This is a genomic window from Paenibacillus sp. JT22N12 (assembly GCF_056269365.1).
Window position 1 is genome coordinate 403,700 of sequence record NZ_JBWDNU010000006.1, and the last position, 57,671, is coordinate 461,370.

Here is a 57,671-nt window from a genome sequence, read left to right on the forward strand (position 1 = left end):
GCCCTGTCCCCTCTGATCGGGCTGGAAGCCATTCCGCTCCGGTGGCGGCTTCCGTCTGATTCGTACCCGGGATGCGATCCATCGGTCGGGTCAACGGAAGCGTGTAGATCCAGCCTTCCTCTCCTTCCCGCTCAACGGAGGGAGCCAGGAAGTGCAAAGGTTTATTCTTGCGGCTGCCTGTTCCGAAGGCGGCTCCGCAGTTCCCCTCCCGGCCCCTGGCCAGCTCCAGAACGAAGTGATTCCATCCCTGCGCCAGATTCAACTTCAGCTTTAGGGGCAGCGCCTCCGAGGCTGGCTCCACTCCGGAGATCTCCTCCTCCGGGGAAGATCCGAAACGCTGAACCCCATTGTGATACAGCTTGACCTGCCCGAAGCAGCGAAGATGGAAGATGAATTCCTGCGGTTGATCGATCCACAGCCTTGCCCAGGCGTATACCCGCCTGCCTTCTCCCATGTCCGGAAACATGCGACGCGGAAATTCATACAGATGATCCGCTCCCTTGCGGATATCGCTGGTCCGCGTTACCCGGTATACCGGTTCATGTGGCGGATTGTCACCGACATAGCGCTGCGCGATGACCTTAAGCACATGCGGTATGCTCCCGCCCTCCGTCTGTGCGGCCATACTTTCGATCGCATCGAAATACCCGCTTAGATTAGCTGTCACAATACTCCTCCTCTCTGGCCGCTTAGACTTTCGCTTCGCTCCTGCGCTCCGCCTTTATCGGTACCGCTGCCCAGCACCTCCTCGATCGTGACCAGACGATGCTCCTTCACCGAGCGCCATACCGCTTCGCCCGTCGCCACCGAATAAGCGCCATCCACCGCGCCCGACAAGATGCGGTACGGCCGTCGGCGATCCTCGCCCATGAACAAGTCTTCAAGCAGCAGCGGATCTCCCCCGCCATGCCCGCCTTCCCGATGTACGACATGAATCGTTTCCTTCGAGCCGAACAATGGAAAGTAGTCGATCGTCTGCACAGGCGTAGGGAAGGGGGTTCTGCCTGGCATATGATATTCCACCGTCTCGATTCTCCCTTTCGTCCCGTTGATGGCAAGACGGTAGCCCTCATAAGGCAGCGAGAAATTAACCGAGTAACTGAGGAGCGCGCCGCCGCTGTATTTCACGGTCGCGGTATACGTATCTTCAATCTGGATATCCGAATCGAAGATGCATCGGTCAGGCCGGTAATCGGAATAGGGAAATGCCGGGGATTTCCCTGCATCGAGAGATCCCAGATGATCATCCGGCACTTCAAGATTCCGGCTGCGGGCATTCCAGCGCGAGTAATACGAGCAATCCTCGGTATGCGCGCAGGTACTGCAGAACCGGCCGTCTTCCTTCTTCGGATTCGCCTCTCCATCAGCGCCGTAATAATTCAAAGCGCCAAAGGCGAACACCTCAACCGGCTTCTGATTAATCCACCAGTTGACCAGATCAAAATGATGCGTGCTCTTGTGGACGGATAATCCGCCGGACAGCCGGCGGTCCCTGTTCCATCTTTTGAAGTAGCTGGAGCCGTGGTACGTATCCAGGTACCAGTTCAAGTCAACCGACGTTATTCTGCCAAGCTTCCCCTCCTGCACAATCTCCTTGATCTTCGTATGAATCGGGGCATAACGATAATTGAATGTCACCATAACAGAGCCCTTGCTCGCTTGTTCCGCCTCCATGACGCGCCTGCTGTCCGCTCCTGTTGTCACCATCGGTTTCTCTGTAATAACATCCAGATCACGCTCAAGGGCGGCTATCAGGTACTGTGCATGCGTGTCGTCACGACCGGCGACAATGATCACATCCGGCTTCGTCTCATCTACCATCCGGTCGAACTCACCTTCGCCGTACGTGCTGATGCCGGCATGCTCCGGGAATCTCGAACGGTAAAGCTCAAAACGCATCGGATCGCGGTCGAGCAGACCGATAAGCTCACAGCTTCCAGCGAAGGAGGTGAGGATAGGCTTGGCGAACATGCCCAGCGCACGTCCGCTCACTCCGCAGATTGCGTATCGTTTTTTCAACTGAACCCATCCTTTCAGGCATTGATGCTGTCATGCAGACAACTGCAGGTCTGGCCAGATTGCGGCATTGCCGCAGACCGCTTATTTCTTCACCTTGGCATACCATTCCTGGGCGCGCTTGGTAACCGTATCTCCTCCAGCTTTATTCCAGCGGTCCACGAACTCGTCAAATTTCTCAAGCGGCCATTCTCCAATAACGATCTTCGTCAGATACTCCTGGAACAGCTTGTGTGATTGAATATCCGGGAAGCCTTCGTACACCGTATTCGGCAATCCGTCGCCTGCGATCCGGTGCGCGTCTGCCGTGCTGACAGTGAAGATATCCTGAACCATCTTCTGCATGTCTTCCGGAATCGTCTCCTTAATCCGGATGTCCATATCCTCTTTCGTCGTCAGATTGCGCATCCCAAGCGCGATCGGGCGGCTGTCCTCTGGCGGAAGCACAACCTTCTTGCCATTTACGACTTCATGCTGCTGCCCCTCGATGCCAAAGCGAATGAATTCATCATTGCTTTGATCATAGAAGAAATCGAGCAGCTTAAGTGAATATTCCGCTTTATCCTTAGCGACAGTCGGGATCATCCACTCCGGCTCACCCATGCTCTTCTGCGTAACGAATCCTTCAAAACCCTCTGCCTTCGGCATCGGCATGCCGACGACATAAGCATCCGGCGCACCCTTGAGCATCGCAGTATAACGATCCCGGAGGTTGGCGGGAAGATGATACCAGCTTCCAACCAGATTATTGTTGATTTTGGCCTGCCAAACATCGCCTTTGTTCAGGAATGTCTCATTGTCCAACAGCTTCTCTTCGTAAAGCTCACGAATAAAAGCGATAGCAGCCTTCATATTTTTCGTAACGCCCGCGTATTGGATTTCCCCTTCATAGACATCCCATTCCGGAACGCCTTCCCACATCGCGACACCATAAATGCCGAACAGGTGGTCCATCCACTTGCCGAACTCGCGGCCCGTGGTAGGCAGCTCATCCGCTTTGCCATTGCCGTTCGGGTCCTTATCCCGGAATGCCCGCAGTACTTCCTTATACTCCTCTGTTGTTTTCGGCATTGACAATCCTACCTTATCAAGCCAATCCTGACGGATCATCGGCGCCCGCTCGGGAACAAGGAACACCTTGGGCACGTAATAGATGTGGCCGTCCGGGGAAGCTGACCGTACGATATCCCATGCTTCTTCCGGAATGTTCTTCCAAACATTAGGCGCATACTTAGGCAGCAGATCATCGAGCGGCAAAGCACCGCCTTGCTTGATCAGCGTCTGCTCTACGCCTCCAATCGGGCGCAGTATGTCAGGCAGATCATCGGACGCAATCATCAGATTCAGAAATTCTGTCGGCTCCGAGCCCGGGGCCGTCGTGATCAGCTCATATACGACGCCCGTCTTCTCTTCCACATATTTCACATGCTCATTATTACTGTCGGGAATGGTCCCTACGCCCATATGGCTTTTGAATACCTTCACCGTAACAGGCTGGTCCTTCTCCTCATTCCCTCCCGAAGCTGCCGGCTTTTCTCCGCTGTTAGAGCAGCCGGTAACGAGTGAAATTACAAGCAGCGACGCCAAAACGGATCCTTTGACCGACCTTCCAAATACATGCTTCATCATGATTTCAGCCTCCCTTTTCCATTAATAAAAGCTATATATCAAGCCGGCGAACCGGCTTCATAACTCTCCCAAGATAAGACGAACTACTCTTTCAAGGACCCGAGCATAGAACCTTTTACGAAATATTTCTGCAAATAAGGGTATACGAGAACAATCGGTATGGTGGCGAACAAGATTGTAGCCGCTTTCAAGGTTGTCGTATTGAAATCGTAATCACCCAGAACCAGATTGACTGCCGCCAGCTCCTCCGGCGAAGTCAGATAAGCGCGAAGCTTCGTTTGCAGCGGCCATTTCTCCGGATCGCGAATGAACAGCACCGCCCGTTGAAAGGTATTCCAATAGCCAACCGCATAAAACAGGCTTACGGTCGCCATCACCGGCTTCGAGAGCGGCAAATAAATCCGGATTAACAGACCGGCCTCATTGCAGCCATCGATTCGTGCAGAATCATCAAGCTCTTTTGGGATGCCCATAAAGAAGGTACGGATAATGATCATATTGAACGTGCCGATCACCCCGGGCAAAATGAGCGACCACAACGAGTTCATCAGGCCCAGCTCGCGAACCGTCAGAAAGAACGGGATCATCGGCGCATTGAAGATCATCGTAATGATAATGCCGAGCATGATCGGCTTGCGCAAGAGAAATTGCCGATGCGACAGCGGATACGCCGTCAGCACCGAGAACAGCATGCTCAGTAAAGTACCCGCCACCGTAATATACACGGTGATGCCAAACGACGTCCACAGCCCCCTGTTCTGCAAAATGTGCGACCAGGATGCCGTCGTGAATTCAACGGGAAACAGGAACACCAGCTTGGAATCCGCCGCGATTGGCGAACTGAAGGATACGGCCAGCAGCTGAATAAGCGGCAGCAGCATCGTCGCCGCGGCTGCGATCAGAAATGCATAGTTGATTAATTGGAATAGTTGATCTCCTTTAGTCCGTTTCATCACCACAACCCCTGTTCTGTTTTTCGGGCCATCCGGTTAAAGATCCACAAGAGGATGAAGCCAATCCCCGACTGGAATAATCCGATTGCTGTCGTTACGCTATACTGCCCCTGCAGCACCCCTGCCCGGTATACATACGTCTCGATAATATCTCCGACCGAATATGTCATCGGCGTCAATAAATTATAGATCTGATCAAATCCAAGCTCCAGGAAATTGCCGATATTCAGCAGGAACAGCACCAGTATGGTTGGGAACATCGTAGGCAGCGTAATATGGAACGTCTGCTTCCACCGGTTTGCTCCGTCCATGACAGCCGCTTCATACAGGCTCGGATTAATGCCGGCAATGGCAGCCAGGTAGATGATCGTCCCCCAGCCCACATCCTTCCAAATGCCGGATATGACGACGATGGTGCGGAAATATCGCTGCTCCTGCATGAACAGGATCGTATCCAATCCGAACCAGCCGCGCATCATATTGAGGACGCCCTGACTTGACAGCAATTCGAATACGATGCCCCCAACGACGACCCAGGATAAAAAGTGCGGGAGATAGAATAAACTTTGCATCACCCGCTTGGCCAGCATCACCCTGACTTCATTAAATAGAAGAGCGAGGATGATCGGAGCCGGAAAACCGAATACAAGCTGATAAAAGGCGATTGTCGCCGTATTCCTCATAACTAGATAAAAGTCTCTATACGTGAAAATAAATTTGAAGTTGTCCAATCCGACCCATGAGCTTGAGAGCATGCCTTTGAAAATCTGGTAGTCCTGAAACGCGATGACGCTTCCGGCCAGCGGTAAATACTTAAATACAAGATAGTAGATGACGCCGGGCAGTATCATTACATAGAGCATCCAATATTTTCGCATATTTACGATGTAACGATTCCCGGTCAGGTTGAACCTTCCTGCCGGCGTACGGGTGGAGCCGGGCTCCAATGGATTGTGCACTTTGGCCATCATGAACCTCCTTCGCTTCTTGTACCGCCATCTTACCTGTTCAAGAGCCCCCATAACAATTGATCATTTCTCCATGTGATGAACAAATCCATGATTTCGCCCAATTTGGAAGATTCGCGCATTCAAACTGCAATAAGGGGATGAGCAAATGCTGATAGCCACTGGCGGATGCTCTTCTTAAATAAACGTAAAAAAGCCGCAGCAGCAAGGCTTCAGCGGATTGGTTGATGCTGTGGCGGATTGGTTGGTAATGAGAGCCGCCTTGGGGAATTGCGACATAAGGCTAATGATGAATGGAATGGCAAGCATCCAGAAAAAAGTGGCCGTACAGAACTTTTCTAGTTCTGACTGCCACTTTTTATCGGCTATGCCTGTAGAGACTCGCTGCTAAGTTACTCTTAGCTTATCGGACCATTAGCTGCAGTGTCATGCCATTAATTTTTATAATTCAGGCCAGGGTAATAATGATCATCGAATGTTTTGCCTTGCCATGCAAAGAAGTTATCGAATAATTTCTTTGCAGCAGGCTCCAGCTTCTCGTCCAGCCTCATTTCATCATACCATCCTTTGAATTGATTCAGACGTTTCGTTCCCACCTCATAATCCGAGCTTGCTATGATGTAATGCAGGGTACGCCTTCTGGTGCTGGAGGACGCTTTTCCCCGGTGCAGCACCGCGGCATGCATAAACATGGCGTCCCCAGGCTCAAGCGTGCATACCAGTTCATTCGTAATATCCTCTACGCTGCGGTATTTCGTATCTTCCTCTTCTGTCAAAGGCCGAAGATGCGACCCCGGCACAAGACGAAAACTTTCATCATGGTACAATGCGGTGTTGAATTGAATATAGGCCTGTGTCCCGTCCTCCGAGTAGATGTCCTTCGGACCGTCCCGATGCCAGCCCAAATCGTAGTTTGCCCGGACCGGAGACCAGATGGCCTTCAGCCCGCTGATGCGAAGATCGTCGCCAAGGATACTTCCTAAAGAGGTTAATAGCTTCGTGTTGTTTAAATAATCCGTAAACGCGGGCTCATACAAGTCGGGGTGCAGCAGGAAATCGCAGCCCCAGCTTTCTTTATCGTTGCCTTGAATGAGGCGGGTATTATACTTCTCACGGCCAGGGTGCGCACGGACCTTCTCTACCATACGTTCGTAGGCTTCCCTGTATTCGGGAAGCTTCGTTTGGGGAATCACATCCCTCACAATGGTATATCCGTCCGAATAGAATTGCTTGATTTGCGAATCTGCCAGCATGTTTGAAAACTCCCTTCGATTCCCGAATGTTTATTCCTTATAGGGCAAGTTGGGATACCATTCGTCGTTTATCGTCCTGCCTTCCCAGTTCAAGAAATTGCGGAAGAGCTTCCTGGCCGTGGGAGCCAATTGTTCGTCCAGGCGCAGTTCCTCGTACCAGCCTTTGAACTGCTTTAACAGCGCTGTCCCGATGGGCAGATCCGTCCGTGCCAGAATATAGTGGAAGGTTCTGCGCATATCGGTGCGCGGCGATTTCCCCCTGTGCAGCACCATCGAATGCATGAACAGCACGTCGCCGGGTTCCAGGACACAAACCAGCTGCCCCGGCAAATCGTCAACGCCTACTCGCACCTGCGCAAGCTCCGTCTCCGTCAGCGGTCTGCGATGCGAACCCGGAACAAGCCGGAAGCTGTCGTCGCGGTATAAGGCCGTATTGAATTGAAGATGCTTCTGGGAGCCATCCTCGGAGTAAATCTCCTTGAGTCCGTCCCGATGCCAGAAGAGATCGTAATCCACTCTCTCAGGGGACCAAAGCGCCTTCAGCCCTTCCACGCGGAGATCGCTCTCCAAAATGCTGGACAAAGAGGAGAGCAGCTTCTCATTGTTAAGATAATCGGTAAATGCGGGCTCGTATAGATCGGGGTGCAGCAGGAAATCGCAGCCCCAGCTTTCCAATTCACTGATCGCGTTCGGGTTCTTCCTGTCGATATTCTTGACAAGACGCGTATTATAACGCTCCCGGCTGGGATTGGCGCGAACCTTTGTTACCATGCGTTCAAAGGCTTCACGATATTTCGGGAGCTCCTCCTGCGGTATGACATCTTTGACGATGCAGTACCCTTCTTCGTACCATTGATCCAATTGTTCTTTGGTCAGCATATTTTGCGTTCTCCCCCTACTGTTTGGATTTCACGAAAGCATCCAGCTGCGCTTTCAATTCCTGGTCGATTTTCTCGAACCCCGCCTTCATGGCCTGATCTTTGAATTCGGCCAAGGTTTCATCAACGTTGTTGACCAAACCGAGATCCAGAAGAGGACCGTACTTCGCTTCAAGCGACATGAAGGTGGCCAGCTCGGATTTGACTTTGGCTGGATCGAATTTAAAGCCCTCCGTAACCGGATGGACGGTTTTCGGTACCCAGGCTTCCTGCATTTGCGCGACTGCGGGATTTTCTCCCACAAGCGTACGCAGGTTTTCCGAATTGTTTACGCCCCAGGTCCCGTTCTGTCCGCCTTTAAACTTGTCAAAATCAGGACCCGGTTTATACTTGTCATCGCCCTCTGCGATCCAGTGCTTGCCCTCTACCCCGTAGATAAAGAGTTCATTGTAGGCTTTATCGAACTTCAGCTTATCGAGCAGTATAAAGCTGCGCTCGACGTTCTGGGAGGTATAGGCAACCGCCATGCCATCATTCGTATACAAGCCCAATTGTTTAATAGAGCCGGGTGTAACATCGTAAATTTCAGGCTTCCATTCCGGATGCTCCTGAAGGACCTTATCCGCCGAGACAGCCAGGGTGCCAATATTCCATACCATGGATGCGGAAGTGCCGCTCTCAAACGCATCCCTTGCTTCCGTTTTATTGACGAGCGCGTTCTTGGACCAGTAGCCGGAATCTGCCCAGGATTTCATCTTCTTCGCCCAATCCGGATAATCCGGCTGAAAGAAATTGTAACTCACTTTATCGACCGAGAACGTCTCGCCTTCTTTGTATAAATAGGAAAACTCTCCAACCCCGACCATCGTCGTATATACGGTCACATTGTTGCGCGCCTGGCCGAAGGTTATGCTTTTGGAATCGTTGTCGAGCGAATTGGCAAGCGGGAATATGCCTTTTTCATTTGCCGCAACCGCCTTATAGTAGTTCTCCAAATCATTGACCGACTGAAGCTCCGGAAGGCCATATTTTTCCCTCAAATCACCCCTGATCAGAACGGCGGATTCTCCGGTGTATGTCGCGTTGCTGCGCGGAACAAAGTACAGTTTGCCGTTAAGCCTGCCCTGATCCAAAGATACTTTGTCTTGTTTCTCCGCCGTGAGCGGCAAGTACTTCTCCAGGATATCGTCCGTTACTTCTACGAATGCCCCTTTGGCGGCTTCCTGCTGGTAAAGCGCCCAATCCGACGTATAGATCAGATCCACATTCTCACCGGACGCCAGAATCAGCGGATACTTCTGCTGCCAGTCGCTCCATGGCAAATATTCGATTGTCATCTCAGCATTTAAATCCCGGAGGATCAATTTGTTCAATTCCGCCAGAACGACATCGCCATCCGCAGGCTTGTCGCCCAGCAGATACATCTTTAAATTGACTTTCTTCGAAAGGTCAACCCCGCTTGCTGATTGTCCTCCGTCCGCCGGTTGATTGCCGTTGCCCGACTTCTCGTTCGCGGGCGGCGATTTTCCGGAATTATCGCCGCTGCCAGTGCAAGCGGTCATTAAAGAAATCAAAAACAACATAATTACCAATACGGTCTTGCGCGTCCTTGAAATCCTTTTCATCTTTACGGCCTCCTATTGGATTCATGATAGATGTATGGTAATGCCGGTATTACCCTTTGACCGCCCCGATGGTCAAACCCTTCACAAAATATTTCTGAACAAAGGGATAGAGCAGAAAGATCGGTCCCGTCACAATAATCGTCAGAGCCATCTTGATGGATTCTGTCGGGAAGGAATCAACCACCATGCCGGATGCCGCCATGACCATGCGCAGCGATTCGATGCTGGCAAGCAAATTATAGAGCAGGTATTGAAGCGTGTAGAGCTTCGGGTCGGATATGAAGATCAAGCTCGCGAACCAGTCATTCCAATAGAACAGTGATGTAAATAACCCGATTGTGACGATAACCGGTGTGGATAACGGAATGATAAGCTGCATGAATATGCGGAAATCTCCGGCTCCGTCCATTTTGGCTGATTCCGTGATTTCATGGGGCACGCTCATCATAAAGCCTTTCACGAGCAGAATGTTCCATACGGAAATCAATGTCGGCACGAACAGGGCAAGCAACTGATTTTTCATGCCCAAATATTTAATGCAGAGAATGTACCACGGCACAAGTCCGCCATTAAACAGCATCGTGAAGAAGAAGTAGAAGGAAAAGTAGTTACGCCACTTGAAGTCCTTGCGGTGAAGGACATAACCGGTCATGGTGTTGAGAAAAACCGCGAGTCCCGTACCTGCAATCGTGACGAACAAAGTAACCCCGTAAGCCCGGATAATGATCCATGGATTCTGGAACACGAAACGGTAGGCCTCCATGGAGAAATCCCTGGGAAATAGAGTAAACCCGTTCGTTTGAATGTATCGCTCGCTTGTTAACGATGAAGAGATCACCATAATAAACGGAATGATGCAAAGCACCGCGAAGATGGTAACTAAGGTATAGCCAACCGCATTGAAGATAAGCTGATCTTTCGTCTTCACTCTCACATGAGCAGCCTCCTAGAACAGCGCATAATCCTTGTTCGCCTTTTTCACAATAGAGTTCGTGATCAGAATCGTGATGAAGCACATAACGGATTGGTAGAAGCCCGCCGCCGATGCCATGCCGATATCCCCCGTGTTCACCAGCGCCCGGAATACGAACGTATCGATGATATCCGTTGCATCGAATAACGCGCCGTTATTGCCGACCAGGTTATAGAACAGCCCGAAATCTCCCCTGAAAATTTGACCGATGGCAAGCAAGGTAAGAATCATTATGGTTGGAAAGATGGATGGGATTGTAATATGGAAGGTCTTCTTAAAGATATTCGCTCCATCGATTTCGGCGCTTTCGTAGATTTGCTGATCGATTCCGACGATTGCCGCGAGATATATGACCGTACCGTAGCCGACAATTTTCCAGGCGTTGAAGAAGACCAGGAGATACTTCCATAATTCCGGCGTGTTGTAGACGTTGACAGGTTCCATGCCAATGCCTGTCAATATGCCGTTCAGGATACCGTGCTCGAAGTTCAGCAAATTGTAAACGATCGAGGCTACAACGACCCATGAAATAAAGAAGGGTAAAAACATCGCCGACTGTACCATTTTCTTATAGCGTTTACCGGCTATCTCGCTCAAAATGATGGCAAATCCGACCTGGAGGATGATCGTCGAGAACATAAAAACGAGGTTATATAAAACCGTATTGCGCGTGACCAGAAGAGCCTGCCCTGATTTAAAAAAGAATAAAAAGTTATCCAGTCCCACCCAGGGACTGTTAAAGATGCCCAGACGGTAGTCGAACTGCTTGAACGCCATCACCAAACCGATCATCGGGAAATAAGCGAACACAAGGATCAGGAGAAATGCCGGCAACAGCATCAACAGCAGCGTTTTGTCCTTTTTTAATGTTTTCCATAAGCCCCAGCGTCTTTTGCGCTGAATTGACAACGCTTTCATATCTGGATTTTCAACTTGAGCAATCTGGGCTTCGTTATCCACCTCTTTCCCTCCAATGCTCTTAATGTCGTGTAACTGCTACTATCGTAACAATGATACCAGAACGGGTAAATCGTATTATTCATTGAATAAGGGTAAATTCTTTCGGCATTGCTTGTGCATCCAGCCGTCTCGTCAGCATTCCGTCAGATCCACGGAACGGACAGCCGGAATATGGATTTCAACTGTCGTTTCGACGCCCTCCACGCTTCGGAACACCAATCCGTACGCATCCCCGAAACGCTGCGAAATACGCAGCTTAACGTTCTTCACCCCATACCCGCTCCCCGAGCCGCTTAATGTCTCCCCCCTGGCAATCCCCAGCAGCTGTTCTTCTTTCATTCCGATGCCGTCGTCTTTGACGCAGATAATAAGGTCCGAGCCTTCTTTTCTCCCCGTCACCACTATCTCCCCCGTTCGGCTCGCCCGTTCCAGAATACCGTGATAGATCGCATTCTCTACAATCGGCTGCAGCGTAATTTTGGGAATGATATATGCCATCACATCTTCATGTACATCGATGCGGAATGAAATTTTGTTCTCGAACCGCATGTTCTGGATTTCCATATAGAAGGATATATGACTAAGCTCGTCACGAATCGTTATCATATCCTTCCCGTTATTGAGGCTGAGCTTGTAGAACCTGCTGAGCGCTTTAATGACACGATGGATATCCTTCTGCATCCCCCTGGCAGCCATCCAATTGATCAGATCCAGTGTATTGTACAGGAAATGGGGATTGATCTGGGATTGTAAAGCCTTTAGTTCGGCATTCTTCACCTCCTGTCCCAGTTTGAACTGCTCCTGGTTCATCTGCTCGATTCGGTGGATCATCAAATTGTAAGTATGAACCAATTCACCGATCTCGTCTTTCCCCCCCATTCGATTCAATGCGATCAAGCCGCCCTTCTCGATGTTTCGTAAACGTCTTATTAGTTGGGATATTCGCCGCGTAATTGAATGCGCGAGCCAGAAGGCGAACAGGTAAGCGATTGTCGCGATGGCAACGACCCAAAGATACAGATCATATTTGAGCTTTGCGCTCCCGGAAACGATTTCTTGCAAGGGGATTGACGTGACCATTGCCCAGTGCGAGGACGGAATCGAATGATAAAGATAATAGCGGTCACCCCTATGAACCGATGCCGATTGGAATTCCGAATCCGGCACAGGCAGGTTTGGCAGGTGAATCAAATCCGTCTCGGAGACGGATGAGACAATAATCCGGTCGTCCGATGATACCAAATAGCTGACGCTATCCTTGACCACATTGGCACCGTTAAGAATTGTCTGGATCGTGGTGTTATCGATCTCAAGGCTTACGCGGGCAACCGGCAGCAAATAATTGTTGGAATGACGAATGTAACGAGTCAGATAAATGTGTCCATCGCTGGTTCCCGTTTCATATCCCAATTCAGACGGGGTACACCATAGATAGGCCATCTTCTCCGTTTTCATTTTTCGCAGGCATTCGGAGTCCGATCCCGAAACCAGGGGATAGAAGTTTTGATGATCCGAGGCATAAATAAGGTCATCCGGCACGTATAGAGCGACCCGCGACACATCTTTGTTCTGCAATGCGCGCAAAAATTGTTTTAATGAAGTATAGTCATCCAACTGCCGGTTTACGGTGGACCTCGCCGAATCTTCCATCGCCTGGACGACCGGGCCATTGACCACGATTACATCCGTCGTTTCTGACATTTTATCCAGCTTGTAGCTGAGGAAGGAGAATGTCTGCTCGAATCCCTGTTTGGCCGAGTAGTAAATATGCTGCTCCAGCAAGCCGGACATTTTATCCGAAGCAAGCCACTGAAACAGCCCGAGCGGGATGACGATCAGGACAAGATAGGATAGCAATATTTTGTGGCGCAGCTTCATGTCATACAAGAGTTTGTGATATAGGCTCCGCATAGGCTTCATATTAATCCTTCCCTGTATTCCGTAGGCGTCATGCCAACCATCTTGCGGAATACCTTGGCAAAATAATTGCTGTTGCTGTAGCCGACAAGCACAGCGATTTGCTGGATCGTCAGCTTGGAGTCAGACATGAGGGATTTGGCCTTATTAATGCGGTATTCGGTTAAATATCCGTTGATTGTTTGATTCGTGTGCAGCTTAAACAAGCTGCACAAGTATGCCGGAGTCAAAAAAGTATGTCCGCATATCTTTTGAATGGACAGCGCTTCGTCCGCGTATGATGCCTGGATATAACGGATCACTTCCCTGACGATTCGCCTTGTCCCTTTCTGCTTTTGAAACTCATCGAAGTGGCGATGGAGCGTCTGCAGTGCGAAGTCGACAATGTCGTGAAGCGATACAAAGCGATTGAGAATGTCCCAATACAGCGAATGGTCCGTTTCATGGCCGCACCACTTCTCATTGTCTTCAAAGAGTGGCGTAAGCAGCTTGAAGAAATAATACTTCGTCGATTCGACTGGCGTCTGGTCATGCAGCCTTAGATCGACCGCCAAATCGACAAGAATTTGTTCTGCTTTGGATTGCTTCTCCAAGGCTATGCAATCCGCGAAAATACCAGGCATGGAAGGATCGAAGACGATCACGGGGGTCATTTCCGTCCGTGTTAACACGGAACCGCTTGCGTGGTAAAAAGAAGCAGGAAGCAGCGAGTGTGCTTGCTTGTATGATTGGAAAATTTGCTCCATTTCACCGACCGGATCTCCGCAGGCAATGGTCAGATGGAGCTGCTCGGAATTCGCCGCGGACAGCAGTTCGGCTAAGGCCACGAGCATACTTGTGGGAATCGGTGACCGCATGTTTAACAGATGGCATACCATAGCCTGGCCATCCTTCAAAACGGACAGGCATTCGTAACCTTTCCCGATGAAAAACGCTTCTGCCTCATGATTGATCCGCATGCGTATCGACATCCATTCCGAATCCGTCCAGCCGCTTTGGCGGGGATCAAATCTCACGATGACCGTCCGAAAAAAACCTCGCCTCGGCAATGCAAGTCCAGCCGTGCGCGCCCTGGCCAGAAGATGCTCAATATCGGATTTGCCGGTCATAAGCTGCGACGCAATTTCCGCCTTAATCAGCGGGATGCTCTCAAGCAGTGTACGGTTCAGCTCGGAAACACGCTGTTTGTTCAACTGTTCTTCCAGCCTGAGATTTACGGCCGTTTGCAGGGCTTCTTTCAGCTCGTCAAAATCGATCGGCTTTTCAATATAGTTAAGCGCTTTCAATTGTATGGCCGATTTTAAATATTCCTTGTCCGTAAATCCGCTCATGAATATGATCTTGCAGTCCGGCAGCAGAACCCGGACTCTGGCCGCAAATTCAATTCCGTCCATGAGCGGCATGCGCACGTCCGTCAAGATTATATCAGGCTGAAAGGCGTCCAGCTTTTCGATTGCGGTGATTCCGGAGTCCGCCAGCTCGATCTGTTGAATAGACAGCCCGCCCTCGATACTTCCCGCGATTCCCTCTCTCGTCATTTTCTCATCGTCGACAACCAACAGCTTCAAGCTTCTCCCCCCTTTTTTGGAGAACTCAGGCTAACCTGCGAAACTTCTGCTGCGGACTGTAAATAACAACACTTGTACATAGAGAGCACGCCTATCATCCGTTATAAAGCGCTTGCATTATTTAATATAACGTTTTATATTCCAGGAGAAAAGGCGTAAATTCCGAATGCCCGCAATTTGACTGTCCTGCATCATTCCATTCATTCCATTCGCTTTACTCCTTTTTTGCCTGAATAATCGTTTGCGCAGCCTTCAAACCCGCTGCTTCCACCCGTACTATGATCGATCCCGATTGAGAGTCGGACTGAACGATTGCCAGGCACATGCCGCCGTAAGTTGATCTGATATTCGATTTGAAGGACTCGTGGCTCTCCGGATTCCCGTTATCTGCCCCGATCAGGAGTCCCGCTCCTTCCACCGTGACAATAACCGGACAATCGGAGGTCCGCACAAGTTTGCCCTGATCGTCCACCAAACGAACCGTGATGTGCGCGACATCCATACCGTCCGCCGAAATCTGGTCGCAGTCAGCAGCTGCTTCGATCCGTACCGGCTTGCCGGTCGTCGCCATCTCCGCAGCACAAACCTCTATGCCATCCCGGGTTCCGACAAATTCAAGCCGTCCCGGCTCGTAAGGAACGTCCCAGGTCAGGTGCAGATCCGAGGTTGTGGCATGAATGAAGTGCTTGTCGTAATGGCCGTACCGTTTTGTCATCCCTTGCAGAGGGAACTCGCAGTTCTTTACGCCATATGATTTGCCGTTCACGAACAATTCGACTGTATCGCAATTCGTGTAACACAGAACCGGAATAATCTCTCCTTCGTATCCCTCCCAGTTCCAATGGGGAAATGGATGTATCATCGGCTCCGTCGTCCATTGGCTTTGGTAGAAATAATAGCCGTCCTTCGGAAAACCGCACATGTCGAGGACGCCTGAGCTGCTGTTCTTGTTCGGCCAGTGCGCTTCGCCTAAATGATCGATTCCGGTCCACATGAAGTCGCCTGCCACGTAATCGTGCGTTCGCGTAAATTTCCAAAGCCGTTCGGCACGGATCATGCCCGAATAATAGGGGGGATTTCGCCAAGGCGCAGCTTCATCCTTCCTCGTATCCGCCATAAGCGGTTGACGCAAGCGATAATCCGCCCTTGTGCTGCGCACGGTTGAGTGTTCGCTTCCGATGATTTTCATCCTCGGATATTGGAGCCTGTCTTCCGCATAGAAGGTTTCAGTCCGTCCGCGCCATCTGTTTACATAATTATAGCCCACCACATCCAGCAGTTCGAAGAACGATTCCGCTGCCGCATTAATGTCCGCGCTGATATTATCGCAAGCTAACGTAACCGGACGGGTCGCGTCCTCCCTGCGGCATACCTCAATGAGCTTCTTCAAAATTTCGGGACCGACGGATTGCGACTGCTCCGGTATTTCGTTGCCGACGCTCCATAGTATGATGGAAGGGTGATTCCGATCCCGACGAAGCATGGAAGTCAAGTCGCGTTCCCACCATTCATCGAAATATTTATAATAGCCGAATGCCATCGATCCGCTCTTGGCCTTGGAATGCGTCCATTCGTCGAACGCTTCGTCCATGACGAAGAAGCCCATCCTGTCACATAGATCCAGCAATTCGGATGAAGGAGGATTGTGGCTCATCCTGATGGCATTGCAGCCCATCTCCTTCAGCAGGCGGAGCCTTCTTTCCCAAACCCTGTCTGGAACGGCCGCACCGACGCAGCCGCCGTCATGGTGCAGGCATACCCCGTTCAGCTTCACTCGTTTGCCATTGAGAATAAAGCCGCGATCGGCATCAAACGAAATGGAACGAAAACCGAAAGGCGTCGCGGTCTCATCTGTTAAGCGGTCTCCCACCCATAAAGACGATTTCAGCGTATACATGTATGGATTTACGTCCGACCACAGCTTCGGATTGTTTATCTGGAGCTCCAGGGTCATGTCATGCGTATCCCCGGCAATAAAAGCACCTGTCTGCTTCGATGCAAGGGTATTCCCATCCGCATCGGCGATTTCAGATTTCAGGCGTGCGTACTGACTCTCTCCGAGCTCATTTATAATTCTCGTTGTCACCTTAGCCACGGCCAAAGTCTCCGAAACGTCCGGGGTGGTTACGCAGACACCCCAATGATCGATTCTCGCACGTCCGGCGCGGATCAGCCAAACATGTCGATATATGCCCGAACCCGTGTACCAGCGCGAGTTTGGCTGTTCCGAATTATCAACTCGAACCGCCATCGTATTGCTCCGTCCATCCCAATGCAAGTAAGGCGTCAAATCATAATGAAAGCTGACATAACCGTTCGGCCGTTTGCCCAGACAGCATCCGTTGATCCAAACCTCGCTGTTCATGTATACGCCGTCGAATCTGACGGAGACGTTATGCTCCTTCCAGTCCTCGGGAATAGAGAAGCGCTTTCGGTACCATCCGATCCCTGCAGGCAAATAAGCACCGTCGCCCCCTGCCGGGTGATCAATGGCGAATTCCCCTTCCACGCTCCAATCGTGGGGAAGATTCAACGTTCTCCAGCCCGTATCGGGAAAATCCTCCGCGGATGCCCCTTCCGTATCGCCGAGGCGGAATTTCCAGTTGTTGTCCATCCGTTCCGTAATCCGAACCGGCTTCGCCTGTTGATTCATCATAATACGCTTTCCCTCCTTCATTCTTCTGAAATGGAAGATTCCCAGACATTCAAGTCTTCAATTAATCCCACATTTATGTCTGGAAGCTATCTCATTTAAATCATAACATTCACCCCATTTCCATGTAATAGCGCTTTCTTCTCATTATGGGTAATATTATCTCTTAAGATGGCCGCCCATATCGATACCGGCATCAAGAGAGAGTTGTGGTGATTCGTTCGCGCCTTACTCATGTATATCTTGTCCCCAGGCAGTTGTAGAACAACTTAAAAAGACTGCTCCCCGGCTCACGTATCGGGAAGCAGTCGCTGCTGGAAGCATCTTGAAGGTTATTGGTTTGCTTGTTTTTCAGGCACGCGAGCCGATACGGGAAGCGTCACTTCCCTGGTGCCCCGAGCGTCCTGACCACTACGGAATTGGAAGGTTCCGATTCTCCGCTGGCGCTTTTGCCTTTGATATAGTACGTGTACTCCACTCCTGGTTCGACGGTGCGGTCGTAATACGTATCTACCTTGGCATACCCCACGTATTGAGCCGGTTCTCCTTCGGATTCCCTGAAAATATTGTATTGGGTCGCTTCGCCATGGGACGTCCATACAAGTCCGACGAATGTTTTACCCTTCAAACCGACAAAGAGATTCGAAGGCTTGGCAGGCAAGGGCATTGCAATATCAAGTTCATCGGACGGAGCCGACTCGCCCATCTCGTTCTCCGCTGTCACCCTGTAGCTGTAACCTGTATGGTCCACGCTAACGCTGTCGTCGATATAACGGGGTAAATCTGTGCTGTCTATTCGGACAAACTCGTTCTCGCCATTTCCTTTCCTATAAATATTATAACCTTCAACATCGTCAACCGGCTTCCATGCAATTGCCAATGAGGAGGTCGCAGCATCGCCGACAGACAAGCCTGCAGGCACTTGCGGAATCGCCACCGGCGGATTCGTCGTCGTGCTGACGCTGTCGGACGCTGCGGATTCTCCGCCAGGCGCCGTCGTGGAAACTTTATAGTAATACGTCATAGAAGGGCTCACCGTCTTATCGGTATATGCCGTTGTTGAAACACTGCCTAAATTGTGATAAGCACCCTCCGGGGAATCTGCCCTGTAAATCACATAGCTGACGGCGCCGTCAACAGGCGTCCATGCAAGCGCTGCGGAGATACTCTTTGCCGCTGTAATCTTTAGTCCTGCCGGCGCTGGCGGGAGCGGCTTCGTTGCATCGTATGCCAATACTTCCACCGATGCGGAGTGCGGGGATTCGCCTCCGGCATTTAAGCCTGTCACATTATAATGATAGGTAACTCCCATCACAGGAGCAGTGTCCTTGTACTCCGTGGTATTGGAATTTCCAATGACTTTAAAGTAAGGATCCATTGACGTGGAACGGTAGATCAGATATGCGCCCGCTCCGCTTACGGGCTCCCAGCGGAGTGAAACCTCAGGGCCGTCCGTCAGCTGCCCATTCAATCCCAAGGGCGATTCCGCAGGAGGAGCCGCTTCCGGATTTGCCGATTTCAGGATGACGAAGTAGTTCATGCTGGAGGTGCTGTTATTGGCTCCCATTGTAACGTAAGAGCCCGCTGTATAATGCTTCTTGTAAAGCTTGAACTGCACCGGTTGGTCATCTGCGATGATCAGCGCCGTATCTTCGTAGGAGGATGTCAGCCAAGGCGGCCGGTTCGTTATCCTCGAATCGTGGGCGACATACACATCGGCATCGGCTGCCAAATAGAAGGAGAGCAAATCGTCGCTCGTGGCGCTTCTGGAACCCACCGCCGAGCGAATCCATTCCATGCCCTTCAATTCATCAGGGATGGTAGCGAATTTATACACACTGCTGCCGGTCAATCGGTCCCCAGCCACGAAGTCTCCCGTCTGCAGATTCTCTTCTACCGACCAGTTGGCCGCATTGCCGCTTCCGTTGCTGCTGTTATCTCGGACAACAACGCTCCTGACCGCATTCCCGTCCAAACTGGGCACCGGCTCTGATTCAGGCTCCGTCGTTGGCTCGACTGGCGGGATGAATGGCGTTCCTGACCATGCCGGCGGGGCTTCAGGGTAATTCACGGGGAAGCCCGGCGCCGCCAGTTTATTCAGGTAATCCTCGAGGTTCGTGTAGCCGTCTTTGTTCCTGTCGCCGTTCCGATCCTCCGGATTGTTCGGATTCAGTCCTTTCGCCTTTTCCCATGCATCGGGCATCCCGTCAAGGTCCGTGTCGCGGGGGGTTCTTCCTTGTGCCAGATGCGGAAACCCTCCGACGTCGTTCTCATGACCGATTATGACGCCGGTTTGCTTCCGTACGCTGTTGATCACCCGCTGATCCACCTTGTCCCGGACGAGCGACGCACCGGAGTGATCCAGAATATAATCGTATGCGACCTCAGGTTCTTGCATATGAACCGGAGGATATTCGAAACGCTCCGGAACCACGACGCTGGGCTTTTCGGCCTCCATCATCCCGGTCCCTGTATCCGTTCCATCGAGAATGCCGTTTTTGTTGCTGTCAATGCGGTTGTTTTCAAGGTACAGGCTATAATTCTCGTTCCCCCGCACAACCGCATATTGGGGGCTTGCCGAGTTGACGCCTGCAATAAAATAATTTCCAGTCACATTTCCATAGCCTTTGGTGCCGGATTCACCGCCGGCTACATAGGGGTAACCGCCCCAGTTGTAGATGATATTGTTCACGAAATCGATCTGGCCCTTCGTTTTGGGATTGCGGTCGTTGTTATGGGCATAGAGGTTATGATGCATGGTGATCGTATTCATTTCGATTAACCCGCCCATGGAGTGGGTGAGAAGCCCTTCTGAAATGATCGACCACTGCACTGTAATATTTTTGGATTTAGGATTATCGTAATCCTTGCTCTTGATGGATAACACTTCATCGGTCCCCCATGAGAACGAGGAGTGATCGATGATCACGTTCTGGCAATCTTCGAAATACATCGTATCGTCATTAAAAATCTGAACGCCCATGCGGAAGCGCAAATATCGGATGACGATATCACTGCAATTGATAAAGCGAATATTGTTGCCCCGGATGGTCACTCCGTCCCTCGGCGCGGTCTGACCAGCAATGGTGATCCTGGATTTGTCACTTACTACGATCTGGGGGATCGTGACTTCGCCCGAAATATCAAATACGATGGTTCGCGGTGTCGTTCCGGCGGTCATGAGCGCATCATGGAACGTCCCCGGACCGGTAAGCTCGTAGCTGGTCACGTGGTATACTTCGCCTCCGCGGCCCCCGGCTGCGGAATAACCGAAGCCTTCTGCCCCCGGAAATGCCGATATCGCATCATAGCTCGCTTTTGCAGTTGGAATAGGTGGCTGGAATAAAGAAAGACCAAGGACACTACATAAAACGATTGCTAACCATCTTTTCATGCTGAACCTCCTGTTTTCGATTTTATTTCCTTCTATACCACCGGATTGGCCGCAACCTGCTTACAACACTGGGGTTGCGATTGCTTCTTTTCCCGCTATTCACCTCCTTATTCTGCATGTACCGCCATCTTACCCGCGCAGTGCCGCCACATTCAATAGTTCAATCCTCCAATTCATGCACAATAACGGGATTTCGCGCGCATATGAGTGTTGAACCACGATAAAAAGCAGAAAACCTGCATCCGAATATCGGCTGCAGGTCTTCAAAGGATTACCGATCCATACACCATATCCTGCTCAGGCAGTTCCTTGAACGGAGGGAAGGCCAAGTGCCGGATTAGTCAAGTCGAGTTTATACATCACCTGATTATAGTTGTAGCGCGGCGTCGCAACATGATCCGTGAATGTATTCGTATAGGTCGCCTCGAAGTAAATGACGCGGCCGCCGTCTTCGAAGAAGAACTTATGCTGAGCCGGGTTATAGAACGTGTAATTGTTATGTGTAATGATTTTTTTGGCCGTTGTCCAAGGACCCTGCGGCGAAGGCGCCTCCGCGTACCAAATCTCCCCGAGAACCGATGTTTTCCCCAGAGTCTGCTGTCCAATCATCACATAGCGCTGCCGGTATTCGTTCCACTCGACAGAGCTTTGGGCCAGCGCAATTTCATCACCAGTATCGGCATCTTTCAATTGATAGTAGCGCTGATCGTCCGCTTTGATCAGACCGAGATTAATCAGCTCTTTCTCCTGATCCTGGCTGACCGGCGGGGTGTTCTTTTTCCAGTCCCAAACGAGCTTGCCATTCTGGTCGCGTTCGAGCGACGTATTAGCCCCGTCATAGGTCGATCCAGGCGCCAGGCACGTAAACGATTCGTATTCGGTATAGTCAATGATGGCGTCATAACTGGCGGCAACGCGCAAATTCGGAATCCGGTGCTCGGTAAAGAGCCAATAGCCCTTGCCGTTCTCCTCGTAATAGGTCGCCTGGCCGCCCGGATGGCGCCAGTCGTCCTTGGAGGGGAACTGGACGACCTGCTCGAATTGCTCTGTCCGATCGTTAAAGACGAGAATGCCGCGCGCGGCCAAATCGGGATTAAGCGTGCTGTAGCCTGTGAGGAGGCGCTCTTTTCCCGTGCTGTCCTTGGCCGTCATCAGACCGAAAATCCAGGCCATGTTCGCCCCATCGGGAAGAGAAGGCACCATGCTTTTCACAAATCCGTCTTCATTGGTGAAATAGTGCAGATCAACGCCGACATCCGGGTCCAGTCCGCCTTTTTGCGGCAGCTTTGACGTCGCGCCCGTCGTGCGGAAATTCCCCAGCGGGTAGGCCGGTCTGTCTGTATCCCCCCAGAACCAGTACAGCTTATTGTTGTACTCGATCGTTTGCACGGAATCCTGGCCCATGACCAGACCGTTGATAACCAGCTCTTGAACCGGCGCGTTCAAGCCGAGCAGTAAACTGTCGCGGTATATGCCCTGTCCGGTAACCCGGTATAACCGCTCGGCAATATTGACCCGGTTCATCTTGAGCGTGACGCTCCCGCCAGGTGTTACGTCGACGGCTTGTCCGCGGTAACCGAACATGTCGGTTGGCACCTCGTAGCCGTCACTGGACATGTGAAAGAATACTTGCTGATCCATAAGGCCCGGTTCATCAAACGCCACGATACCGGCGCTGTCCGTGTAATACAGAATGTTATTCGTTGTCTTCAACTCCACGAGCGGAATTCCGCGGCCCGTCCCGGCATCCACGACCTTAATCATGAACGGCGCCTTTTTCTTTTGGACCGTGCTGCCTGCCTCCTGCTTGACGCTGCTGTCGGCTGCCTGCGCCGCCGTCGTAACGCCAGGCGCCATCATGACCATCAGCATGGCGCATGCCCATAATCCCGCATTCTTCCAAGGCTTCGTTTTCATCTCTCGTTACCTCCCGACTGTTGTCGATTTGTGATGGTTAATCCAATTATTTGGATAGGACTCTTTGCGCAGCATCGTTATAGATCTTTAACACTTTATCGATATCTCCCATATTTTTAACCTGGTCTATAAATTTGGGCCAGTTATCAAAGCTCTGCTTGCCGGCAACAAACTTCGCCTGCTCTTCAGTAACGAAGGTTTTTACCGGGTTCATAATCTCGGATATTTCCTGGCTTTCGTCCGGTGTAAATTGAATGGCAGGCTCCGTATACCAGGATGGAACATAATCATTATTGGGCATAGGTAAATTTCTTAAATACGGCGACTTTTCAATGGGTACTTCTTCATATTTATTATCAAAAACAGTATAATCAGTTGCGGCAAAGTCCACGAATGCTTTTGAATCGTTTACCATTTGCAAACCGGGATTATATTTTTTGCTTGCCCTGATACCGTATTTATCTCCTTCCACCCATGGATCGGCTGCCGTTTTAAAGGAATCCACAAAGGTCGGATTGCCGTCTTCTCCGATTTTATAGGTGGTGCCCTCGATTCCCCAAGTAACGAGCCTCATATTTTCATCGGAATATTGCAAATCGATAAGCTTAATCAGATCTTCGGGATTTTTGGTTTTAGAACTGATACAGAAGGTAGCCCAACCTAAATCCGGTGTATTTCCATTAGCAACTTCCTGCCAGGCTGTACCATACTTTGGATTATCCGGATACAATGAAACAGCAAATGTTTTATCGTCATTAGCCGTTCTGGTATAATCGCCTGGTTCTGTAAACCACTGCGTTAACCACATAAAGGTATCTCCATTTAAAGCCTTTTTCTTGATCGTATCGTCTGTATCGATTGTATATTCAGGATCCAGTAGCTTTTCTGCATAAAGCTTATTGGCGAATTGAATTGCGTCTTGATATCCTTCATCAAAAATGCCATACACATATTTGCTTCCATCCCAGAAAATATCATCCTTCACGTGATTGGCGGAAAAAAGCGATCTTAAGCTGTTCCATTTTGTATCAATAGGATATTTATCCGGATAGAGCTGTTTGAGTTTTATTGCCGCGTCATAAAATTCATCAAGAGTTTGCGGAATTTTTATGTTATTTGCCTGAAATATATCATATCTGTATGCAGATACATTCTGAATCAACATTCCTTTATCCAAAGGAAAGCGGGGCGTAGATGTTTCTTTGAAAGAATACATTTCACCTTCGGAATTTGTTACTCGTGCCATGCCATTTTTAACCTTGCTGAGATAGTTCATATAGTTAGGCATATCATCCTTGTATTGACTTAACTCAAGAATCTGGCCCTGTTTAGCCATATCCGTAATATCATAGAATAAAGGAGTCACGAAGAAATCTGTCATATCATCACTTGCAATCATGAGTTTAACTTTTTCATCATATTCGGATGCTGGAATATAATTAAACGTTATATTCAGTTTTTTGCCCAGCTTTGCTTCCATCTGCTTCTTCCATTCTTTTCCCACCAAACTATTCTCGTTATCCACCCCATTTGAACTTAGAGTCACAGAAAAAGATAAGGTATCACTTTCATTCGAATCATCAGAAGCTTCATTTGCGTTGGTGCAGGCCGTTGCGGAAAAGGCGAGCAAACAAATCATGATCAGGCTAAGCATTTTTGCCTTTTTAATCACCCAAATTCCTCCCTATGAATATATTTTTTATGATAAGACGTAAAAGAAAATCTTTTTACATCAAATCCTTGATCTTTCATTAGCCCTTAATCGCTCCGACCAATACACCCTTTGTAAAGTGCTTTTGAAAAAATGGGTATATGACCATAATGGGGAACATGGTAATAATGATTACACTCATTCTTATTGCCTTAGGATCAAGGGCAGTTCCTGATGAATTAATGGCAACATTACCAGCCCCTACTCTACCTTGAATTGCACTTGTATCCATGGTGAACAGATAGTTTCTTAGAATCATCTGCAATGGATACTTGTCCTGATCCTTGAGGTAGATTAAAGCTTCAAACCAGCTGTTCCAGCTGCCTACTAAACCAAATAACGCAAAAGTTGCAAGAAGGGCTTTCGATAACGGTAAAATGATTCTAAATAGAACCACAAAATCATTTGCTCCATCAATGACCGCTGATTCTTTCAACTCTGCCGGAACATTTAAAAAGAAAATTCTAAATAAAAACACATTGTATGCTCCAACCGCGCCGGGAAGTATCATAACCCAAACCGTATTTAACAAATGCATACTGCGCATAAGCAAGTAGGTAGGGATTAAGCCTCCACTGAAAAACATCGTGATCATGAGAAATATGGTAATGAATTTTTTCCCCGCAAATCCTGGAACCGTGAGCGGGTAAGCCAATAAGGATGTAAACAACAACATAATGCCAGTCGAACCAACTGCATAAAGAATAGAATTCATATACCCCTTATAAATCAGTGCGTCGTGAAATACATCTGCATATGCCTGTGTAGTGAAGCCTCTCGGCCAAATCGTAAGGCTTCCCGAGGATATGTACCGTGCACTGCTCAGGGATGTAGCTATAATATTCAATATGGGGTACAGCACAACGACAAGGATCAATATCATAATAAAAATGTTAATAGCATCAAAAGTTCTGGAACCCAAACTGACTTTTCTCAATGTTCTCCCCCCTAAAACAAACTCGTTTCTGAAGCCTTGCGGCTAACCCAATTTGAGATATAAAGAATGATAAAGGATATAACGGACATGAATAATCCGATCGCAGTGGAATACTCATATCTTGCACCTAAAATGCCTTGTCGATATACATAGGATCCGATGACGTCAGCCACACTATATGTTTCAGGTGAATAAAGCAGGATAATTTTCTGGAAATCCGTTCCCAGTATTCCGCCCAAGGCGAATATGAGTAATATGATTGTTGTCGGTCTAATTGACGGCCAAGTGATGTGCACGAGCTTTTTCCATCTGCCGGCACCATCGACTTCAGCAACATCATAATATGTAGGGTCTATCCCGCTCAAAGCAGCAAGATAGATTATGGTTCCAAAACCAACGCCCTGCCATATGCCTGAAGAAATAAATATTGTTCTGAAATAGCCCGGTTCCAGGAGAAACATGATCGGGCTTCCGCCAAAATATGTAATGATATGATTAAAGAGACCATCCCTTGCAGTAAAATCCTTAAGCATTCCCGCAACGATTACAACAGATATAAAATGAGGAAAGTAAGAAACCGTTTGTACAATCTTTTTAAAATGCTTGTTTCTTAGTTCGTTAAATAATAGTGCAAGTATAATTGGAGCAGGAAATGACCAGAGCAACGTATACAGACCCAAAAGCAATGTGTTTTTTAAAACTCTGAATGCCATCGGGTCATGAAAAAAAGTGTTAAAATATTTAAATCCGATCCAGGGACTTCCCATGATCCCTTTTGAAGCGCTGAAATCCTTAAACGCTATGGTTATCCCATACATCGGAAAGTAACTGAATATGAGTACCGTTAGAAAACCAGGCAGCACCATCAGGTAAAGGTATCGGTGTTTCCACATTTTTGACCATCGCTTTTTATTGGTTGTTTCCAAAAAAACACCCCTTTTACTTTTTGCTTCGTGTCATCGTTTGCTCCCCCCGTCAGTCCTTCAACCGAAAGAAGTCATTGGACTTGACTTTGCACAGTTGGAAGCGCATTCAAATTTCAGCTTAAACAAGTTTGCCTTTAACACCGCATACTAACTTCATCTCATATAGAGCATTGATACTATCAGACTTCCTTCGCAGATGATGCGAATAAACATGAATTGAATAAGCTTGCAAACTCAATTCTTGTGCGCTTCTGCCAACGTTTAAACGCTTCCAAAATAGACATGCCGCGTGTTTGCCGAAGGTCCATCCGTACGACTTTGCACTTCCGTTAGCTATACGATAATGCTGGTTTCTCCATGCCCCAAATCCATAAGTTATTATGCTAAGTGGAGAATAACACATACTATTTTATGCGTCAATATGGATTTTTTTAATTTAATATAAAAAGTTAGTATGCTTAATTTTTTACTGCGTAATCATCCGCTCACGACACATGGGTTGGAGGCTGGGAACAACCGGTTTGATGAAATGAAACACACCGGGAATATAGGATTGGCGGGTGATCGCTATCCTAATCTGTGTCAACTCAAGCGCCGAAATGCTTGTCTGGCCAGGAAGGCTTATTTGCCGATGGAAGTTGAGCAGGTTAGAATAAGTTAGTATACATTCTATTATAAAGTGCGTTATAATTGAACATATGTCCAATAAGAGGAGAGCTTACATGAGCAAGAAAGATACGATATTGCCAAAGTATCAGCTGGTAAAGGATTATGTGCTTTTACAAATAGAGAAAAATGAGCTCGGCAAGGATGATCGAATTCCGAGCGAATCAGAGTTTTCCAAACTGCTCGATGTTAGCTCGATTACGGTGCGAAAAGCGTTGACGGAGCTGGTCAATGAAGGGGTTATTTATCGAGTGAGGGGAAAAGGAAGCTTTGTCGCGAATCAGGAGGCTTCTGTCAATAAAACGTCCAATTACGTTACCTTTATTATTTCCGGCAACGAAATGTATGACAGTTCATATATGCAGATCATTAAAGGAGTTCAGTCCTTCTTGAACCAGCAGGGCTGCAAGCTCATTATTGAATTTGTGGAAAATGATGTTGAGCAGGAACGGGAACTCATTCTGAAACTGATTCAATCGGAGAACCGGGGGCTGCTTATTTATTCCGCCAACCCCGACGCAGCAAAAGAATATCTCAACGAAATTCGCAAAAAATCAATACCGTTTGTCATGCTCGACCGCTTTCCTTCCGGATATCCGGTCAACTGTATTACATGCAACAACCATGACGGCGCATATGCAGCCGTTGAGTATTTGATTGCCCAAGGCCATCGGAATATCGGATTTGCCGCTTATGATTTTCATCTAAGTACGGAGAACGAACGGTACAACGGGTACCGCAATGCCATGGTAAACGCCTCACTTGCCCCAGATGACGATATTTTATTTCTTCAGCGGGATTTGGACTTCTCCAAGCTGTTGAGACAAATTCAAAAAGGTGAGCTTACCGCTCTCTTTTGCGTGAACGACAGACGGGCTCTCGAAGTGATTGAGCAGCTTACGCTGCAAGGCATCAAAATACCGGAGCAAATATCCATCATGGGCTTCGATGACATTGAAAGCTCCAAATTCGCCAAAGTATCTTTGAGCACCGTCAAGCAGCATTTCGACGTGCTTGGTTATGAAGGCACAAAACTTCTATTCGAGAGCATCAACAATACCTCGCAAGGTTACAAAAAAGTATTGCTGTCTACCAATCTTGTCATTCGAAAATCGATCAATAAAATTTAACGCCGCCGAGATCCTGATTTCTGCTTTCGAATCCATTAAAACCGCAGCCTTCGAGCGGTTTTATGGAGCTGGTTCACCGGTTCGCATCGACGGCAAACCTCTCCACAATACTGTCCTCGAACCGATGTGGCAATTCAACCTTGCCGCCATATTCAGCAGTATGGTAGATGGCCATAATGACTTGATACGACAGCATCGCATGAGCCAAATCGCAGATGTGACCGGCTTGCGGATTCGCCACGTATCCGGGAATGGAATTGACATAATCGATCAAAGCATCCATGTAGCTGTCTTCCCAACTCGACTTTTCGATCGTATGCTCGCCCGTTATGTAATTTCTCACTTCCAGCGATTGATTAAGCGCGATCTTCAGGTGCCCTTCTGTGCCGTATACATCCACTCCGATATGATAGAACGGGTTCGTTTCACCTTTGAGCGATCGCGCGAATGCGCCGCATTCAATCGTAGCCCGCACGCCGTTGGCAAACAAAATCGAGGCCATCGCCTCGTCCGGCGCGATGATAGAAGAGCTGTCCTTGCCCTCATACGGACCGGTTTGTCCCATCACCCAGCGGACGGGACTAAAGTCATTAAAGTACATTACCATATCAATCAGATGCGAACCTTGCTCCATTATATTGACCTTGGTGGAAGCGCGAATAAACTCGATCTCTCCGATCGCGTTATCACGCAGCAAATGCTGCGCCTTGCGCCAAGCCGGCAAATATTTATGCTGATGATTGACCAGCACCATCTTGCCGTGAGTACTGCAAAGTTCCTCGATTTCGCAGGCTTCCGACGGGGTTAGCGCCAGCGGTTTTTCAATATTGATCAGCCTAACGCCAGGAAACCGGACGGCCACCTTTATCAATTCCAGACGAGCGTCGGCGCTGCTGACAATGTCTACGATATCGGGGCTTGTCTCTTGCAGCAATATGGCCAAATCCAACGAACGGGTTGCAATCTGATAGCGATCAGCCAGTTTATTCAATCTCTCTGTATTCGAGTGTCCGCAAATCCCGACAAGTTCGATACTGTCGCTTGCTTGATATGCCTTGGCATGAGCATCGGCCCAGCCTTTCGTTCCGACAAGTACGACTTTCAATTTCATCGTTGTTTCCCCTCGCAAATTATTTATCATTAGTGCGCTTCTCATCGATCGTTATAACTCTATTTTTACAGCCATCACGAACCCGGAGTTTTGCATGATGAAAGTATGACCTAAACCAATCCAGAAACAAAAAAACGGCATCTCTGCCAGCAGCCTGAGTGGAGTTATTCCACTCAGGCTGGATTTGACTTTCTTTAAGATTAAAGACTCTTGCCTCTTTTTACAACCCTTTTGCCGTAATCCGTTAAAAACTCAACGGTTTGCGGATCATAGTAAGTTAAGTCTTGCTTATAAAAGACTTGAATGATGATTTTAATCCTACATTACATCTGATCTTGAAAATCAGCATTCACCGATACTTCTTTCCATTCTTCGAAGTGTTTCAGTAACTCTGTATATTTGTTCACCGCAATATGATAAGCATCCGATCCAAGTAACAATCGAAGCGGCGGCTCTTCAGACCCGGCAATGCTAACGATTGCTTTTGCAGCTTTTATTGGATCTCCGGGTTCTTTTCCATGGGTCTCTCCATTTACAAATGGAGAAATGAGATCCTCATACTCCTTGATAGCTGATTTTGTTTTAACGGCAGAGCGTCCGGACCAATCCGTACGGAAATTGCTTGGCTCAATCAAAGTTACATGAATTTTAAATGGAGCCACCTCTTGGGCAAGGCTTTCTGATATACCTTCAACAGCATATTTGGTTCCATTATAGTAACCCACTCCAGGAAACGAAGATAAGCCTCCGATTGACGATATATTGATAATATGTCCTGAAAGTTGGCTTCTCATATAAGGTAAAACAGCGTTGGTCATGTGCATAAGGCCCCAGAAGTTGATTTCGAACATTCTCCGGGTTTCTTCCTCAGCAGCTTCTTCAATTGAGCTAAAATATCCGATTCCAGCGTTATTGACAAGTACGTCAATCCGACCAAACTTCTCTATAGTGGCATTTACCGTGTTTTCAATTTGATCGGGCTTTGTAACATCAAGTTCCATCGCCAGAACGTTGTCAGTATTCCCACTGACAAGATCCGTAATTGAATTAAGATTTCTTGCGGTAACAACAACCTTATAACCTGCTTTAATCGTTGCTTTTGCAAGTTCTCTACCGAATCCGGTGGAACATCCAGTGATAATCCAAACGCTGTTTTTATTCATTTATTTCTCTCCCTCAGATTAAAGTTTTTTATGCAAAAAAAATTCTAGACCTTAGAGTATTATCTAAGTCAAGCCTTTTACGAGATATTTTCGCGCCGGTCCAAACATCATTTCCAATCGTCACATGTCCTGGATAGTATAAATTTTTGAATATTTTTTGACTTAGAGCACACTCTAATCTATATAATAAAATTATTATTTTCATAAAAAAGGTGGTTTTATTCATTGGGATACACGATTAGTCAAGTTGCCGATATGACAGGACTAACTGCACATACATTGCGCTTTTATGACAAGCAGGGCTTACTGCCCTTTGTTGATCGTAATAAGGCAGGTAACAGAGATTTTAAAGAGAGTGATTTTGAATGGCTTGCCGTAATAACATGTTTGAGAAAAAGTGGTATGCCCGTGAAAAAGATTAGACAGTATGTTGATTGGGGCATGGAAGGAGACGTTACATTAAATCAGCGTCTTGAAGTGTTTGAAACACACAAAAAAGTTATTACGGAGAAAATTGCCGAATTAGAAGAGTATTTGCAGAAAATAGATTATAAGATGGGGTTTTACAAAACAGCTATTGATTTTGGGACAACAGCGGTACACTCACAAAATAACTGTGTGTTTGCAGATGAAACGTTAATGTAGGCTGAAGACCGGTAACGTAATTTAAATCGCTTAACCTCTATCGATATCCTATCCTATCTATGCCCCATTCCTGATAACCATACAGCTTCATGTTTTTCGAAAAGGACAAAAAGTTGTACCCATACAAGAAGAAACGGCTGTCGCCGTCCTTTGGTGGCGCAGCAAGTTTCTTCCCTCGGACCTTATAGAAATGGATAAATGTGAAACTTATACATCTATAAGGTAAATAAAAACCCGCGCTCAGCGCGAGTTATTATGGATATATGTTCTTGTCCGGCACAATTGTGCTCAACGAACAGATTTCATCAACGGCTATTGTTCGGATTAACGGACTATATAGTACATGTTCATGATAGTTTATTATGCATTATAAATGGCTTCAGGTCTTTCCGCGACTTTGAATGCGAGGGCTCCGCCTTCTTCCAACGCGCCTACCATTCGGCGAACGAGCCGTCGTCGTAAGCCAGTCTCGGCGTATCCCAATCGCCGCCGTAGCCGCGTTCGATCAACGCTTCCTCGTTGATCTCGATGCCGAGGCCCGGGCCTTGCGGCACGGCGATATTGCCGCCCTCGACCACAAACGGCCGTTTCAGATAGCCTTCGCCGAGGTCCCACTTCTCCGCCAAGGACGGATGCTCCTGGATGAGGAAGTTCGGCGTGCAGGCGTCGAGCTGGAGACATGAAGCGAGCGAGATCGGCCCGAGCGGGTTGTGCGGAGCCACGCTTGCATAATGCATCTCGGCCATCGCCGCGATTTTGCGGCCCTCGAAGATGCCGCCGGCATGGCACAGATCCGGCTGAACAATGGCGACGGCGCCTTTCTCCAGCACCTCGCGGAAGCCCCAGCGGGTGAACAGCCGCTCGCCGGTGGCGATCGGAATGCTCGTCGACTGCGCGACGCGCAGCAGCGCGTCCACGTTCTCCGGCAGGCACGGTTCCTCGATGAACATCGGGTAATACGGCTCCAGGGCGGCCGCAAGCCGGATCGACATCGCCGGGCTGACGCGCCCATGGAAATCAATGGCGATGTCGAGCCCGCTGCCGGCTGCTTCACGGATGGCCGCGAACTTATTCGCCACGTTCTCCACGAACGCCAGCGTGTCGATCTGCCGCACCGGCGCGTCGACGCCGATCTTGATCGCGGTGAAGCCCGCTTCCATTCGCTTCTTCGCGTTCGCCGCGATCTCGTCCGGCGTCGCCCCGCCGCAGTGGCTGTACATGCGGATGGTCTCGCGTACTTTGCCGCCGAGCATTTCGTAGACGGGCATGTTGTAGAACTTGCCCTTAATATCCCACAGCGCCTGCTCGATGCCGCTTATTGCGCTGACCAGCACCGGGCCGCCACGGTAAAAGGTGCCCCGGTACATGATCTGCCAATGGTGCTCGATGCGCAGCGGATCTTGGCCGATCAAGTAGCGCTTCAGCTCTTCCACCGCGGTCGCGACGGTAAGCGCACGGCCTTCGACGATCGGTTCTCCCCACCCGCTTATCCCTTCGTCGGTCTCGATCTTCAGAAACAACCAGCGCGGTTTCACATGGTATAGCTTCATATCGGTGATTTTCATAACGATTCGTCTCCTCCTGCGTTTCACTTGGATTCGTCCTGCGTCGCCTGCCGTCATCCGTTTACCTGTCAATTATGCCGCATTCCCGGACGCTTTCGCTTCCGTCTAGTCTTTATCCGCCCATACCGGCAGCAGAGCGCCGCCGTCCATGTATACCGTCGTGCCCGTCATATAGCCCGCCTTGTCGGAAGCGAGGTACACGGCCGCCTCGCCGACCTCGTCCGTCGTGGCGAAGCGGCCGAGCGGAATACGCGAGGCCACGCCGGCAATGCGCGCGCGCATCTGCTCATCCTTCGGTTCGCCGAGCAGGGTGTAGCCCGGCGCGATGCCAACGACGCGGATGCCGTAGCCGGCCAGGTCGAGCGCCATGTTCTTCGTCAGCTTGTTGACCGCCGCCTTCGCCGCGGCGTACACCGTCGCGTTCGACCACGTGCCTTCCGCATGGTTGGAGCTGATATGGATGAGCGCGCCTTTCGTCCCCTGCTCCGCCATGATGCGCGCCGCCCGCTGCGAACAGAAGTAGAGCCCCTTCAAATCCGTGTTCATCACTTCGTCGTAAAGCTCCGGCGTAGTCTCCAGAAACGGCTGCATCCGCGTAATGCCGGAATTCGCCACGCTCACGTCCAATCGGCCGAACGCCGCGCGCGCACCGTCATACAATGCGTCCACGCCTTCGATCGTCGAGATATCCGCCTGTACCGATTCGGCGCGCACGCCGATGGCCCGAATTTCCTGCACGACGGCCTCCGCCTTCTCAGCGCTGCGGTTGTAATTCACGCAGACGTCATAGCCTGCTCTCGCAAATGCCAGCGCGATGCCTCTGCCGATGCCTCTGCCGGAGCCCGTAACCAATGCTACTTTGCGTTCCATATTCCATCCCTCTCTTCCTTGCGCTGTCGGCCGCGACCGCAGCCACAACCGCTGTTATCCTTTCAGCCCCGTAAACGACACGCCTTTCTCGATCAGCTTCTGGCAGGAAATAATAATGATCATAAGCGGGATGGTGGCGATGACGAGACTGGACATAATGACGTTCGCTCCCATGCTCTGCCGGTTCTGAAAATCGTTCAGCGCGACTGTGAAGGTCCACACCTGCGGCGATTTCGCCACGACTAGCGGCCACAGGAATTCGTTCCATACGGCGATGAACGTCATGACCGAGACGACCGTGAAGATCGGCGTGGACATCGGAATGATGATCCGCCAGAAAATATGAACCTCCGAGGCTCCGTCGATTCTCCCCGCCTGAATGAGCTCGCCCGGCAGCTGCTCGAAGAACCCCTTGAACAGGAAGATGACGATTCCCCACGCGGTATGCGGCAAAATAATGCCCCACAGCGTGTTTACCAAATGCAGCTTATCCATCGTCAAGTAAAGCGGAACGAGGATCGCCAGCTCCGGAATCATGATCGTTGCGACGAAGAAAAGCGTTAGCCAGCCGCCAATGCGCCTGCGCACGAGATGGGCCAGCGCATAGCCCGCCATGCCGCCGATCAGCAGCTGGGACACGATCGTCGCGCCCGTCACGATCACGCTGTTCAGCAGGAAGTGCTGGAAGCCGTAAGCGTTATCATCGCCGCTTGCCATCTGCCAGAGCACGATGTAATTATCGAACAGCCGCTTCCAGTCCCCTGACTCTGAAATCGTTTGCAATTCTCCTTTGACGACCTTGGATTCCAAGATCAGCCGCTGGACCGTGCTCGCCGTCTCCGGCAGCTCGGCCGGGACCGCCGTTGCGCCGTTATACTCGGCTCCGCCGGATCCGAGCATGCGGAATTCGGTCAGGCCCCGCTCGCGGATTTGCGGAAGCTTGATCCGCATCGTCGCGTCCGTGGCCAGCTGGGTCGGCACGATTTGCGGCCGTCCAATCGTGAAGTTGTACGCGGGCATGTATGCTATATATACGACATGACCATCCTTGATTCCTGTCACGCGCATGGAGCCGATCGCTTCGTTTTGCATTTTTTTCCACGTGAACCAGATCGCCTCCATGGCGTCCAATTCGAGCTCTTCCGGCTTCTGCAGCTTCGTGCCGTCGTAATTCAAGGTGATGTTGACGGACTTGGGCACCTTCGGGACCCAGGTCGGCGGAAACTTGTAAATGGAGATGTTGTCCTTCATCGACGAGCTGATCATCCACAATAACGGAATGATGGAGACGATGATGAAAAATGCGGCGACCGAATAGGAAACGATTTTGACGGATAAAGCGCCGCGCTCCCTTATGCGTTTGTTCCGTGCAGCCATGGCTGGCTCCTTCCCGGCAGGTTCAGAGTCATTCCCTGCCCGACATTTTGATTTGTGCGTACGTAATGAGCGCGATGATGAAGAACATCACGAAGGAGACGGCGCCCGCCACCCCGAAGCGGAACTCCTTGAAGGAGCTGTCGAAGACGAGCATGGACAGCGTTCGCGTGCTGTTCGCCGGCCCGCCGCCGGTCATGATGTACATCGGGTCGAACGTCAGGAACACGCCGGAGATGAACGCCACGAACTGGATGCCGATGACGAATTTCAAGCTCGGAAAGACGATGGCGGACATCCGCTTCCAAGGTCCGGCACCGTCGATTTTGGCCGCTTCGATGTTCTCCGCCGGGATACCCTTGAGCGCCGAGTAATAGATCAGCATGCTGAGCCCGGTGCCGAACACGCCGGGAAACACGATCGCCCATTTGGCCATGTGCGGATCGTTCAACCAGCCGTAAGGACCAAGCCCGACGAAGTGCAGCAGGTAATTCAGCAACCCGTAATCCGGGTTGTACAGCCACTTCCACAGCAGATAGCCGGCGACCGCCGGAACCGCCGTCGGCAGCAGGTACAGGACGCGGATCGTCTTGTTCGCCGTCGTGACTTCGTTCAGCAGAATCGCCTGCATGATCGGAATCCAGAACGTCAGGATGAAATAAATGCCGAAGAAGGCGAACGTGTTCTTGAGCGCGTTCCAGAATTCGGTCGACTGGATCAGGTACGCATAGTTGTCGAGCAAGACGAAGCGCCCCGGGGGATCGATGACCTTGTAGTCGAAGAAGCTCATATAGATCGCTTGAAACAATGGATAATATTTGAAAATCAAAAAGGCGAGCACCGCCGGGGTCAGGAAAAATATCGGCGTCCAGGCGATCTTGAGGCGGAAGCCGGGCTTCGCTCGCAACCGCGTCCCCGGCTGCTGCAGGGCTGTTTTCATTCACGTCCGCATCCTTTCACGCGAAATTGTTGAGCGGAGCCCTCTGCGGCTGCCTGCCCGCTTCAAGTCTCCGCTCCGGTATTTATTTCTTCACGGATGCGTTGTACGCATCGACGACTTCCTTCTGCGCGGCCGCCTGCGCTTCCGCGAGCAGCGCCTTCGGATCCGATTTCTCGTCGGTCAGCGCCTTCTGGACTGCTTTCACCACGTACGGCGTCAAGCGTTCCTTCAGGAAGTACTCCAGGTGGGTGTTGGCCGCCGCCTTATTGACGTTGTCGATCAGCTCCTGCGAGACGTTCTCCGCGAAATCCGCCGGGTTCACGTCGCTGCGGACCGACAGCAGGTTCGGGAATATGCCGTTGTCGGACTGGAATTGCAGGTATTTCTCCAGCACTTCCTTGGAATTAATGTAGGTGATGTACTTCCAGGCCGCGTCCTGTTTCTCCTTGGACGTCTTCGGATTGATGATCCAGTACGCGCCGCCGATCTGGCTAGGGCCTTGGCCGGACGGACCGACCGGATACGGCGCAAAGCCGACGTCCGCGAGATCCATGCCGTTCGCAGCGTAATCCCCGAAGCCGCTGGACGCACCGTTCGACATCGCCGCGCGTCCCTGGAAGATATCGTTCATGTTGTCCTGGTAGCTCTGCAGCACGTTGTTCTGCACGATTTTGTGCTTCCACTTCAGATCCTTGTAGAATTGCAGCGCCGTAACGGACGGCTCTTCCGTGAAGGCGAGCGTCACCGTGCCGTCGTCGTTCAGATGCGTCAGGTCGCCGCCCGCCTGCCAGACGTAATACTCGAACCACCAGTCCGCCCATTCCATGCCCAGCAGCGTGATGCCGTACTGTTTCTTGGCGGTGTCCGTGAGCTTGATTCCGTCCGCGACCAGTTCGTCCCAATTTGCCGGCGGCTTATTGGGATCGAGCCCCGCGGCCGTGAACATCTTCTTGTTGTAGAACAGGCCCGTCGCGTACATGTCATGCGGAATGCCGTACACTTTGCCGTCGATCGTGCCGGCCGTCATCGAAGAAGGAATGAATTGATCCTTATCCGCATATCCGTCCCAATAAGGCGTCAGATCGAGCGCCAAGCCTTGGCCGACCCAGTCACCGATGATCGGGAAATGTGCCGATTGATAGGCATCCGGGCCGTTGCCGCCGACCATCGACGTCACGAACACCTCGCGGTCGTTTGTGCCTTGCGGCATCGTCTCGTGCGTGACCTTGATGTTCGGATTCGCCGCTTCGAAGCCGGCCTGGATTTCTTCCCATACCGGTTTGTTCGGATCCTCGGGCTGCGGCTGGTCCCATACCTTGATCTCGACCGTGCCGCCGGCATCACCGGCGCCCGCATTGGCTGCTCCTTCGTTTGCCTCCGCGTTCGTGCCGGCATCCGCATCGGCAGCCGCCGCGCCGTTGTTGCCGTCCATGCTGCCTGTGTTCGTGTTAGAGCCGCCGCTATTGCCTCCGCAGGCTGTAACCGTTAGCGATAATGACAGGATGATTGCCGCGAACGCCCATCTTCCATACCAATTTTTGTTCTTCACAGTTGGCTGCCTCCCTTATGGTAATCATTCACAAATCAAGTGTATAATTTGATGAGAGCGCTTTCTATATAATTTTGTAACCTCTCTTTAGCAATATTCTAAGCTCTTCCATCCGCTGCTTTGCCGCCGACAGGAATAGCCTCCCGCCTGTCGAATACCAACCCTTACCCGCACCGTGTCTATGAAGGAGGGGATCGCCTGGAACATCGATGGCTGAGATTGGGAAGGCCGCGCACCGTTCAATTCCGCAGCAAGCTGATTCTCTCTTTCTTCGTCGTCATCGGCTTGACCGCACTCATCATGGGTTACTCCTACTACCGGATCATGCAGAGCGAGCTGCAGGCCTCCACCCTGGACGGTCTGGGGAAGATGACGGAGCAGACGGCCGATACCTTGAAACTGCACTTCAAGACCATCAGCAATGTCGGCTACAGTTATTTCAGCGACACCTCCCTGCAGAAATTCCTGAGCGGCGGACTTCCGGACTTCGACGACCAGCATTATTACCGCAACAAGCTGGAAGGGCAGAAGCTGCAAAATCCGCTCATTGCCTTCATCAAGATCGCCAGTCTGCGCGGCGACGAATACTCCAGCTATTACTACTACAATTCCGGGGTCAGGGAGCTGTTCGAGCAGGACCAGGAGCGGCTCTTCGAGCAGGCAAAACGGCTGGACGGCTACCCGCTCTGGACGGCTTCCATCACGAAGATCAATACCTCGCGAACGCCCGTGCAAACGATCAGCTACGTCCAGCAGCTCAAGCGGATCACCTCCAACTCGCAAACGCCGATCGGCTACATCAAAATTGACATGGATCCCGCCATTATCGAAAAGGCATTCATCGGACTAAGCAATGACGACGGCAGCGCCTACTATATCGTCGACCGCCAGGGACGGGTTATTTTCGCCAAAGATCACGAGTTGATCAACGCGTCCATTGCCGACTCTCCGCTCTTCGCCGGTTACCGCGCCCATCCGGCCTCTGACCGATATGTCGACTACCGGTTCAAAAGCGGCAGCCAAATGAACATCGGCTTCTACCGCGCGCTTGGCTACGGCGATTGGCTGGTCATCGGCAGCGTGCCGCTCGACCGCATTGTGAACAAGGTGAACGCGTTCCGCAATCTGCTCGTCCTGATCGCGCTCGCCAGCTTTCTTGCGGCGATGCTGATCGGTTCCGCGATCGCCGCGGGCTTCACGAAGCCGTTGAAGGAGCTCAACAAGCGGATGAAGCAGGTCGAGAAAGGCGATTTTCAAGCGTTCATCGACGTGCGGGGCACGGATGAGCTCTCCACCATTCAGCACAGCTTCAACAAGATGACGTACGAAATCCGCTCGCTTATCCATAAAGTATACGAGACGGAGCTGCTGAAGAAGGAAGCGGAGATCAAGGCGCTGCAATCGCAGATCAACCCGCATTTTCTGTTCAATACGCTCAGCACGATCGACAGCATCTCTTCGATCGACGGCGACGAACGCATCTCGTATATTTGCCTGGCGCTCGGGGGCATGCTCCGCTATAACCTGAACGGCGGCGGGCTCGCCACGGTCCGGGAGGAGGTCGCGCATCTGAACCAGTATTTGTCCATCTACCAAATCCGGTTCGGCGGGCTGTTCGTCTACGAGATCGACGTGGAGCCGGGCATTGAGGAGCTGATCGTGCCGAAGTTTCTCGTGCAGCCGCTCGTCGAGAACGCCGTCATTCACGGTCTGGAGCAGAAGGTCGGGCCCAAATTCGTGCGGGTGGCGTTGACCAGCCTGGACGAAGCGACGCTCGGGATCGACGTTTATGACAACGGAGTCGGCATGGATCCGGCCATAATCGAGCTGCTGCGTCGCAAGCTGACCGATTCCCCGGACATCGTGTCGCGGCAGTCCTCCGCGCGGACGATGATCGGTCTGGCCAATGTATTCAAGCGCGTTCAGATGTATTTCGAAAGCGATCCGCAGGTGATCATCGATAGCAAGCCGGGGGCGGGAACGCGAATCTCGTTCCGGCTGCCCAAGCGAACAGGAGGAGGACATTCCGATGAAGGTCATGATCGTTGAAGACGAACCCCTGCTGCGGCAGGGCCTTATCCGCAAAATCGATTGGGAGACGCTCGGCCTGCAGCTGGCTGGCGAAGCGGGCGACGGCTTCGAGGCGCTGTCCAAGCTGGCGGGCTGCCAGCCGGATATCGTGCTGACGGACGTGCGGATGCCCGGCATGGACGGTTTGCAGTTCATCGAGCAGGCGCGGACGCAGAGCCCGCGCTTGAAATTCGTCATCATCAGCGGCTTCAATGAATTCGAATACGTGCGCACGGCACTCCAATACAATGTCAAGGACTATCTGCTCAAACCGATCGACAAGGATAAGCTGCACGGTTTGTTGGGCGACTTGTGCAAGGAGCTCCGCGAAGAACAAAAGGACGCGGCAGATCTGACGCAGCTTCACGAGCTGGGAGCCTGGATCCGGCAGAGCCATCTGCAGCCGCTGGACTTCCAATTGACCCACCTCATCTCGGAGGCGGATGCAAGATGGGACGGTCTCCCGCCCGCGATGCCTGTCTGCCGGAGCTTCGCCGCGGCTGTCGTGCGGATCCGCGGGGGAGCGGACAGCCGATTCGGCCCGGACGAAGGAACGCTGGCCAGATTCGCCGTTCAGAACGTGCTGGGGAATACGCTGCTCCCGCTCGCGAATATCGCCTCCGTCGTCTTCAAGCACGCTTATCATAAAGAAGAGATCGTCGCCCTTCTCGGCTCCGAAGCCGCCTTCTCCCTAAAGCCGCTCGCGGAAGCGCTGACCGGGACCGCGGCATGGATCTCACGCCATCTCGGCTTGACCGTGTCCATCGGCATCAGCGGGACGAAGGAAGAGCTGACACAGCTCCGGTTCGCATATACCGAGGCACGCAAAGCACTTCAGTACCAGCTGCTGCTGGGAAGCGGCAGCGTTTGCGCCGAAGCCGAAACGGAAGCGGGCTTGCAAGCCGCGGACGCCAGCCCGCGGCTGATGGACGAGGCCGAGCGCGTCATGCCGGCCATGCTGGATGAGGGCGCGTACCGTGACTTCCATGCGTATGCCGGCGGACTCTTCCGCCGTCTCGCGGAGTCGCCGGATGCCCGCTATGACCAGCTGGAATTCGTCTACGCGGAGGTGATGCGAATGCTGCGCAAGCACGCGGCGAAGCAAGGCACGGCCTTGCCGGGCGGCGCATCGGTTGGCTCGCCTGCCGCCTCTCTGGAGCAGTTCTCCGGCTGGTGCGAGATTACTGCAGTGATCGACCGGCAGCTGAAGCATTTGGAGAGCATTGCCGGCAGCGGAACCGACCGTTCGTGCGACGATATCATCGCACATGTCAAGCGGCATATCGAGGAGCATTACGCGGAGGAGCTGTCGCTTCAGTGGGTGGCGGAGACGTATTTCATCCATCCGAATTATTTCTCCAAACGGTTCAAGCTCGTCGTCGGCGTCTGCTTCAGCGATTACGTTACGCGAATCCGCATGAACCGCGCCCGGGAGCTGCTTCGCACGACAACCTTGAAGATCGCGCGGATCTCCCAACTGGTCGGCTATGAGGACCAGAATTACTTCTGCAACGTCTTCAAGAAAACCGCTGGCGTCAGTCCGTCCGCCTACCGCGGCTGACAAGCGCCAGAAGGTGAGAGAGCTCCGTCCCCTTCCGGGACGGAGCTCTCTTGGTATTCTCTTATTCAGCCAAATCAAGACTGGCATGTTATCGTAATGCCTCTTTATGATTTGCCATAACAAACAACATGCAGCATATCGGATCCGCGAAAAATCCGTTCTATCCTGGTAGTTCAGTATGAACCGACCTTAAAGACAGGAGACTGCTTTCCATCAGAAGAGGACGAAAAGAAAGGCCGGTGGGATTCCATCGGCCCTCTTCTTACACGCCGGAAAACGCGTCTGTGCCTTAATGCATTGCATTGGCTTCGCCCAGGGTGCTAGGTCCCTGCCTCCAGCCTATTCCGACATTCTGGCTCAATCCGAACAAATCGCCGCTCGGCATGTCTCGTCAGCGGAAGCGAGCCCTCCGGACCCGCCGCTTGGGTTTGCAGATTGCAGCTTGCCGGAACTTCTTGCCCCATGATCTACGTTAATGCGTCACTCAGCGCTTATCCCACCTCACGCGTCACGTTATTTCCAGCAAACGATGGTCTCGCCGGATAACGCATCCGACTGCGGACCACACAAGAACATGACGATATTGGACATATCCTCCGGCTGGGCGATCTGCTGTAAACGCGAGCGGTCCTCTTGGCCAGAAACGGTTCGGGTAGCGAGGAATCGAGCCGTATATGTCGGCGCCGGGGAAATACAATTGACGTTGACGTCGAACGGGCGAAGCTGCTCCGCTAAGCTGCGGGTGTATTGGGAAATGCCCATCTTCGCCGCGGCGTAAATAATGCCTTCCCGCACCGGGATATGCCCGGCAATCGATCCCACATTGACGATTTTACCGGAACGGCGCTCGCGCATATGCAGGCCAGCGAACTTACATGCATACATCGTTGACAGCAGATTGCGTTCTACGACCGAGCGGATGTCTTCCACAGAGATATCGAGCGCGTCGTTCGGGTCCGGGCGCGGCGTATGCCGGCCGATATCGCCGCCGGCGTTATTGATTAAAATATCGAGCGATCCGAGCACCTCAATCGATTGCTCTATCAACGCCTTCACTTGCTCCGAATCGGACAGCTCCGCCGCGAGGAAACGGCTCTTAACGCCATATTGCGCAGCAATCTCCGCCGCCACGGCGCTGCCCGATACCGCCTCGTTAAAGCGAGCGGCGGCCTCCTCGTTTACATCATGAATAATGACGTTAGCGCCTGCATGAGCTAAGTCAATCGCGTATTGCTTACCAAGGCCTCTGCTGGAACCGGTTACAAGAGCGTTTTTACCACGTAAGTCCATTGTCGCCATCGGAATCACCTCATGGATAATTTGAATTGCAGCCTATTCAGAATAGCGCTTTCGTAAGTTCGATAAGTACGCTAGGCCCGCATCAAGCTCTTCAAGCTCGTAAGCGGCGATCTCCTCCGCCGATGCGCCCTTCTCAAACGGCGTGCGCCAATCGCCTTTCATTCTTGCATGATCCTCGACGAACCTGAGCAGGCGTGTTAATTGCAGCGCCGACCGTTGCGGGTATTCCGTCCAGAAGTCTTCCATCAGCACGCGGACATGCCGTGCTTCCAGGGCGCCGTGTTCGATCGACATCGTAACCTGCGGATTCGCTGCTTGAAAGATCCGAAGCAGTTCGGGGAAATCAATCACCCCTTGTCCGAGCGGCTTCCGTACGAGCCGATACCCTTCCTCAGACGTGTATATAGCATATTCTTTGAGATGCACATTTTTCACGCACGGGGCTACTCGTCGGAAAAAGTCAGTCGGCTCTTCAGCTGTAGCCAGTGGATTGCCTGTGTCCAGCGTGATCCCAAACTTCTCCGAACCGATCGTTTCGCACAGCCAGAGCAGCTCCTCGGACGCGAGGTCCTGGTGGTTCTCAACAGCTAAATTCGCGCCGGCCGGGTTAGCCGATTCCATGACTTCCTGGAACGAATGTAAAATCGATTGGAGGAACCGCTTCCAATCACCAGCCATATGCCTGCGGTCGCCGCCGAACCTGGCTCCGCCGACGACCGTTCGCACCGTCAGTGCCCCTATCCGGTCGGCCAGCTGCAGCGCTTCCTTCAGTGCCGCAGGTTCGAAGCCACCTGCACCTACATTGATAAATAGCCCCCGCTCGCGCGCATAGTCGGCTGCCTCGTCGGCATCGCTATGCTTCAACACATCAAGGGGAATTTCTCCGCCCTGCAGCCCGTATGCTTCCGCCGATTGAAGCAGCTCCTTGGCCGTAATGCGCGGCCGGCCAGCCGCTGGGGCAATGCCCATCGCATAGACTGTTCCATTTGCCGTTAGTCCGAACCTCATTCAATACACCTCCCCTAATGATTCCTTATTCTGAAGTCCAACCCCCGTCAATGACGAGTGACGACCCGGTCATAAAGCTGGATAGCTCTGACGCCAAATAAACGATGAGTCCGTTTAGCTCCCCCGGCTTCCCCCAGCGCTTGAGCGGCAAGTGATTCAGGAAAAATTGGTTCGCTTCCGGATTGTTGATGACGACCTGGTTCATCTCCGTCGCAAATGGTCCCGGACAGATGGCGTTTGCAGTAATGTTATGCTCGGCCCACTCAAGCGCCATTACCTTCGTCAGCTGGATTAATCCGCCCTTGCTGGAGCAGTAAGCAGACCGTTCCGCGAGTGCAACTTGGCCCAGCATTGAGGCGATGTTAATAATGCGGCCGAACTTTTGTTTGATCATGTGCGGTACGACTGCCTTGGCACACAGGAATGGCGCCTTTAGATTAGTCGTTTGCACCAAATCCCAGCTAGCTTCGTCGAAATCGAGAATCGGCTTGCGAACGTTGACACCGGCATTGTTGATCAGGATATCCAATCGTCCGAAGGTGCCGATCACTTGGTCCACCATCGCCTGAATTTGCTCATAATCGGTCACATCGACAGCAACCCCCAGCGTGTCTCGTCCCGTTTCCTTACGGATCAGTTCCGCACTTTCCTGCGCCTTCCGCTTGTCACGGCTAGTGACGGCGACACTCGCTCCGGCATTCGCCAACGCCCGGGCGAATTCCAGCCCCAATCCCTGGCTTCCGCCTGTAATAATTGCAACCTTGCCGTCCAGCTTGAAATTAGTCATCGTTGGTATATCCTCCATTATTCATGATTGAATTTCATCGCGGGGTAACCGATCTTCTGCGTTCGGATTTTGTGATTACACCAGTCCAGGCTCTTTCTAGTTCAGAAAACTGACCAATACCATCCCGAAAGCCGTCTGCCGTCGGCTTTAACACCAAGAGCGTGCAATGGGCGCATTTGCCGCAGCCGATAAAGGCCGCACGATACGGTTGGTTCATTCTCAACCCCTCTTTTAATCAACACAATGCTGTGGCGGAAACGTACACAAATCGCTCGAACCGTGCTAATACATGGCTCTTCTGCGTCGGGTGCCGATCGTATAGATAGTCGATAAAATAACCCGGGTGTTCCGAATTTCCTGCGAACATATCATAATGAAGCGGAATGACGGTATCGAAGCCGGCTGCGACCGAGAGCTCTGCCGCTTCCCGATAATTCATGTTGCCTACGATATTCTTTGCATTGCGGAACGGGTCGCGCCCGTTGATCGGTACCATACCGAGGTCTATCGATTCAGCTTGCAACGCTTCGATCAATCCGGGATATACAGTAGTGTCTCCAGCGTGATACATCGTAACGCCGTTGAGTTCCACATCATAGCCTACGAATCGGTGATCCAGCTCATCGTCATATTCCAACTCTTCATGGGCTGAGGGCAGCGGTTTGACCCGGAATCCCGGCCCATTCCACCACTCATTCGTTCGCGCCGAGATCAGCTTCTCCGGTCGAACCCCGAATTGCAGCATCGATTCCCGGCAATATCCCGGCGCCATATAAACCGGGTCTTCGTGGGCCTCCGCTAAAGCGGTAATTGTGTCCGGATCCATATGATCCATATGGTCATGGGTAACTAAAACATAATTCGCGTTCGTCATTTGCCCCGGCTCAAGCGGCGGCTCAAATGCCCGATACACTGAAGGAGTCAAATACGGATCGATGTAAATGACCGTATCTCCCCCCTTGACCGCGACGCTGCACTGGCCGAGAAACCAAATAGCGAGCATACCGAACGGTACACGGGTATCGTCGATCTCCCGGATTAGCGCTTCCCCTATACGTTTGTGTGGTTTGTCCGTCATAAGCCGATCCCCCCATTGATGTGCAGCTCTGTGCCGGTTACTTGGCTTGATTCATCAGACAATAAGAAGACGGTTCCATACCCCATATCTTCAGGTGTTTGCATGCGGCCAGAAGGAATATGCGACGACGCCTTCTTCTGCAAATCGTCCGGGCTTATGCCCATGTTCTGATGAAGTTCAATTTCCCCCTCGGAGGCAACCCAGCCGACGGTAACCCAGTTCGAACGTATATGCTTGCTTCCATAATGGGCTGCGATGTGGCGGTTTAACGTGAGCACTGCTCCTTTGGAACAGGAGTAAGCGGCCAATTCTTTTCCGCCTTTATAGCCGTTCGTCGAGCCCATATGGACGATGGAACCACCGCCGGTTTTCAGCATCGACTGAATCGCGTACATTGAACAGAAGAAAGCGCCTTTCATATTAACGGCAAAAATCGAATCAAACATTTCCTCGGATGTATCCACCATCGAGCCTCGCGGGAAAATGCCGGCGTTGTTTACAAGACCGTCGATTCTGCCAAACCTGTTAATCGTTTCATCGATCAGCTGCTTGCACGCCGTTTCTTTGCTGATGTCCCCTTTGACAAACAACGCCTCTGCGTTATCGACATCCTTTATCTCCTGTACAACTTTGGCACCGTCTTTTTCATTCCTTCCCCCCACCACAACCGACGCACCTTCTTTGGCGCACATCAAAGCGATTCCCTTCCCGATACCCTTCGTTCCACCTGTTATGACGACCACCTTGCCGTTAAGCCGGCTTCCCATGCCGATCCCGCCTTCCAGTGCATTCGCTCCATTTATTCTCTGTTTTATCCGCTTGTCATACCTCGATGAGATACGTATTCACAATCGAATCCAATTCGAGCTTCGCCAACTCCAAAGCGCTCTTGGCCTCGAAGTCTTCAATAAACAGTTCCAGCGACAAATATCCTCTATACCCGCTTTCGTACAGTCTCATATTTTTTTCATTCATCTAACATCCGATATGGATACCCACCGCCCTGTCTGAGCCGATTTCTCCACGGCTTCCAGCACCATTTGGTTGTTAAGGCCGTCCTCGAAATTAGGCTTCGGATTTTTGCCGTTGGCAATGCCGTTCATCAGTTCCGAGATCAGATTTATAAACGTATGCTCATAGCCGATAATATGGGCTGGCGGCCAATACGCTCCTGCAAAAGGATGGACTTCCTCCTGGCAATTAATGGAGCGGAACCCCTGCGTTCCGGTCTCATCATCTGCGGAATAAAATTGCAGGGTGTTCATCTGCTCCATATCCCAACGGATCGAACCCTTCGTGCCGTTGATTTCGAAGCGGTTTCCGTTGCGGTTGCCGCCGGCAAAGCGCGTAGCTTCAAAAACCCCGACAGCTCCGTTTTCGAAGCGGGCCATAAATATAGACGCATCGTCTACGTCGACTTTCCCGAGAGCTCCGCCCTTCACACTGGCGCTTAAGCCGCCGCTCATTTCTCCGATCGGACGTTCCTTGATAAAGGTTTCCATCATTCCGTTCACTTCCTTAAACTCGCCTACCAGAAAACGGGCAAGATCAAGCGAATGAGCGGCAAGATCCCCAAGCGCGCCGGTACCGCAAACTTCTTTTTTCAAACGCCATACCAACGGGAAGTTTGGGTCTATAATCCAGTCCTGCAAGTAATTCGCTCTAATATGATAGATGCTGCCGAGTTTTCCTTCGTCGATCAGCTTCTTCGCATATTGAACAGCGGGTACAAAGCGATAGTTATGGCAAATCATGTGGATAACCCCGGCTTTGTTGACCGCCTCCAGCATTTTTTGGGCTTGCTCCACGCTCATCGCAAGCGGCTTCTCGCAGAGGATATGTTTGCCTGCTTGAGCAGCGGCAATGGCAATTTCCGCATGAGCGTTATTCGGGGCACCGATATCGATCAAATCAATATCGTCTCGTTCGATCAGCTTGCGCCAATCGGTTTCGTACGATGCCCAACCCAGCTTCTGAGCAGCCGCCTTCACAGCTCCCTCGTTGCGTCCGCAAATCGCCTGCATCACCGGAATTCCGTCGCTGTCAAAAAAGAATGGCACGTCCCTGTATGCGTGGGAATGGGCCTTGCCCATGAATTTATAGCCAATCATGCCAATCCGGATTTGTTTTTTGCTCATCGTCATATGTCCTCCTTGAATTTCTTCTTCATAGAAGCCCACTGAGCCTGGGGAACCACATCAACAACCGCTTTTATTGTCATCTTGCCAAAATCGATAGCCGGTACATCCTCGAAGAACAACCGGTTCGTCTGGAGCATGCCCAGCATGCCTGGATAATGGCTCTCGATGTCGCGAAGACGATGGATGGCGGCCGTAAAATCGCGATACGACGCATTGACGGAGCCAATGATACACTTATTTTTGATGACCATTTCCTGATACGTCAAATCGCTCGGCAAATCCAGTCGGCCGCTGCCGGGAGTAATGCCGAGAAGCGCGAGGATTCCGTTATTGTTCACCAGTGGGATCGCCTCGTAACCGAGAGGCGCATGCCCGGTGCATTCCCAAACCATATCAAAGCTTATGCCCAATTGTTTCGAGTATGCGGTTAAACCGGACAAGAATGCGTCTTCGGCGGAGGATTCAGCTTCCCGGTAATGTGCTCCGATGCGGCGAATGATGTCCGCGTTCATGCTTGCAGAGTCAGATTTGGACCAAACGTACGTGTCAAGGCTGAGCACTCTGCATGTCAACGCCGCCAATATGCCCAAAGGCCCGGAACCTAAAATAAGCACCGTCCGAGGCTGCCATATCATGCGCTGCTGAATCTTTAAGGTTTGTGCATATACTTTTTCCACGATGCTTTGCGGTTCGACAAAAACCCCGTACGGCAGGCACTCATCAGGAACTTTAACAACATATTTTGAATGCTCCGCTACATACTCGCACAGATAGCCGTCCGCACCTGTTATCCCCCGTTCCGTGTAACGGCCGGTTTGGCAAAAGTCTTGCTGAGCGTTGCGGCAATTGACGCACGCTTCTTCACCGCAAGGTCTCCTTACAAGAGCCGTAACCAGATCACCGCGGGATAGTCCGGACTCGGATCCGGCTTCCTCGATAACGCCCAACAGCTCGTGACCGATTACCATTTCCGATCTGCCTTCGGGGTATCTGGCAAAGTTGTCTACGATGATCTCCCGGTCCGTTCCGTCGAGTCCGACGCAAAGCACCCGAATCAAAACGTCCTGCGGACCAGTCAAATCCGGCTTCGGGATATCCGTCAACGACACTGTCGCCTGACTCTCTCCGCCGCTGATCGTAATCGCTTTCAAAATCATCACTCCCTTAATCCGAATGCCATCCCTTTATCCGTCTGCAAATCTCTGTAATGTTGCCAAAAAGACTGCCGTCTGGCAGCCTGAATGACATGGAGCGTTTGTTTTATTTGGGCCTTAAAAAGGAAGCGCTCACAAAACCGCTTAAAGACATTATCCTCCTCCCGTTGCTTTAGGTTCTATTTAAATTGTAACAGCACCTTCATCATATTATTGGGATAGCTCATTGTAAAGAAATGTATTTCATGTTTCATTACTGTTATTCAAAACGAGTCTGAAGATGAACAACGCGATCCAAATTCAGCTGTCATTGTATATCATTCGTTGGTCGATCTCATCCTTTGACGGAACCGATCAAGGCGCCTTTCACAAAATGCTTTTGCAAAAACGGATAGACGATCAAAATTGGAATTGTGGATACCATAATTGCAGCCATGCGAATCGTAAATACATTCACCTGGTTTTGAAAGCCGATGGAAAGTCCCGACTGCCCGGCTGCAGCGCTCGTGTTGCTGATTAAATCATTGAGCACCAACTGCAGCTGCCACATATTCTTTTCCGTCATATAAAGGAGGGAGCTGAAGAAATCATTCCAGTACCCGACGGCGATAAACAAGGAGATCGTCGCAATAACGGCATTGGACAGCGGGAGCACGATACGGAAAAATACAGTCAAATCGCCCGCCCCATCGATCTTGGCCGCCTCCTCCAGCTCATCCGGTATGCCGCGGAAGAAGCTCAGCATGACAAAAATGTTCCATGCCCCCATTGCATTTGGCAGAATCAGCGCCCAGTAGGAATCGATTATGCCCAGCCCTTTGATCAGAAGATATGTGGGGATCAGCCCGCCACTGAACAGCATCGTGAACAGAATGAGCAGCGCAAAGGTCTTCTGCCCGCGCAGCCGCTTTCTGGAGAGGGCATAGGCCGTCGTCGCGGTGAATAACGTCCCGATCAGCACGCCGCCCAAGGTCGAGATAAACGTCACCTGAAAGCCGGTCAGCAGCGATATATTTTGCAATACCGCCTTGTAAGCGTATAACGAGAAGCCTTCAGGCTTCAGAAAAAGTCCGCCGCCCATTGTCTTTTCCGGTTCGCTTAACGAGCCCATGACGATATACCAAAACGGGTAGATCATCGCAACCATCAGCAAAATAAAAAACATATAATTCAGCACATGGAACAACCGTTCACCCTTTGATAATCCAATCAAGTCCTCACCTCCTACCAGAGCCCGTCTTGTCCGAATTTCTTCACGATTCTATTGGCCGATACGATTAAGATCATCGCAATCAAAGACTTAAATACGCCAGCCGCGGTTGCATAGCTGTAATTGGCGTCGGCAATCCCCACCCTGTAGACGTAAGTATCGATAATGTCGCCGACATCGTATACGAGCGGGCTGTAAAGCAGGAAGATTTGCTGAAATCCAGCTTCCAGAATGTTGGCCAAACTGAGGATAACGAGAATGATAATAACAGGCCGAATCGCCGGAAGCGTCACATGCCACATCTGCTTCGCTTTATTCGCCCCGTCCATTCGTGAGGCCTCGTACAGCTCCGGGTTTACTCCCGACATGGCCGCCAGATAAATGATCGTTCCCCATCCTACTTCCTTGTACAGATCGCTCACCACGAGAATGGAACGGAAGTAATCCACATTGATGAGAAAATCGATCGGCTTTCCGCCGGCGCCTTTGATTATATAATTGACCAGGCCATCGACCGGGTTCAGGAAGGTAATGAGGATGCCGGAGAAAATGACCCACGACACAAAATGGGGCAAATAAATAATCGATTGCGTTATCCGTTTAAAGACCATGTTCTTTAATTCATTGAGCAGCAGGGAAAGGATGATGGGAACGGAAAAGCCCGCCGCCAGCTTATACACACTGATCACCAGCGTATTGCGCAATATCTCGTAGAAATCTGGCGAGTGGAATAACTTGTTGAATTGCCCGAAACCGACCCATTCACTGCCCTTTATTCCGTTATAAATATTGTAATCCTGAAAGGCGATGACAATGCCGTACATCGGGGCGTAGCGAAAGACAAAAATCAGAAGCATGCCGGGCAATAACAGCAGATACAAATACCTGTCGCGCAAAATGTCCTTCCACAATTTCCGTTGACTGGAAGAACCCATATTTGTCCGGGCCAAGGTTTTTGCAGAGGTTTTCATTCGGACACCTCATCTCTTCTTGAAATGGAAGAGAAGCTCCTGGCCGGAGCTTACTCTTCACCTTTTTGCCATTAAGCTTTGTGCAGCGACTTACTTATAAGGAGTGATGTTTTCCTCGTACCATTTGTCATACTTGGCGTATTCCTCTTCCTGGGCACTATAAAGCGTGTTCGCTTCTTCATCGACTGCTTTACCGCCAAGCTGCTGATATTGGGCTACAAATTTGTCGAATTCATCGATCCCGAGCTTGCCTGTAATGATGCCCCAGAACGTCTCGTCGCGGGCTTTTTCGATATCCGTGGAATATTTGTCCCATTGCGGACGGTTCGTTGCTTTGAATACAGCGATCTTGTCGCGCATCGGCTGGGACGTTTTAATTTTGTATTCGAACATTTCGGTTACTTCGGGCAGATTGGAAAGGTTGGACGCGTCCTTGCGCGTGATTACCCAGGAGAAATTGTCGAGTCCAAGCTTGTTGGCTTCGTCTGGCGTGACTGATCTGTTATATATACCGTTATCCATTGTATAATGCTCGCCTTCCTTGCCGAAGCGGAGCAAGGAGTTGACCTCCGGCGAAGCAATAACATTGAGCACCTGCACCGCGTCGTCGGCGGAGCCCGTGTCGGTCACGACCAGGTAGCACCAGCCTCTTGGGGCAGACGGAATGTCGGACTTGAATCCGTCCGGTCCCGCCACCGGATCAATTGCCATATATTCGCCGTCCGGGTTGTTTTGTTTAAAATTAATGGTTGCATTGCTTGACGGATTGAAGTTGGCGACCCAACGGTAGAACGCCCCGACCTTGCCAGAAGCATAAATTTCATCGACTTTTTCGTTTGTAATGTTCGCGGCACTGGCCATTCGGGGGTCAATAACGCCTTCACCATACAGTTGGGCAATCTGCTGCAGCGCTGTTTTGACCTGCGGCATAGTGGCGCCGTATTTGATCGATCCGTCATCCTGCTTGATGAACGCATCGGGATCCACCCCGTATGCGTAGAAGAACGGAGCGAGACTGCGGAAAAAGTAATCACCCGACAAGCCGTACGTATCCTTTTTGCCGTTGCCGTCCGGGTCATCGTTCGTAAAGGCTCGGAGGGTGTTGACGAATTCATCAAGCGTTTTCGGCACCTCAAGCCCTAATTTATCCAACCAATCCTTGCGAATGATTGTGGTCATGGTGCCAGCTTCCGCGACATCTCCGGGGATTTGATACAATTTACCGCTGGAATCCCAATGATAAAACAACGTATCCTTGGTATAGTAATCGATAATTTCCTTGCCGTATTTCTGCAGCGATGGAGTAAGGTCCTGAACGATGCCCGCCTGGACCCACTTCGTATATTCCTTCGTATCGCCGGTCCATAGTATATTCGGTCGGGTGTTCTTGGCGCTCATCAGTAAGTTGATCTTCGTATCTACCTCTGAAGCCGGCAGGAAGATCGGATCGATCGTCACCTGTCTGCCGAGTTTATCTGTCAGCTGCTCCTCTAAAGTCTTCTCAGCCCACGAATCCGGCGTCTTCGGGCCGCCATTCAGCGTAATGCTGAGATCTAGCGGCTTCGGCGCGGCGGTATTGGCTGTCCCGTTGTTCGCTGGTGCATTGTTTCCGCTGTTTTCGCCGTTCGAGCAAGCGGCGACAAGCAGCATCATGCCGGCCAGCGTCAGCCCCAGCCATTTCGTTTTGATTTGTTTCTTCATCTTCAATCCCTCCTCAATGTTCAACGGTTGACCAAATTTGTAATCGCCTCCAAAATTCCGATAAGTGAATCCGATTAACCCGGAAATACATGGTCAAAGCCTGCTTTGGTCCGCTTCAGAAGCTCCTCAGGATCACCTGCGGGCAGCTCTGGAGTCAACACCTCTTGTGCTACCGCCCCGTCATAGCCGATCTTCTTCAATGCGGTGAGGAAGCCTTTCAAATCTATTACGCCTTCACCTGTGTATAGGCGGTCGTTGTCTCTCAGCTCCTTAACCGGCAAATCTTTGGCATCGTTGATGTGAACATGTACAATTTGTTCTGCCTTCAACTGGTCCAGTTGGGACGGTTTAAATCCGGTCGTATGGCAGTGATAGGAATCAACCAGCAGTCCGACATTGGGGAGGCCAATTGCGGCGGCCATATCGAGCGTTTCCTCGACTGTCCAAATAAATGGATTCTCCCTGGACGTGCGTGCATGGTGAGCTCCAACGAATTCCAGACCAAACCGCAGCCCATATGCACCCAGAATTTCTGCACAGACACGAAGCCGATAGATGGCCTGCGCCATAAAGCGGGCGGACGGATTATCTGTGGAAGGCAGAATGTATGTGACACAGCGAGTACAGTTGAGCGCAGCCGCAGCCGCTGCTGACTCGGCGAGAGCAGGCAGCGTTTGCCTGAATTCTGCATCTGTGCTGCGCCAATCAACCGGGAGACCGATCGCGCCGATCACAATGCCGGTTTCGGCAAGCAAGCTTGCCGCGCCCTCCAAGCCCAAAGTACCTATCAAACTTTTCGCATCAATGTCCACCGATTCGAAACCGTATTCTGCCGCTTTACGGATAAATTCCTCATTGCTCCAAGTTGATCCCAATCCGGCTCGGGTCAGTCCTCTAATCATGTACTTGCCTCCTTATCGCTTCCTGTATCCATTTACTCAAGTAGGGGAATTAGATCGTCAGTCAAGCCTCAACCGCAATTATTCTGATAATGAGATAACCTTGCTGCCATTAGCGGCGCTCTTCCATGCCGCTTCCGTTAATCGGGCGATTCTTAAACCGCAGCCGGATGGTGCAGCTGCTTCACTCACTCTTCCAAGTACGAGGTCAACGAAGTCGATGTCCGGATCGCTCGAAGCTGGAAGCTCCTCTACCGACACCTCAGTAAGGGACTTTTCTCCTTCCCTCGCGACCAGTATCTTATTGTTGCGGTATAAGACCGATCCTTTATCACCGTGGATCGAAACATCCTCATGCCAGCTGATGCTGGCACTGCCAACCACATTAAAGGTCGCGATTGCGCCCCCCTTGAAACGGACGGTCACGGCGGAATCGATATCGACTTCCCTGCCGTGGTTCTCAATGACTGCAGACACGCTTTCCGGCTCGAGACCAGTCACCCAAAGCACGACATCCAGCAGATGGCTGCCCGAATCGTTCAACTGCCCGCCGCACGATAAAGCAAGGTTTTGCCTCCATGACCCGGTTGCGCCGATCAGCCATCTTTGTGCTTGATAAGCGCAGATGTAGTTGATCTTCCCCAATTCCCCCTTCTCTATCAAGTCGTGGATATAGATATAAGGGCTCATCAGGTGACGCTGGTAGGCGACAGCCAAATGCCGGTTCTGCTTCTCGGCATGTGCAATAATGCGCTCCGCATGATCGGAGCCGCTTACGAACGGCTTCTCCATGAGCACGTGGAGGCCGCCGTCAAGGCATGCCATTCCCTGTTCAAAATGCATGCTGTGAGGCGAAACAATTACAGCTGCGTCCGCGCCGGACTGCGAGATCGCCTGCCGGTAGTCCGCATAGACGGCTATGTTTGCGAGCTCAGGATAAGTTTCCTTCACTAGCCCGATTGCCGTATCGGACGGATCCGCCAAAGCGACGATTTCAGCCTCAGGCACATTCAAAAGTCTACGGATGTGCTGCCTTCCCATACCCCCTACACCAATCATAAGAAAACGAACTTTTGCCATCGTAACGCCTCCCATAAAGAAATTTTATTCATTGCGAAAATCCAGGCCGATCCGGTTTCAAACAGAAAACAGTTGAAATAAAGCGCTTACATACCATGTTCAAAAAAAGATTGTTGTACCAAAGTAGATAAACACGCACTGTTACGAACGTTACATTATCATCATTATGCACACCAATCTGTTTGCGTAGATTATAACACCATAGCATTTTGGTGTAAATATCATTTTTATGCAGGTGTTAACAGGTCTTATTTGTTGTTTTCGACAAATTTTTAAACTGAAAATAATGTTACAATCTAAATGACTCAATCATTCGTAAAGTAAACAATATCGCAAAGTTTGCACAATAGTTGACAAATATTCTTCAACTATTAAAATTAAACTATGAATCGTACAAAGAGGGATTGGAAACTTGTGACCAAAAAAGTGACAACTTACGACATCTCCAATGAATTAGGAATCTCTAGAAACACGGTATCGAAGGCACTAAATAATCACGCGAGCATTTCGGAAGAGACCAGGAAAAAAGTCATAGAACAGGCTATTGCTATGGGTTACAACAAGATAATCTCCGGCTCCAGCGAACGACCCGCTATTTCCCGAAGTACGAAGTGCATTGCCTTCTTAACTCGAATCGACGTGAGTGCAAGCGGATATTGGATGAACCTGATGAGCGGCGTCGAAGATGTGCTCAGAGGAAGCGGTTACGACATGAAGATGTCCTTTATCAAAGATGAAGATATTATATCCCTCATGGTACCACCCATGCTGAACAGTACAATTGACGGATTTATCGTAGTGGGAATGGTGAACAAAGCCTACACCGAGAAATTACTGGAGCACTCCCTGCCGAAGGTTTTTATCGATTTGAATGCCGAGCTGCCGCTGACCGACCTCAAAACCGATCTGGTTTTAATGGAGAGCGAAGAAAGCGTATACCAGATTACCCGCCATCTGATTGAGTCGGGGCACCGGGAGATCGGCTTTATAGGAGATATTAATTCCCGCAGCTTGTTCGAACGTTGGATGGGATATAGCAGAGCCCTTCATGAATCGAATATTCCACAAAATCCAAATTACTGCATAACGAGCACACATTCTACCAGTTATCAATCCTTTGAGGGGATGGCCGATACACTTGGAGCGCTCGATCAGCTTCCTACCGCATTGATATGTGGTAACGACCTTATGGCGCTTCACGCCATCCGGTTCGTAAAGGAAAATGGAATGCGGGTTCCGGAAGATATCGCCATATCGGGTTTTGACCAAATGAAAGAAACGAAGCTTCTGGATATTTCGCTTACAACGGTTATGAATGATGAGTTTCAACTTGGGATGCGGGCAGCAGAGGAGTTGCTGTACCGGATGCAGCGCCCAAACAGACCTTTCGAGGTCATTCGCTTATCTACTAAGGTAAGCTTCGGGGAAAGCACGCGTACGACACGCGCCTGACGTGAATCAAACACTCAAAATCCAACCAGCGGCAATAATGAAAGTATAAAAGGACACCTATCTATCGGAAATAGTAAGCTCGTGCTGATACTCATTGAGTGTCGGCATTTTAATTTCTTGAAAGGAAAATATGTTGATAATCCCAGCATTCCTTTCTAGAGCAAATCCTTCACCTGTCTCTTCTTCGGACGTAAACTCTTCTAGTTAAACCACCTGGCTTAGATCGATTGCTCCGCCGCTCACAGTTCCCATCCGGAACACATCATTTGCGGTAATGCAGGTCCCATTCAACCGGGAAACCTTTTGCAGCAAAGCGCACATCCGCATTTCTCTAATACGCTGATCCGGTTGTGGCTGCACCCTCCACCCGTTCCCAAGGAAACTTTTACGCCGGAGAGGTCAGGGATTCGGGTGACACCTCTGCGAGAAACATATTGCTGGAGGGACAATGAGCCAGCGAGCCGCCGCGGCTGCCAATCCACCCGACCTCCGAATTATCCAATACACCTAACGAGTCTAAATAATGAATCGGCCTAAGGCCGTAATCCCTTATTATTTCCGCGACACAAATATGGAAATAGTATCCAGATCGACCGCCAGACGATGACCGGCCTTAATCATTTCCGGCATAGCCCCGTGCGGATTGTGTGGCGCCGGATAGACCGTAACCATCGGGTCCTCCCCCTGGAATTTGACGGCAAGAGAAAGGGTACGTTCCACGGCTTCCTCCACCGTCTCCCTGTACGCCGCTGGAGCGCCGCTCCAATCGTACATCGTCCGGGCCATGAACCAGAGGATTTTTAAGGAAGAAGGGCATGAGCGCCTTCAAATCGGCATATCCCATTAAGAGGTGCAATCTGCCTCTGCTGTTAACCATGCGGTTGAGAGTAATCTCAGCCATCTTTCGGTGCAGGAAATTTGTTGGAAACTGTCATTTATAAAATAAAGGAGATGAACACTATCGAAAAAATATCGATCAGCCTAACTCAGTTTCTTGACTTCTCGTTGAAGCCGAGTGGACCTGGGAAGGTGTCCTCGATCCGTAAAATAAAGTACAACGAATACTCTGTGGCGGCGGATTACTGGAAGGGACTTCGTGATGCTATTCCAAAATTCCATGAGCAGGGATTAACATTTGATTATTTAGAGAGCATAGCTACCAGTGCAAACGACAAGAGAAAAAGTCGTTATACCGATGCAGTAAACGCATATAAAAAGTTTCTTGGCAAAAAAGAGATTCAATGGTTCGATCCAGGTAAATCGTTTTGGACGTTCGAAAATCTGTCGGTTAAATCCCACGCTGAATTAGGTCTGGTCATAAACGAACAACCTCATCTGGTTAAGCTTTATTTCAAGCAGGATCCGATTGATAAAAGGAGATCCAAAACAGCCTTGGCGCTTATGGTAGCATCCACCAAATCGGATACAAATACCGATGCGATGCACTCCATTCTCGATGTCAATAAAAATAAATTATATCTTGCTTCAGAAGATCAGGATGATCTGGACATCCTGCTCGCCCTGGATGGAGAAGCTGCACAGTTCATTCAGATATGGAATAGCATTTAAGGAGCAAATTCATTTTGAGCTTGCGCGCAGTCATCACATATCAAACGGCTATCATCAAGCTCGAATGTTGCGGGTTTCTCGCAATGCTTCATCATTCGCTATTCGCTTATTTTTGGAGGACCGGGTTAGGCGGCAGTGGCCCATGCCCTTCACCTCATCAACCACCGGCCAAGAAATGCACGGGCTGGATATTTTCTCACCAATCGTTCGTGGGTGAGGTGTCGCACTTAGCTTGACAATCCGTCAAAAATAGAAAAAGTCCTTTTGGGAATAATAATTCTACTTTGAATAAATTGGAGGCTTTAAAACAATGAACATTCAGCGGGCAACTGCAATCTCCAAATCAGTTGATATGGTGAAAGTCAGCTGCGAAGGGACACAGGTGTATATTCAACACGTC

At 50.7% G+C, this 57,671-nt stretch carries 46 protein-coding genes (2 of these 46 running past the window's edge); 7 read left to right on the forward strand and 39 right to left on the reverse strand.

Translation table 11 applies throughout. The features are described 5' to 3' along the window. The 18 genes from AC0YOA_RS23100 to AC0YOA_RS23185 all read right to left on the reverse strand — a co-directional run. A protein-coding gene (locus AC0YOA_RS23100; RefSeq protein WP_475788624.1) for a glycoside hydrolase family 88/105 protein crosses the window boundary here: on the reverse strand, window positions 1-667 show its beginning. 1,526 nt of this gene lie to the left of the window's left edge; the window shows 667 of its 2,193 coding nt (coding positions 1-667); the start codon lies at window positions 665-667; its stop codon lies beyond the left edge, outside the window. Next, window positions 664-2,019, reverse strand: a complete 1,356-nt coding sequence (locus AC0YOA_RS23105) for a Gfo/Idh/MocA family protein (protein WP_475788625.1) — start codon at window positions 2,017-2,019, stop codon at window positions 664-666. Before AC0YOA_RS23105 ends, AC0YOA_RS23100 begins: the two co-directional genes overlap by 4 nt. An 81-nt stretch (window positions 2,020-2,100) precedes the next feature. Beyond that, window positions 2,101-3,645 (reverse strand): extracellular solute-binding protein, encoded by a 1,545-nt coding sequence (locus tag AC0YOA_RS23110; protein WP_475788626.1) that lies wholly within the window; start codon window positions 3,643-3,645, stop codon window positions 2,101-2,103. Between the two features lie 83 nt (window positions 3,646-3,728). Next, on the reverse strand, window positions 3,729-4,598 hold the full coding sequence (locus tag AC0YOA_RS23115) for a carbohydrate ABC transporter permease (protein WP_475788627.1): 870 nt from the start codon (window positions 4,596-4,598) through the stop codon (window positions 3,729-3,731). Continuing rightward, a complete protein-coding gene (locus AC0YOA_RS23120; RefSeq protein WP_379113669.1) occupies window positions 4,598-5,476 on the reverse strand; it encodes an ABC transporter permease in 879 nt (292 codons plus the stop codon). Before AC0YOA_RS23120 ends, AC0YOA_RS23115 begins: the two co-directional genes overlap by 1 nt. A 524-nt stretch (window positions 5,477-6,000) precedes the next feature. Next, window positions 6,001-6,819, reverse strand: coding sequence for a phytanoyl-CoA dioxygenase family protein (locus AC0YOA_RS23125; RefSeq protein ID WP_475788628.1), 819 nt, complete (start codon window positions 6,817-6,819; stop codon window positions 6,001-6,003). Window positions 6,820-6,849: 30 nt separating this feature from the next. Beyond that, window positions 6,850-7,698: a phytanoyl-CoA dioxygenase family protein gene (locus AC0YOA_RS23130; RefSeq protein ID WP_475788629.1), complete on the reverse strand. Its 849-nt coding sequence runs from the start codon at window positions 7,696-7,698 to the stop codon at window positions 6,850-6,852. Window positions 7,699-7,714: 16 nt separating this feature from the next. Next, the gene (locus tag AC0YOA_RS23135; protein WP_475788630.1) at window positions 7,715-9,322 is read right to left on the reverse strand and encodes a DUF3502 domain-containing protein; all 1,608 of its coding nucleotides are present in this window, start codon (window positions 9,320-9,322) and stop codon (window positions 7,715-7,717) included. Window positions 9,323-9,371: 49 nt separating this feature from the next. Continuing rightward, on the reverse strand, window positions 9,372-10,256 hold the full coding sequence (locus AC0YOA_RS23140) for a carbohydrate ABC transporter permease (protein ID WP_379113657.1): 885 nt from the start codon (window positions 10,254-10,256) through the stop codon (window positions 9,372-9,374). Between the two features lie 12 nt (window positions 10,257-10,268). Then, window positions 10,269-11,255 (reverse strand): ABC transporter permease, encoded by a 987-nt coding sequence (locus tag AC0YOA_RS23145; RefSeq protein ID WP_475788631.1) that lies wholly within the window; start codon window positions 11,253-11,255, stop codon window positions 10,269-10,271. A gap of 132 nt (window positions 11,256-11,387) precedes the next feature. Further along, window positions 11,388-13,175: a cache domain-containing sensor histidine kinase gene (locus tag AC0YOA_RS23150; RefSeq protein WP_475788632.1), complete on the reverse strand. Its 1,788-nt coding sequence runs from the start codon at window positions 13,173-13,175 to the stop codon at window positions 11,388-11,390. Beyond that, a complete protein-coding gene (locus AC0YOA_RS23155) occupies window positions 13,172-14,740 on the reverse strand; it encodes a response regulator (RefSeq protein WP_475788633.1) in 1,569 nt (522 codons plus the stop codon). Before AC0YOA_RS23155 ends, AC0YOA_RS23150 begins: the two co-directional genes overlap by 4 nt. Before the next feature lie 214 nt (window positions 14,741-14,954). Beyond that, a complete protein-coding gene (locus AC0YOA_RS23160; RefSeq protein WP_475788634.1) occupies window positions 14,955-17,396 on the reverse strand; it encodes a glycoside hydrolase family 2 TIM barrel-domain containing protein in 2,442 nt (813 codons plus the stop codon). A 376-nt stretch (window positions 17,397-17,772) separates the two neighbouring features. Further along, window positions 17,773-20,787: a pectinesterase gene (locus AC0YOA_RS23165; RefSeq protein WP_475788635.1), complete on the reverse strand. Its 3,015-nt coding sequence runs from the start codon at window positions 20,785-20,787 to the stop codon at window positions 17,773-17,775. A gap of 297 nt (window positions 20,788-21,084) precedes the next feature. Next, window positions 21,085-22,704, reverse strand: a complete 1,620-nt coding sequence (locus AC0YOA_RS23170; protein ID WP_475788636.1) for a hypothetical protein — start codon at window positions 22,702-22,704, stop codon at window positions 21,085-21,087. A gap of 46 nt (window positions 22,705-22,750) precedes the next feature. Then, a complete protein-coding gene (locus tag AC0YOA_RS23175) occupies window positions 22,751-24,376 on the reverse strand; it encodes a type 2 periplasmic-binding domain-containing protein (protein WP_475788637.1) in 1,626 nt (541 codons plus the stop codon). A 79-nt stretch (window positions 24,377-24,455) separates the two neighbouring features. After that, window positions 24,456-25,352 carry a carbohydrate ABC transporter permease gene (locus tag AC0YOA_RS23180; protein WP_475788638.1) on the reverse strand — a complete coding sequence of 299 codons (897 nt, stop codon included), beginning with the start codon at window positions 25,350-25,352 and terminating at the stop codon, window positions 24,456-24,458. An 11-nt stretch (window positions 25,353-25,363) separates the two neighbouring features. Next, window positions 25,364-26,245 carry an ABC transporter permease gene (locus tag AC0YOA_RS23185; protein WP_475788704.1) on the reverse strand — a complete coding sequence of 294 codons (882 nt, stop codon included), beginning with the start codon at window positions 26,243-26,245 and terminating at the stop codon, window positions 25,364-25,366. A 755-nt stretch (window positions 26,246-27,000) separates the two neighbouring features. Between AC0YOA_RS23185 and AC0YOA_RS23190 the strand changes: the two genes are divergently transcribed. Then, window positions 27,001-28,074, forward strand: a complete 1,074-nt coding sequence (locus tag AC0YOA_RS23190) for a GntR family transcriptional regulator (RefSeq protein WP_475788639.1) — start codon at window positions 27,001-27,003, stop codon at window positions 28,072-28,074. A 73-nt stretch (window positions 28,075-28,147) separates the two neighbouring features. Here AC0YOA_RS23190 and AC0YOA_RS23195 read toward each other — a convergent pair whose 3' ends face one another. Both AC0YOA_RS23195 and AC0YOA_RS23200 read right to left on the reverse strand, forming a co-directional pair. After that, window positions 28,148-29,185, reverse strand: a complete 1,038-nt coding sequence (locus tag AC0YOA_RS23195; RefSeq protein ID WP_475788640.1) for a Gfo/Idh/MocA family protein — start codon at window positions 29,183-29,185, stop codon at window positions 28,148-28,150. Window positions 29,186-29,508: 323 nt separating this feature from the next. Further along, window positions 29,509-30,348, reverse strand: a complete 840-nt coding sequence (locus AC0YOA_RS23200; RefSeq protein ID WP_475788641.1) for an oxidoreductase — start codon at window positions 30,346-30,348, stop codon at window positions 29,509-29,511. A 225-nt stretch (window positions 30,349-30,573) separates the two neighbouring features. Between AC0YOA_RS23200 and AC0YOA_RS23205 the strand changes: the two genes are divergently transcribed. Further along, window positions 30,574-30,993: a MerR family transcriptional regulator gene (locus AC0YOA_RS23205; RefSeq protein ID WP_475788642.1), complete on the forward strand. Its 420-nt coding sequence runs from the start codon at window positions 30,574-30,576 to the stop codon at window positions 30,991-30,993. A 431-nt stretch (window positions 30,994-31,424) separates the two neighbouring features. On the opposite strand, the gene dgoD is transcribed toward AC0YOA_RS23205, so the two are convergent. From dgoD to AC0YOA_RS23230, 5 genes are all read right to left on the reverse strand, one after another. Beyond that, entirely contained in the window at window positions 31,425-32,558 is a 1,134-nt protein-coding gene (dgoD, locus tag AC0YOA_RS23210; RefSeq protein ID WP_475788643.1) for a galactonate dehydratase, read from the reverse strand. A 105-nt stretch (window positions 32,559-32,663) separates the two neighbouring features. Then, window positions 32,664-33,428 (reverse strand): SDR family NAD(P)-dependent oxidoreductase, encoded by a 765-nt coding sequence (locus AC0YOA_RS23215; protein WP_475788644.1) that lies wholly within the window; start codon window positions 33,426-33,428, stop codon window positions 32,664-32,666. A 54-nt stretch (window positions 33,429-33,482) separates the two neighbouring features. Beyond that, complete coding sequence (locus AC0YOA_RS23220; protein ID WP_475788645.1) at window positions 33,483-34,805, reverse strand: carbohydrate ABC transporter permease; 1,323 nt, start codon at window positions 34,803-34,805, stop codon at window positions 33,483-33,485. Window positions 34,806-34,833: 28 nt separating this feature from the next. Then, the gene (locus AC0YOA_RS23225) at window positions 34,834-35,742 is read right to left on the reverse strand and encodes a carbohydrate ABC transporter permease (protein WP_475788646.1); all 909 of its coding nucleotides are present in this window, start codon (window positions 35,740-35,742) and stop codon (window positions 34,834-34,836) included. Window positions 35,743-35,824: 82 nt separating this feature from the next. Then, window positions 35,825-37,291, reverse strand: a complete 1,467-nt coding sequence (locus AC0YOA_RS23230; protein WP_475788647.1) for an extracellular solute-binding protein — start codon at window positions 37,289-37,291, stop codon at window positions 35,825-35,827. Between the two features lie 219 nt (window positions 37,292-37,510). Between AC0YOA_RS23230 and AC0YOA_RS23235 the strand changes: the two genes are divergently transcribed. Both AC0YOA_RS23235 and AC0YOA_RS23240 read left to right on the forward strand, forming a co-directional pair. Continuing rightward, on the forward strand, window positions 37,511-39,340 hold the full coding sequence (locus AC0YOA_RS23235) for a cache domain-containing sensor histidine kinase (RefSeq protein ID WP_475788648.1): 1,830 nt from the start codon (window positions 37,511-37,513) through the stop codon (window positions 39,338-39,340). Next, on the forward strand, window positions 39,321-40,922 hold the full coding sequence (locus AC0YOA_RS23240) for a response regulator transcription factor (RefSeq protein WP_475788649.1): 1,602 nt from the start codon (window positions 39,321-39,323) through the stop codon (window positions 40,920-40,922). Before AC0YOA_RS23235 ends, AC0YOA_RS23240 begins: the two co-directional genes overlap by 20 nt. A gap of 513 nt (window positions 40,923-41,435) precedes the next feature. Here the strand turns inward: AC0YOA_RS23240 and AC0YOA_RS23245 are convergent. The 13 genes from AC0YOA_RS23245 to AC0YOA_RS23305 form a co-directional block, all read right to left on the reverse strand. Further along, window positions 41,436-42,221, reverse strand: coding sequence for an SDR family NAD(P)-dependent oxidoreductase (locus AC0YOA_RS23245; protein WP_475788650.1), 786 nt, complete (start codon window positions 42,219-42,221; stop codon window positions 41,436-41,438). 33 nt (window positions 42,222-42,254) lie between these two features. Beyond that, window positions 42,255-43,229 (reverse strand): sugar phosphate isomerase/epimerase family protein, encoded by a 975-nt coding sequence (locus AC0YOA_RS23250; RefSeq protein WP_475788651.1) that lies wholly within the window; start codon window positions 43,227-43,229, stop codon window positions 42,255-42,257. A 25-nt stretch (window positions 43,230-43,254) separates the two neighbouring features. Beyond that, window positions 43,255-44,016: an SDR family NAD(P)-dependent oxidoreductase gene (locus AC0YOA_RS23255; RefSeq protein WP_475788652.1), complete on the reverse strand. Its 762-nt coding sequence runs from the start codon at window positions 44,014-44,016 to the stop codon at window positions 43,255-43,257. A gap of 235 nt (window positions 44,017-44,251) precedes the next feature. After that, window positions 44,252-45,094 (reverse strand): MBL fold metallo-hydrolase, encoded by an 843-nt coding sequence (locus AC0YOA_RS23260; protein WP_475788653.1) that lies wholly within the window; start codon window positions 45,092-45,094, stop codon window positions 44,252-44,254. After that, a complete protein-coding gene (locus AC0YOA_RS23265; RefSeq protein WP_475788654.1) occupies window positions 45,091-45,861 on the reverse strand; it encodes an SDR family NAD(P)-dependent oxidoreductase in 771 nt (256 codons plus the stop codon). Before AC0YOA_RS23265 ends, AC0YOA_RS23260 begins: the two co-directional genes overlap by 4 nt. 55 nt (window positions 45,862-45,916) lie before the next feature. Further along, window positions 45,917-46,069, reverse strand: a complete 153-nt coding sequence (locus AC0YOA_RS23270; protein ID WP_475788655.1) for a hypothetical protein — start codon at window positions 46,067-46,069, stop codon at window positions 45,917-45,919. After that, a complete protein-coding gene (locus AC0YOA_RS23275) occupies window positions 46,066-47,232 on the reverse strand; it encodes a Gfo/Idh/MocA family protein (RefSeq protein ID WP_475788656.1) in 1,167 nt (388 codons plus the stop codon). The genes AC0YOA_RS23270 and AC0YOA_RS23275 overlap by 4 nt, the downstream gene beginning before the upstream one ends. A gap of 2 nt (window positions 47,233-47,234) precedes the next feature. After that, the gene (locus AC0YOA_RS23280) at window positions 47,235-48,392 is read right to left on the reverse strand and encodes a glucose 1-dehydrogenase (protein ID WP_475788705.1); all 1,158 of its coding nucleotides are present in this window, start codon (window positions 48,390-48,392) and stop codon (window positions 47,235-47,237) included. A gap of 331 nt (window positions 48,393-48,723) precedes the next feature. Further along, window positions 48,724-49,602 carry a carbohydrate ABC transporter permease gene (locus AC0YOA_RS23285; protein ID WP_475788657.1) on the reverse strand — a complete coding sequence of 293 codons (879 nt, stop codon included), beginning with the start codon at window positions 49,600-49,602 and terminating at the stop codon, window positions 48,724-48,726. Between the two features lie 11 nt (window positions 49,603-49,613). Next, a complete protein-coding gene (locus AC0YOA_RS23290) occupies window positions 49,614-50,570 on the reverse strand; it encodes an ABC transporter permease (RefSeq protein ID WP_475788658.1) in 957 nt (318 codons plus the stop codon). A gap of 90 nt (window positions 50,571-50,660) precedes the next feature. Then, window positions 50,661-52,271: a type 2 periplasmic-binding domain-containing protein gene (locus tag AC0YOA_RS23295; RefSeq protein WP_475788659.1), complete on the reverse strand. Its 1,611-nt coding sequence runs from the start codon at window positions 52,269-52,271 to the stop codon at window positions 50,661-50,663. Window positions 52,272-52,345: 74 nt separating this feature from the next. Further along, window positions 52,346-53,173, reverse strand: coding sequence for a sugar phosphate isomerase/epimerase family protein (locus AC0YOA_RS23300; protein ID WP_475788660.1), 828 nt, complete (start codon window positions 53,171-53,173; stop codon window positions 52,346-52,348). A 78-nt stretch (window positions 53,174-53,251) separates the two neighbouring features. After that, window positions 53,252-54,250 carry a Gfo/Idh/MocA family protein gene (locus tag AC0YOA_RS23305; protein WP_475788661.1) on the reverse strand — a complete coding sequence of 333 codons (999 nt, stop codon included), beginning with the start codon at window positions 54,248-54,250 and terminating at the stop codon, window positions 53,252-53,254. Between the two features lie 384 nt (window positions 54,251-54,634). Here AC0YOA_RS23305 and AC0YOA_RS23310 point away from each other — a divergent pair, with 384 nt between their 5' ends. Further along, window positions 54,635-55,702, forward strand: coding sequence for a LacI family DNA-binding transcriptional regulator (locus tag AC0YOA_RS23310; RefSeq protein WP_475788662.1), 1,068 nt, complete (start codon window positions 54,635-54,637; stop codon window positions 55,700-55,702). A gap of 552 nt (window positions 55,703-56,254) precedes the next feature. On the opposite strand, the gene AC0YOA_RS23315 is transcribed toward AC0YOA_RS23310, so the two are convergent. After that, window positions 56,255-56,488: a hypothetical protein gene (locus tag AC0YOA_RS23315; RefSeq protein ID WP_475788663.1), complete on the reverse strand. Its 234-nt coding sequence runs from the start codon at window positions 56,486-56,488 to the stop codon at window positions 56,255-56,257. 135 nt (window positions 56,489-56,623) lie between these two features. Here AC0YOA_RS23315 and AC0YOA_RS23320 point away from each other — a divergent pair, with 135 nt between their 5' ends. Further along, window positions 56,624-57,271 carry a hypothetical protein gene (locus AC0YOA_RS23320; RefSeq protein ID WP_475788664.1) on the forward strand — a complete coding sequence of 216 codons (648 nt, stop codon included), beginning with the start codon at window positions 56,624-56,626 and terminating at the stop codon, window positions 57,269-57,271. A 310-nt stretch (window positions 57,272-57,581) separates the two neighbouring features. After that, window positions 57,582-57,671 carry the 5' end (the start) of an H-type small acid-soluble spore protein gene (locus tag AC0YOA_RS23325; protein ID WP_475788665.1) on the forward strand. Its footprint extends 96 nt past the window's final position, so only the first 90 of its 186 coding nucleotides appear in the window; its start codon is at window positions 57,582-57,584; the stop codon falls past the right edge of the window.

Excerpts from the sequence above, each read along its gene's own strand:
- AC0YOA_RS23110 (WP_475788626.1), bottom strand. The coding sequence starts at position 3,645 with ATGATGAAGCATGTATTTGGAAGGTCGGTCAAAGGATCCGTTTTGGCG.
- AC0YOA_RS23115 (WP_475788627.1), bottom strand. The coding sequence starts at position 4,598 with ATGAAACGGACTAAAGGAGATCAACTATTCCAATTAATCAACTATGCA.
- AC0YOA_RS23120 (WP_379113669.1), bottom strand. The coding sequence starts at position 5,476 with ATGCGAAAATATTGGATGCTCTATGTAATGATACTGCCCGGCGTCATC.
- AC0YOA_RS23125 (WP_475788628.1), bottom strand. The coding sequence starts at position 6,819 with ATGCTGGCAGATTCGCAAATCAAGCAATTCTATTCGGACGGATATACC.
- AC0YOA_RS23130 (WP_475788629.1), bottom strand. The coding sequence starts at position 7,698 with ATGCTGACCAAAGAACAATTGGATCAATGGTACGAAGAAGGGTACTGC.
- AC0YOA_RS23135 (WP_475788630.1), bottom strand. The coding sequence starts at position 9,322 with ATGAAAAGGATTTCAAGGACGCGCAAGACCGTATTGGTAATTATGTTG.
- AC0YOA_RS23150 (WP_475788632.1), bottom strand. The coding sequence starts at position 13,175 with ATGAAGCCTATGCGGAGCCTATATCACAAACTCTTGTATGACATGAAG.
- AC0YOA_RS23160 (WP_475788634.1), bottom strand. The coding sequence starts at position 17,396 with ATGATGAATCAACAGGCGAAGCCGGTTCGGATTACGGAACGGATGGAC.
- AC0YOA_RS23165 (WP_475788635.1), bottom strand. The coding sequence starts at position 20,787 with ATGAAAAGATGGTTAGCAATCGTTTTATGTAGTGTCCTTGGTCTTTCT.
- AC0YOA_RS23170 (WP_475788636.1), bottom strand. The coding sequence starts at position 22,704 with ATGAAAACGAAGCCTTGGAAGAATGCGGGATTATGGGCATGCGCCATG.
- AC0YOA_RS23185 (WP_475788704.1), bottom strand. The coding sequence starts at position 26,245 with ATGTGGAAACACCGATACCTTTACCTGATGGTGCTGCCTGGTTTTCTA.
- AC0YOA_RS23190 (WP_475788639.1), top strand. The coding sequence starts at position 27,001 with ATGAGCAAGAAAGATACGATATTGCCAAAGTATCAGCTGGTAAAGGAT.
- AC0YOA_RS23195 (WP_475788640.1), bottom strand. The coding sequence starts at position 29,185 with ATGAAATTGAAAGTCGTACTTGTCGGAACGAAAGGCTGGGCCGATGCT.
- AC0YOA_RS23200 (WP_475788641.1), bottom strand. The coding sequence starts at position 30,348 with ATGAATAAAAACAGCGTTTGGATTATCACTGGATGTTCCACCGGATTC.
- dgoD (WP_475788643.1), bottom strand. The coding sequence starts at position 32,558 with ATGAAAATCACCGATATGAAGCTATACCATGTGAAACCGCGCTGGTTG.
- AC0YOA_RS23215 (WP_475788644.1), bottom strand. The coding sequence starts at position 33,428 with ATGGAACGCAAAGTAGCATTGGTTACGGGCTCCGGCAGAGGCATCGGC.
- AC0YOA_RS23220 (WP_475788645.1), bottom strand. The coding sequence starts at position 34,805 with ATGGCTGCACGGAACAAACGCATAAGGGAGCGCGGCGCTTTATCCGTC.
- AC0YOA_RS23225 (WP_475788646.1), bottom strand. The coding sequence starts at position 35,742 with ATGAAAACAGCCCTGCAGCAGCCGGGGACGCGGTTGCGAGCGAAGCCC.
- AC0YOA_RS23240 (WP_475788649.1), top strand. The coding sequence starts at position 39,321 with ATGAAGGTCATGATCGTTGAAGACGAACCCCTGCTGCGGCAGGGCCTT.
- AC0YOA_RS23245 (WP_475788650.1), bottom strand. The coding sequence starts at position 42,221 with ATGGCGACAATGGACTTACGTGGTAAAAACGCTCTTGTAACCGGTTCC.
- AC0YOA_RS23250 (WP_475788651.1), bottom strand. The coding sequence starts at position 43,229 with ATGAGGTTCGGACTAACGGCAAATGGAACAGTCTATGCGATGGGCATT.
- AC0YOA_RS23255 (WP_475788652.1), bottom strand. The coding sequence starts at position 44,016 with ATGACTAATTTCAAGCTGGACGGCAAGGTTGCAATTATTACAGGCGGA.
- AC0YOA_RS23260 (WP_475788653.1), bottom strand. The coding sequence starts at position 45,094 with ATGACGGACAAACCACACAAACGTATAGGGGAAGCGCTAATCCGGGAG.
- AC0YOA_RS23265 (WP_475788654.1), bottom strand. The coding sequence starts at position 45,861 with ATGGGAAGCCGGCTTAACGGCAAGGTGGTCGTCATAACAGGTGGAACG.
- AC0YOA_RS23270 (WP_475788655.1), bottom strand. The coding sequence starts at position 46,069 with ATGAATGAAAAAAATATGAGACTGTACGAAAGCGGGTATAGAGGATAT.
- AC0YOA_RS23275 (WP_475788656.1), bottom strand. The coding sequence starts at position 47,232 with ATGAGCAAAAAACAAATCCGGATTGGCATGATTGGCTATAAATTCATG.
- AC0YOA_RS23280 (WP_475788705.1), bottom strand. The coding sequence starts at position 48,392 with ATGATTTTGAAAGCGATTACGATCAGCGGCGGAGAGAGTCAGGCGACA.
- AC0YOA_RS23290 (WP_475788658.1), bottom strand. The coding sequence starts at position 50,570 with ATGAAAACCTCTGCAAAAACCTTGGCCCGGACAAATATGGGTTCTTCC.
- AC0YOA_RS23295 (WP_475788659.1), bottom strand. The coding sequence starts at position 52,271 with ATGAAGAAACAAATCAAAACGAAATGGCTGGGGCTGACGCTGGCCGGC.
- AC0YOA_RS23300 (WP_475788660.1), bottom strand. The coding sequence starts at position 53,173 with ATGATTAGAGGACTGACCCGAGCCGGATTGGGATCAACTTGGAGCAAT.
- AC0YOA_RS23305 (WP_475788661.1), bottom strand. The coding sequence starts at position 54,250 with ATGGCAAAAGTTCGTTTTCTTATGATTGGTGTAGGGGGTATGGGAAGG.
- AC0YOA_RS23310 (WP_475788662.1), top strand. The coding sequence starts at position 54,635 with ATGAATCGTACAAAGAGGGATTGGAAACTTGTGACCAAAAAAGTGACA.
- AC0YOA_RS23315 (WP_475788663.1), bottom strand. The coding sequence starts at position 56,488 with ATGGCCCGGACGATGTACGATTGGAGCGGCGCTCCAGCGGCGTACAGG.